Raw genomic sequence first — 40608 nt, 5'->3', positions numbered from 1 at the left:
TACCTGGTTGATAGGTCGAAGGTGTAAGTGCAGTAATGTATTTAGCTTATCGATACTAATAGGTCGAGGACTTGACCAAAATCATTAACTAAATGATATACAGTTTTCAGAGTATTAACTCTAAAAGATAAAGATTATGTGGTTATTATAGCAAAGAGGATACACCTGTTCCCATACCGAACACAGAAGTTAAGCTCTTTAGCGCTGATGGTACTTGGGGGGCGACCCCCTGGGAGAGTAAGACGTAGCCACGTAATCTTTTTTTATGTGAAAAAATAGTAATATTTATATTTTAAAGCATATAATAAAAAATAAGTCTTTATAAAAATCAATACTAAGCTATACAATATTTCCAAAATCATTTATTTAATGCAAATGCGATAAATTTGCTATATTAAATGATATCTAAACAAACGATTAGTTCAAAATATGCATCAATTCCAATAAATTTCTATATTAAAAATAAAAAAATTTAAATACTTAATAATATAATCTAAACCGCCTTAACTAAAGTTAGGTATTTTTTGTTATATAAGATAAAAGTTATTTATTTAAATGTATTTATATTATTTATTAAGGACTTCAAGTAAACGTATTTAAACATTAAATAACATAGTTTATAATCTTTAATATTAAAAGAAAAAGGGAGGGGATTAGGATTATGTTTAAAAAATTTAATAAAATCTTAGTTGCTAACAGGGGAGAAATAGCTATAAGGATATTTAGAGCCTGCTCTGAATTGGGGATAAAGAGCGTGGGGATATATAGTAAAGAAGATAAATATAGTTTATTTAGAACAAAAGCAGATGAATCTTATTTAATAGGAGAAGATAAAGGTCCAATAGACGCATACTTAGATATAGATAGTATTATAGAATTAGCTAAGAAGAAAAATGTAGATGCAATTCATCCAGGATATGGTTTCTTATCTGAAAACCCAGAATTCGTAAAGAAGTGTGAGAAAAATGGAATAACATTCATAGGTCCATCAGCAGATATAATGAATATGATGGGAGATAAAATAAATTCAAAACGAATAGCAAAAGAGGTGGATGTAGCTACTATACCAGGAATAGATGAACCAATCAAAGATATTAAAAGAGCCAAAGAAATAGCTAAAGAAATAGGATATCCAATAATGCTTAAAGCTTCTAACGGCGGTGGCGGTAGAGGTATGAGGGTTGTTTATAACGAATCAGATTTAAGTATAGAATATGAAACAGCATGTAGTGAATCAAAAAAAGCTTTTGGTGAAGATATGATATTCATAGAAAAGTATATAGCTAATCCTAAACATATAGAGGTACAGATATTAGGGGATAAGTATGGAAATATAGTACATTTGTATGAAAGAGATTGTTCAGTACAAAGAAGACATCAAAAGATAATAGAATATTCACCAGCATTTTCTCTAGGCGATAAATTGAGAGAAAATATATGCAATGACGCAGTTAAAATAGCTAAGCATGTAGGATATATAAATGCAGGTACTTTAGAATTTTTAGTAGATGATAGTGGAGAATACTATTTTATAGAAATGAACCCAAGGATCCAAGTAGAACATACGGTAACTGAAATGGTAACCGGTATTGATATAGTGCAAAGTCAAATATTAATTGCTCAAGGATATAGATTAGATAGTGATGAGATAAATATAAAATCTCAAGAAGATGTAAAACTAAGAGGATATTCTATTCAATGTAGAATAACAACAGAAGACCCTAAAAATAGATTTATGCCAGATACAGGTAAAATACAAGTATATAGAACTGGTTCAGGATTTGGTATTAGACTAGATGGAGGTAATGGATTTGCAGGGGCAAATATAAGTCCATACTATGATAGTCTACTTGTAAAGACTATATCTTGGGATAGAACATTTAAAGGTGCAATAAATAAAACTATAAGATCTATCAAAGAATTTAGGGTTAGAGGTGTTAAAACTAATATAGGATTTTTGGTAAATGTATTGAATAATCCTATATTCGTAGAGGGAAAATGTAGCACCAGATTTATAGATATTAATCCAGAATTATTTGAGATAAGAGAAAGTAAAGATAGAGGTACAAAATTACTTCAATTTATAGGGAATACAGTAGTAAATGAAAATAAATGCGAAGATAAACCTTCATTTGATTCAATATATCAGCCTAAGATAAATAAAGATATAATACTTAATGAAGGAAGTAGGGATCTGTTTAATAGATTAGGTAAAGAAAAGTATATGGAATCTATTAAAAATGAAAAGAAACTATTGCTGACAGATACAACTATGAGAGATGCACATCAATCATTACTAGCTACAAGACTTAGAACATATGACTTATTAAAAGTAGCAAAACCAACTAATGAGTATATGAAAGATTTATTTTCTATTGAGATGTGGGGCGGAGCAACCTATGATGTTGCATATAGATTTTTAAAAGAATCTCCATGGATTAGACTACAAAAACTTAGAGAAGAGATACCTAGTGTATTATTCCAAATGTTATTTAGAGCATCAAATGGAGTTGGATATAAAAATTATCCAGATAACGTAATTGAAGAATTTATAAAACAATCAGCAGAACAGGGAATAGATGTATTTAGAATATTTGACTCTCTAAATTGGGTGGAAAATATGAAGCCATCTATATCAACAGCTTTAGAAACTGGAAAAATAGTAGAGGCTAGTATATGTTACACAGGAGATATATTAGATCCAACAAAGAATAAATATAATTTAGAATATTATATAAGAATGGCTAAAGAGCTAGAAGAATTAGGTACAGATATAATATGTATAAAAGACATGGCAGGCTTACTTAAGCCATATTCAGCATATACTCTTATAAAAGAATTAAAAAATAATGTCAATACTCCTATACATCTTCATACACATGATACAAGTGGAAATGGTATTGCAACTTGCCTTATGGCATCTGAGGCAGGGGTGGACATAGTGGATGGAGCATTAGAAACTATGGCAGGTTTAACTAGCCAACCATCACTAAACGCTATTGTAGAAGCACTTAAAAATACTGAAAGAGATACTCAGATTAATTTATATGGATATGAAGAAATAGGAAACTATTATAAAGATTTAAGAAAAATATATTCTAGATTTGAAAGTGATTTATCAAATCCTTCTGCTGAAATATATAAATATGAGATACCAGGAGGACAATATACAAATCTAAAACCACAAGCTGATAGCTTAGGACTGTCAAATAAATTTGATGAAGTAAAAGAAAAGTATAAAGAAGCAAATGAAATATTGGGAGATATTATAAAAGTAACTCCATCATCTAAAGTAGTAGGAGACCTTGCTATATTTATGGTAAAAAATAAATTAGATAAGAATAACATAATAGAAGAAGGTGAAAAATTATCATTTCCAGATTCTGTATTAGACTACTGTAAAGGAATGATAGGTCAACCAGAAGGAGGAATACCAAAAGATATTCAAAGGGTAGTATTAAAAGGAGACACTCCGATAGAAGAAAGACCTGGTAAATTAATTCCAAAGGAAGATTTTGAAAGTATAAAAGCTGATTTAGATAAGAGATTCAAAATGAATACAAATATAAGAAATATATTAAGTTATACTTTATATCCAAAGGTATATGAAGATTACCTAAAACATCTGCAACTATATAATGATATATCAAAGCTAGATAGTCATGTGTATTTCTATGGATTAAATAAAGGTGAAGAGTGTGAAGTAGAGATAGAAGAAGGTAAAATACTTACTATAAAGTTAGTAGATATAGGTGATGTTAAAGAAAATGGAAATAGAACAGTATCATTTGAATTAAATGGTATGATGAGGGATATAGATATAAAAGACAATAACTACTCTGGGAACATAAAAGATATAATAAAAGCTGATATGAATGACCCTATGCAAATAGGAGCTAGTATACCTGGAAAAGTAGTTAAAATTTTAGTTAAAGAAGATGATGAAGTAAAACAAAATCAACCAATGATTATTATAGAAGCAATGAAAATGGAAACTATAATAGTTGCTAAAGCAGATGGTATTGTAAAATCAATAAAAGTTGAAGAAGGGGAATTAGTAAGAGATAAGCAATTACTTATAACTATGAAAGATAAATAAAAAATTCGCTTAACTCATATAAAACAATACTTAAGAATTTCTAATATAAATTAAATAGATTAAAATATGAAGATATTCTTCTTTAAAGTTAGTTTGTAATAATATGATAAGCTAAAAAAGAACTTATGCTTAAAAGGCATAAGTTCTTTTATTTATCGAAAAATAGAAGAAATAATTGTCAGTATAAGGACATAATCAATTGAATAAATTAAACTTCGATAAATAGATAAAATGTATATCAATAGTGAAATATGAGAAAAAATATTATTAATATACTGCATTAGAATTGTATAAATAATAAGTGGAATTATATATAGATTATTGAATATATATATATAAAATAAAATTTATTATTAAATATGAAATTACAGTAAAAGAGAGGAAAGAGGTAATAAGTATAGAATTAATGACTAAGACCTTAAGTACTAACTATTTCTTGGGAAATACTTATATCACCACCTAGAGTTAAGATGTTTACATACTTATTATCAAAAAATAAAATTTAGTTATGTAATTATAGTGAAATACTCAAAGTAATTTATAAATTATAAAGGTAGGTGCTTATATGAAAATTTACGATAGTAGTAATATAAGAAATATAGCAATACTAGGTCATAGTGGATGCGGGAAGACAAACTTAATTGAAGCCATAGCATACACATCAAAGTTAACTAGTAAAATACCGAGAATAACTGATAAAATGAATATGACATACAGTATAGGATTAACTCCAGTAGAGTATAATGACTATAAATACAATCTATTAGACACACCAGGTTACTTTGACTTCTGTGGAGAAGTAATATCATCTCTTAATGCAAGTGATGCAGCTATAATAGTTATAGATGCAACAACTGACGTCCAAGTGGGAACAGAAAAATCATTAGAGTTAACTGAAAACATGCCAAAAATAATGTTCATAAATAAAATTGATAATGAAAAATCTAGATATAAAGATACACTAGCTATGCTTAGAGAGAAGTATGGCAATAAAGTAGTACCAATGATTATACCTATATATAAGAATAAAGAATTTATAAAATTACATAATGTTTTTGAAAATATGGATGGATTAGATGGAGAATTTAAGCAAGAAGCTATGAGTGTAAAAGAAGCGTTAATGGAGCTTATAGCAGAAACAGATGATGAGTTATTAGATAAGTATTTTAGTGGAGACGATTTAAGTGATGCAGATATACAAAAAGGTATAACTATAGGTATGCAAAGAGGAGATATAATTCCTGTTATATGTGGTTCAACGATAAACAATATAGGAACAGCTGAAATATTAGAAACTGTTTCAAAATATTTGCAGCCAAAGTACTCTAATATAGAGGCTAAATTTAAAGGGCAAGTATTTAAAACAATAGTAGACCCATTCATAGGAAAAATGTCTTATATAAAGGTAACTCAAGGTAAAATAAATAAAGACTGTGAATTATTTAATTTGAATAAATCAGAGAAAGAAAAAATATATAATATATATACTATGAAAAATGGAGACCTTATAGAGCTAAGTGAGGCTAGATGTGGAGATATAATAATTGTAACAAAAGTAAATTCACTTCAAACTGGCCACACTGTATCTATAAGTAAGGATGAATACGAATTAGAAGATATAAACTTACCAAAGCCACAAATATATTATGCAGTGGTTCCTAAAAATAAAGGAGATGAAGATAAGATAGGTTCTGCATTAAATAAAGTGGTTGAAGAAGACCCAACTATTAAGTGGTATAGAAATCCTGAGACAAAACAAGTATTAATAGGAGGTCAAGGGGAACTCCATATAAATACTATAAAAAATAAGATTAAGTCAAAGTTTGGTGTAGATATTGGCTTAGAAGATATAAAAGTAGCTTATAGAGAAACTATAAAAGGAAAAGCTGAAGTTCAAGGTAAGCATAAAAAGCAGTCAGGAGGTCATGGGCAATACGGAGATGTCAAAATTAAATTTGAAAGAAGTAATTTAGATTTTGAGTTTGCTGAAGAAATATTTGGTGGATCTGTACCAAAACAATATATCCCAGCAGTAGAAAAAGGTATAAAGGATTCCATGGTAAAGGGAGTTTTAGCAGGTTTTCCAGTTACAAATATAAAAGCAACTTTATATGATGGGTCATATCATGATGTAGACTCATCAGAAATGGCATTTAAATTAGCAGCAGGTATAGCATTTAAGAAGGGTATGGAAGAGGCTAAGCCAGTTTTACTAGAGCCTATAATGAAGTTTAAGATAACTGTTCCAGAAGAGTATATGGGGGATATAATGGGGGATATAAATAAGCGAAGAGGAAAAATACTTGGAATGGAATCTGATGAAAAAGGAAAACAAATAATATATGCAAATGCTCCACAAGCAGAAACTTTTAAATATGCAATAGATTTAAGGGCCATGACTCAGGGAAGAGGTTATTTTGAGATGGACTTAGAAACATATGAAGAAGTTCCAGCTCAATTAGCTCAAAAAATAATAGAGTTGGAAAATAATAAATAAAATTTAAGGCTCTAGATTGCTCATCTAGAGCCTTAAATTTTTTAGAAAGTACAAGTTAAACCTTGGAACAATAATGAAAAAAATGCATATAAATTAGATTAAATATACATTTAGTAGATGTGTATTATGAAGTAACTGAATGATATTAAAAAGGTTGACTATAATTAATTACTAAATTAATCAAATATAGATAGCATTAAGTAATTATTATAATAGAGAGGAGGGTAAAGTTTGTATTTTAACAGATTTACTCAAAGGGCAAAGAGATCAATAGATATAGGTATAGAAAGTGCACAAAGATTGGGTCATAAAGTGGTAGGTAGTGAACATATCTTATTTGGCTTAATAAAGGAAAAGGAAGGAATAGCAGGAAAAGTATTAATGCAGTTAGGACTAACAGATAGCATAATCAAATCAAAAATAATTGAAGTAAAAGGCAACGCTAATGAGCCAGTAGAAGATGTAACATTAAGTCCAAGGAGTAAACAAATATTAGAGCTCTCTGGTATGTTTGCTAATAAGTTAAGAACTAATTATATAGGAACAGAGCATATTTTGTTAGCGATAGTTCAAGAAGGCAATGGTACTGCTATGAAAATATTAAACTTAGAAGGTATTGATGAGAGAGCTATTGTGCAGTTAATAATTGATATGATGGGATTAGAGGAGTACTCAATACAACAAGAAAAAGAAGAAAAATACACAGTTAAGGTACAAGAGGAATCTCTAAAACTTTTAGATAAATATGGTAAGAATCTTGTAAAACTAGCTTCCCAAGGTAAATTAGACCCTGTAGTTGGTAGAAAAATTGAAATAGAGAGAGTTATACAAATATTAAGTAGAAGAACAAAAAATAATCCAGTTGTAATAGGAGATCCAGGCGTAGGAAAAACTTCTATAATAGAAGGATTAGCTATAAACATATCAGAAGGAAATGTGCCTGAAACTTTAAAAAATAAAAGCTTATATACTTTAAATATGGGTTCTATGCTAGCAGGTGCAAAATATAGAGGTGAATTTGAGGATAGAATAAAGCAAGTTATAGATGAGGTTATAAAAAATGGCAATGTAATTCTATTTATAGATGAAATACACACAATAATAGGTGCAGGTGCAACTGGAGAAAGTACAATAGATGCATCAAATATACTTAAACCTGTACTATCAAGAGGAGAACTACAAATTATAGGAGCAACAACAATAGATGAATATAGAAAGCATATAGAAAAGGATTCAGCTCTTGAAAGAAGATTTCAACCAGTAGTGCTTAAAGAAGCATCTAGAGAAGAAAGTATAAAAATCTTAGAGGGTATTAGAGATAAATATGAAGATTTTCATAAATTAAAAATAAGTAATGAATCTTTAGTTGCAGCAGTAGATTTATCTATAAGATATATAACTGATAGATTTTTACCAGATAAAGCTATAGATTTAATAGATGAAGCTGCATCAAGAGTTAGGTTAAAAATAGGCAAATCATCAATTAAAATTTTAGGATTAGAAGAAGAAATCGAAAGCATAGATAAGGAAAAAGACAAAGCAGTAATGTATCAAGATTTTGAGAAAATTGATAAAATAAAAAAACAGCAAGAAAATTTGAAGAAAGAACTTAAAGAAGTAAAACAACAATGGAATGCTATGGGAAAATATACAGAAGTAGTTAAACCAGAAGATATTGCAGAAGTTGTAGAATTATGGACCAGTATACCTGTAAATAAAATAGTAGAATCTGAATCTAGCAAATTATTAAGGTTAGAGAAAATATTACATGAAAGAGTGGTTGGTCAAGAGCAGGCAGTGAAGTCAATTTCGAGAGCTATAAGAAGGTCAAGAGCAGGATTAAAAGATCCAAATAGACCAATTGGATCTTTCTTATTCTTAGGTCCTACAGGAGTAGGCAAGACAGAATTATCAAAAGCCTTAGCAGAAGTGCAATTTGGAGATGAAAATAAGATAATAAGACTTGATATGTCTGAGTATATGGAAAAACATGCAGTATCTAGACTAATAGGGTCACCACCAGGATATGTAGGTTATGAAGAAGGTGGCCAATTAACAGAAAAAGTAAGGAGAGATCCTTACTCTGTAATTTTACTTGATGAAATAGAAAAAGCGCATATAGATGTATTTAATATTTTATTGCAAATATTAGATGATGGAAGACTAACAGATTCCAAAGGTAGAACTGTAGACTTTAAAAATACTATAATAATAATGACTTCTAATGTAGGGGCAACAAAAATAAGCTCTCAAAGAATATTAGGATTCTCTACAAATAGAAATAAAGAGGAAAAAGTCAAGAGTGATTATGAAAATATGAAAGAATGTATAATGGAAGAAGTTAAACAAAAATTTAGACCTGAATTTTTAAATAGAATAGATGATATAATAGTATTCCATTCACTAACAGAGGAAGATTTAGATGAAATAGTAAAATTAATGACAAAAGAATTAGCATCGAGGTTGCAAGCTATGAACATAAACCTAAATATGACCGAAGAATCCATAAGATTTATATCAAAAGTTGGATTAGACTTACAGTATGGTGCAAGACCACTAAAAAGAGCCATACAAAAAGAGATAGAAAATCCACTTTCAGAAGTAATACTAAAAGGAGACATACGAGGTGGAAATGTTGTTATAGCAGAGGTAGAAAATAATAAGATAGTATTTAAGTGCAAATAGTAGTAATATATATAATAAGGGGGAGAGTATTCCCCTTTATTTTTATAAGCAAAAAATATTAGTATAATATATAGGTATATTAGCTATAAAGGATTTTAAAGATTCTACATAATATTATATAGATATGCTAAAATTATATAGACAAAAAGAATTTAAGGGTGAATTATATGGCAAAAATAAAAACAAAATATGTATGTCAAGAATGTGGGTATGAAACTTCAAAATGGTTAGGGAAATGCCCTGAATGTACAAAGTGGAATACTTTCGTAGAGGAAATTGAGCAAAAAGGAAGTAAAAAAGAAGTTTTCATTATAGATAAATCATCATCAAGACCAGTAAGTATAAATTCTATACAAACTAAAGAAGAAGAAAGATTTTCAACGTGTATAAATGAATTGGATAGAGTGTTAGGTGGAGGTGTTGTAAAGGGGTCATTAGTTCTTGTTGGAGGAGACCCAGGGATAGGTAAATCTACACTACTAATACAAGTTTCAAGCAATGTTGCAAACTCAGGAAAAAGAGTACTTTACATATCAGGAGAAGAGTCTGAATCTCAAATAAAAATGAGAGCTCAAAGGTTAGGTATAAGTTCAGATAATCTGTATATATTCGCAGAGAATAATTTAAGTATAATAGAAGCTCATTTAGAAAGTATAAATCCAGAACTTATCATATTAGATTCTATTCAAACTGTTTATAGCCCAGAAATATCATCAGCTCCAGGAACTGTTAGCCAAATTAAAGAAGGTACATCTAAATTCATGAAAATTTCTAAAAAAATGGGTATATCAACCTTCGTAGTTGGACATGTAACAAAAGAAGGTTCATTGGCAGGTCCTAAATTATTAGAGCATATGGTGGATACAGTTTTATATTTTGAAGGAGAAAGATATAATACATATAGATTAGTAAGAGCTGTAAAGAATAGATTTGGTTCGACTAATGAACTAGGTGTCTTTGAAATGAGAGATTTAGGTTTGGTAGAGTTAGAAAATCCATCTAAGATACTTATATCAGAAAAGCCAAAAGATGTGGCTGGTTCTGTAATAATATCTACAGTAGAAGGGACCAGACCAATGCTTTTAGAACTGCAAGCATTAGTATCCCCAACTAGTTTTGGTATTCCTAAAAGGACAGCTACAGGGGTTGATTATAATAGAGTTGCTATGTTATTAGCTGTTTTAGAAAAGAGAGTAGGATTGCAAATTCAAAATCAAGATGTGTATTTAAATATTGTAGGGGGTATAAAAATAAATGAGCCTTCAATAGATTTAGGTATAATAATTGCCGTTGCATCAAGTTTTAGAAACATTGAAGTTGATGAAAAAATAGCAGTAACAGGAGAAGTAGGTTTAACAGGAGAAGTAAGAGCAGTTAGCTATATAGAAAAGAGAATAGCTGAGTGTAAAAAATTAGGATTTTCAAAAATGGTTATACCAAGAAGTAATTATGATGCAGTAAAAGATGTTAAAGGTATAGAAATATGGCCAGTTGATAATTTAAGACAAGCTATAAATATAGTACTAGGGGGTAATAAATAATAATGGAAGATATCTTAAATAATAAGAATGTATTACACGCATTAAAAATGATATCTCCTGGAAGTCCATTAAGACAAGGTTTAGAAAATGTACTAAAAGCTAAGACCGGTGGTTTGATAGTTATATCAAATGGAGAAGATACAATGAAGGTTGTAGATGGAGGATTTAATATAAATGCAGATTATTCACCTGCATATTTATATGAATTAGCAAAAATGGACGGGGCTATAGTACTTAGTCAAGATGTTAAGAAGATATTATTTGCAAATGCACAATTAATACCTGATTATTCTATTCCTACATCTGAAACAGGGACAAGACATAGAACAGCAGAGAGAGTTGCAAGGCAGACAGGTTCTATAGTTATTGCTATATCTCAAAGAAGAAATGTAATAACTGTATACAGAGGAGATCAAAAGTATGCGCTAGAAGAAATATCAAAAATATTTACAAAAGCTAATCAAGCATTACAGACTTTAGAAAAATATAAAGCAGTATTAGATCAAGCTGTAGCAAGCCTAAATGCATTAGAATTTAATGATTTAGTAACTATATACGATGTAGCAATTGTACTTCAAAAAATGGAAATGGTTATGAGAATTACAAGTATAATAGAAAAATATATTATAGAGCTTGGGCAAGAAGGAACACTAGTCAGAATGCAGTTAGAAGAATTAGTTGGAACAACTAAAATTGACCAAAAACTTATACTAAAAGATTATAGCAAAGAAGATATAGACATAAAGTTATTTAAAAAGAAAATAAAAACATTATCTCCTGAAGAATTAGTAGATTTAACTAATATGGCTAAACTTTTAGGTTATAGTGGATTCTCTGAAAATATGGATATGGAGATAAGACCAAGAGGGTATAGAGTATTAAATAAGATACATAGATTACCATCAACTATAATTGAAAATTTAGTAAATTACTTTGAAGATTTCCAAGAAATACTAGATGCATCTATTGAAGATTTAGATGATGTAGAGGGGATAGGTGAAATAAGGGCAACATATATAAGAAATGGACTAATAAAAATGAAACAATTAGTATTACTAGATAGACTTATATAATTTATTAATAAGGATTTAAGATATATTTAAGGACTTTGTTGTTGAATAAATATGGTATTATAGATTATAATAAAAAAATATTAAGTATTAATCCGGGGGTGAAGAATTGATACCAAAAGTGATAAGATTTATAACAAGCATACTGGGGTTTGCTCTAGGTATGACTACATATGCAACTTTAATGAAAGCATTTCCGGCACTTAAATTTGGTGCAGAGATATATGGTTTAATTGCATCTGTTTCAGTTGGGATAGTTGTAGGAATCATATTCTATGCAATAGAGCCGTGGTTTACTGATAAATTTAAGGATATTGCTAAGGTTATGGATAAAGAAATATCAAAATATCCTCAAACAGATATATTACTAGGATCTATAGGTCTTATAGTTGGGTTCGTAATAGCTTACTTAGTAAGTGGTATAATGAGCACAATACCTATAATCGGAGGATTCTTAGCTTTTATTACATATGGGTTTATGGGCTACTTAGGTATAAGAGTAGCATTAAAGAGTAAAGATGACTTATTTAACTTAGGAAAGTTAAGCAAAATTTCAGGATCTATGAAAGATAAAGGATCTAAGAAGGAAATAAACAGGGTTATACCACCTAAAGTATTAGATACGAGTGTAATAATAGATGGTAGAATAGCAGACATATGCAAAACTGGATTCGTTGAAGGTAAATTAGTTATACCTGAATTCGTTTTAGATGAATTAAGACATATAGCGGACTCTTCAGATGACTTAAAAAGAGTTAGAGGAAGAAGAGGATTAGATATACTTAATATAATAAAAGAAGAACTACAAATAGAAGTTGAAATTACTAAAACTGATTTTGACGATATAGCTGAAGTAGACAGTAAGCTTTTAAAGCTAGCTAAGACTCTAAATGGTAAGGTTGTAACTAACGATTACAATTTAAACAAAGTAGCACAAGTTCAAGGTGTTGAGGTATTAAACATAAATGAACTAGCTAATGCTGTTAAGCCAGTAGCAATACCAGGAGAAGCTATGGTGGTTCAAGTAGTAAAAGAAGGTAAAGAACATAGTCAAGGTATAGCATACCTAGATGATGGTACTATGATAGTTGTAGATGGAGGTAAAAAATACATGGGACAAACTATAAGTGTTTTAGTTACATCTGTATTACAAACTCCAGCTGGAAGAATGATATTTGGAAAACCTAAAGTTTAAATTTTAAAAGTCTTCGTATTTTCGAAGGCTTTTTTGATATAATTTATTAGATAAAGTAGTTAATATATAAGTGTTAATTGTATATAAAGAGGTGATTAAATGAATGGCGTTGTTATAGTAGCAGCTGGTAGTGGAAGTAGAATGAAAATGGGGATAAATAAACAATTTATAAAGCTTAATAACAAAGAAATAATAGCATATACAATAGAAAAGTTTTATAAAAATGATGATATACAAGATATTGTTGTAGTTATAAAAAAAGAAGAAGAAGAATTCTTTAAGAAAGAAATTATAGAAAAGTATAATTTACATAACATAAAGATTGCTTTTGGTGGGAAGGAAAGACAAGACTCTGTATATAATGGACTTAAAAGTTTAAATAAAGATTGTGAGATAGTATTAATACATGATGGGGCAAGGCCATTTGTAACAAAAGAAATTATAAGAAAATCAATAGACGAAGCCAAAGAAAATAATGCAGTAGTTGTAGGAGTACCGGTAAAAGATACTATAAAAGTGGTTAATGAAAATAAAGATATAATAGATACACCGAATAGAAGTACTTTGTGGGCAGTTCATACACCACAGACATTTAAATACGATATATTACTAAAATCATATGAAGATGCCTTTAAAAATAATTTCTACGGAACAGATGATGCAATGTTAGTAGAAGAAATAGGATATAAGGTTAAAATGATAGAAGGTTCATATAATAACATTAAGATAACAACACAAGAAGATTTAAGTATAGGATCACAAATATTAAAAGATCAAATTTAACGGAGGCTATATAATGAGAGTAGGATTAGGATATGATGTTCATAAATTAGTTGAAGGTAGAAAACTTATAATGGGTGGAGTTAATGTTCCACATGAAACGGGATTATTAGGACATTCAGATGCAGATGTTTTAGTTCATGCAATAATGGATTCTATGTTAGGAGCATTAGCATTAGGAGATATAGGTAAGCATTTCCCTGATACAGATGAAAGATATAAAGGAGCAGATAGTATAGAATTACTTAGACATGTAAATAATCTAATAATAGAAAAGGGATATACTATAGGTAACATAGATGCTACAATAATAGCGCAAGCGCCAAAAATGGCACCACATATTCAAAGTATGAGAGAGAATATAGCTAATGCTTTAAATACTAACTTAGACAGAATAAATGTAAAAGCAACAACAGAAGAAGGACTTGGTTTTACAGGTACAAAGCAAGGTATAGCATCACAAAGTATTTGTTTATTAGTTAAAGTTGACAACTAATATGAAATAATATAATATTATCTCATAAGTATGGAAAAATAAAATTAATAATTAATTATTCCTTAAAATGTGCAACAATAAATGAATACAATAATATTATTATTAATAACAACATACAATAAATAAAAAACATAAATCAAAGCTATAATAAAGAAATAGTAAAAGACTAGAGTCTTCACAGAGAGGGAACATTTGGTGAAAGTTCCTAAGATATAATCTTTGAACCAATCTTTTAGCATAAAGGTGGTAACAAACCTTTACGGTAGGGACCGTTATATCCCCTAAAGAGAGCCAATGGCTAATTAGAGTGGTACCGCGGAAATTCAACCTTCCGTCTCTATACATATGTATAGAGACGGAAGGTTTTTTTTAATATTAAGACTTTCAAAATATAAAACAGGAGGAAATAACTATGAAAATGTCAAAAATGTTTATGCCAACATTAAGAGAAGTTCCAGCTGATGCAGAAATAACAAGTCATCAATTAATGATGAGAGCTGGTATGATAAGAAAGATGGCATCAGGAGTATATAATCAATTACCAATGGGTATAAGAGTTTTCAAAAAAATAGAAAACATAGTAAGAGAGGAATTAGAGAAAAAAGGATGCCAAGAAATACTATGTTCAGGATTAATACCATCTGAGTTATGGAAAGAGTCTGGAAGATGGGACGTAATGGGTGCAGAAATGATGAGAGTGAAAGATAGAAATGATAGAGATTTCTGCCTTGGACCAACTCATGAAGAAGTGTTCACAGATTTAATAAGACAAGAAATAACTTCTTACAAGCAATTACCACTTAACTTATATCAAATACAAGTTAAATATAGAGATGAGAGAAGACCTAGATTTGGGGTTATGAGAACTAGAACTTTCACTATGAAAGATGCATATAGTTTTGATATAGATGAAGCAGGATTAGATAAATCATACCAAGATATGTATGATGCTTATACAAATATATTCGCTAGATGTGGATTAGATAATAGTCCAGTTCAAGCAGATACAGGAGCAATAGGTGGATCTGTTTCAGCAGAATTCATGGTTAAATCAGAAGTAGGAGAAGATGAAATAGTATTCTGTAGTGGATGTGACTATGCAGCAAATATGGAAAAAGCTGTTTCAGTAAATACTTCTTTAGATAAAGAAGAAATGAAAGAATTAACAGAAATACATACTCCAAATGTTCACACAATAGAAGATTTAGAAAAATTCTTCAACTTACCAGCAAATAGATTTGCTAAGACTTTAGTATATGAAGTAGATGGAAAGACTGTTGTGGTTGTAGTAAGAGGAGATAGAGAAGTTAATGAAACTAAGGTTGCTAATGCTATAGGTGGAGCAGTAGAGTTTGAACTTGCTAGAGAAGAAGTTGTAAGGGCTGTAACTAAAGCAGGTATAGGATTTGCTGGACCAATAGGTGTTGAAGCTGACTATGTATTTATAGATAATGAAGTAGCTGAACAAAATAATTTAGTTATAGGTGCTAATAAAGATGAATACCACATACAAAATGCTAACTATGGAAGAGATTTCGAAGGTACAGTTGGAGATTTCAGAAATGTTACTGAAGGAGATAAATGTACTAAATGTGGTTCTGAATTAGAAATAGCTAGAGGGGTAGAAGTTGGTCATATATTCAAGTTAGGAACTAAGTACTCAGAAACTATGGGAGCTAACTATATAGATAAAGATGGAAAATCTAAGCCAATAGTAATGGGATGCTATGGTATAGGTATAGAAAGAACTGCTGCTGCTATAATAGAGCAACATCATGATGAAAATGGTATAATATGGCCATTATCAATAGCTCCATATCATGTAGTAGTTGTACCAGTGAATATCAAAAAAGCAGAGCAAATGGAAGCTGCTGAAAAGATATACAATGAGTTACAATCTATGGGTGTAGAAGTATTATTAGATGATAGGGACGAAAGAGTTGGAGTTAAGTTCAAGGATAGCGAATTAGTAGGTATACCAATGAGAATCACAGTTGGTAAAGATATAACTGACGGTAAAGTTGAATTTAAATTAAGAGATGCCCAAGATAAAGAATTAATAAGCTTAGATGAAATAAAATCTAAAATAGAAGCTGAGTTTGTTAAGAATAACGTTAAGTTAGGATAGTATAGATAATAAATAGTATATATAATTCACTAAACTATCAACAAAAAATGGTTAATATGTGGATATATATACTATTTTAATTGTGTAGAAAATCATATTATCCACAAAATTTTAATATAAAATAAGAGCTTAAAATAAGATAAATTTAAATTTTTTTAAGTTAGTACTTATAAAATAGATTTATAGGTGTATACTTGTAGGTATAAAAATATAATAATATCGCGATTTTAACATAGATTTGGGTAAAATAACATTACAATATATGTGTTATTCTGATATTATAAATTTATACATAACAACTATTAGAGGAGGCTATTCAAATGAATGTAAGAGTAAGATTTGCTCCAAGTCCAACTGGATTTGTACACATAGGTAGTTTAAGAACTGCTTTATATAACTACTTATTTGCAAAGAGAATGGGTGGAGAGTACATATTAAGAGTAGAAGACACAGACCAAACTAGATTAGTGGATGGTGCAATAGAAAATATGCTTAATGCTATGAGTTGGGCTGGAGTTAATCATAGCGAAGGTGTTATGATAGATGAAAATGGAAACATAACTCAAGTAGGTGAAAATGGGCCATATATACAATCTGAAAGATTAGATATATATAAAGATTATATAAAACAATTATTAGATAATGGACAAGCATACTACTGTTTCTGTACAAAAGAAAGATTAGACGAAGTAAGAGAAAAGCAAAAAGAAGCTGGAGAAACTCCAAGATACGATGGTCACTGTAGAGATCTTTCTAAAGAAGAAGTTGAAGCTAAGATAGCAGCAGGAGAACCTTACGTTATAAGATTAAAATTACCTGAAAATCATGTTATAAAATTCACTGACTTAGTTAGAGGTGAAACAGAATTTAACACTAATGATTTAGATGACCAAGTTTTAATAAAGACTGATGGATTCCCAACTTATCACTTTGCAGTTGTAGTTGATGACCATTTAATGAAAATAACTCATGTTATAAGAGGAGAAGAATGGGTTTCTTCAACTCCAAAGCATGTTTACTTATATGAAGCATTTGGATGGGAAGCACCAACATTTGTACATTTACCAAATATACTTAACAAAGAAAAGAAAAAGTTAAGTAAGAGACATGGTGATGTTGCAGTTGAAGACTTCAAGAAAAAAGGATATTTACCACAAGGATTAGTTAACTATGTTGCATTAGTTGGCTGGTCTCCAGAAGACAACCAAGAAATATTCACTATGGAAGAATTAGAGAAAGCTTTCTCTGTAGAAAGAGTATCTAAGAGTGGTGGAGTATTTGATACAGAAAAACTAAACTGGGTTAACCAACATTATATAAAGGAAGCAGATGATAGCTACTTAACAGACTTAGCTATACCTTTCTTAGTTGAAGCTGGTCTTATAACAGAAGAAGAAGCTACTACTAAGTATGATTTTATAAAAGGAATGGTATCAGTTGTTAAAGAAAAATTACAATATGTAAAAGAAATAACTGAACATGCTAATATATTCTTCTCAAATGAAGTTAAATTAGAAACTGAAGAATGTAGAGAATTCTTAAACTTAGAACATATACCAACTTTAATAGATGCATTACAAACTAAGATAGAAAATGCAGAAGTTGTAGATGAAGCATTTGTTAAAGCTATGTTTAAAGAAATACAAAAAGAACACGGTATAAAAGGTAAAAACTTATTCATGGGTTCTAGAGTAATATTAACAGGACAAATGCATGGACCAGATTTACCAAAGACTATGGAAGTTCTAGGAAAAGAAAATTGTTTAGAGAGAATAGCATACGTTAAAAACAACATATTATAATATGAAAAGAGCTCACCTAGTTAGGTGAGTTTTTTTATTAATTTCAACATAGATTATATAAATAGCATTAAATAATAATTATATTTATTTTAAAATTTTACTAAATATATTATATTCAAAAAATGTAGCATATCTAGGAGTTTTATATATAATAAGAGAAATAAACAAAATAGAAAGAAATATATGTTAATTTTTAGTACTATGAAGAGTAAAAAATTATTTGTGTAGTATTTTGATGAAAAGATTTATGGGTATAACTAAAGGGATTATTTAAAACAAAGTTAATATATAAAAAGCATAAGAAAATAAATTATTTGAAAAGTTATTTTTAAAATACAATATAGTTTTACTTTATACCAGGGAGGGTAACTATGTATAGTAATAATAAAGATGATATAAAAAAAGAATTGAAAAGTTTATGTGCAGATTATGTTAACATACTAGAGAAGTTAAAAAAAGAAAAAATTATAAGTGAAGAAACTTATAATACTTGTTCCTTAAAAAAAATTTCATTTTTAGAAGAATAAACCTATAATTTTTTTGCAATCAGATTTTTTTAAAATCATAAGGACATAATAGTAGTACTATTAATTGTAAAGAATTTAAACTATAATATAATATATAGATAGTTAAGAAATAATATAACAATCAGTGAGGTGATAAGAGTGAAGTTATACAATACATTAACAAGAACAAAAGAAGAATTTGTTCCATTAGAAGAAGGAAAGGTAAAAATGTATGTGTGTGGACCTACAGTTTACAACTATATACATATAGGTAATGCTAGACCTTTCATAATGTTTGATACACTTAGAAGATATTTAGAATATAGAGGTTTTGATGTAACTTACGTTCAAAACTTTACAGATGTAGATGATAAAATAATAAAAAGAGGTCATGAAGAAAACATAGCACCAGAAGAAGTGGCTAATAAATACATAAATGAGTATTTTGTTGATGCTGATGGATTAGGAATAAAAAGAGCAGATGTTCATCCTAGAGTAACAGATAACATACAACAAATAATAGATTTTGTTAAGGAATTAGAAGAAAAAGGATATGCTTATGAATCTAACGGAGATGTATACTTTGACACTAAAAAATTTGAAGGATACGGAAAACTTTCTAAACAAAATCAAGACGATTTAGAAGCTGGAGCAAGAATAGAAGTTAATAGTCAAAAGAGACATCCAATGGATTTCGTTCTTTGGAAAGCAAAAAAAGAAGGAGAACCAGGATGGGAAAGTCCATGGGGAGAAGGTAGACCAGGATGGCATATAGAATGTTCAGTTATGTCTAAGAGATACTTAGGTGAAACTATAGATATACATGCTGGAGGTCAAGATTTAACATTCCCTCACCATGAAAATGAAATAGCTCAAAGTGAAGCTAGAAGTGGAAAAACTTTCTCTAATTATTGGGTACACAATGGATACATAAACATAAACAATGAAAAAATGAGTAAATCTCTAGGAAACTTCTTTACAGTAAGAGAGATATCTGAAAAATATGATTTAGAAATAGTAAGATTCTTCATGTTATCTGCACATTACAGAAATCCAGTTAACTTCAGTGATGAAATGTTAGCACAAGCTAAAGCAGGGCTTGAAAGACTTTACAATGCTAAAGAAAAATTAGAATTCACAATAGAAAACTTAAAAGAAAGTTCTTTAACTGAAGGAGAAAAAGATTTAGTATCTGAACTAAATAGTTACAGAGAAAAGTTTATAAACGCTATGGAAGATGACTTAAATACAGCAGATGCAATAAGTGCTATATTTGAATTATCTAAGTTTATAAACACTAATGTAAATGAAAATTCTTCTTTAGAATTTGCTAAATTATGTCTAGATGAATTTAATGAATTAACTTCTGTATTAAATATAGTTAATAAGAAAAATGATGATATATTAGATGAAGAAATAGAAAATCTTATACAAAAAAGAGTAGATGCTAAGAAAAATAAAGATTATAAATTAGCAGATGATATAAGACAAGAGTTATTAGAAAAAGGCATAATACTAGAAGATACTAGACAAGGAACTAAGTGGAAGAGAGCATAATTATGAATAGAACGGAATTAATAACAATGTCTCCATTAGTATTAGCCTATATAGGTGATACAATATATGAGTCATATATAAGAGAGTATCTAATAAGAAAGAACATCAACAAAAAGGTCAATGACCTTCACAAGTCAGCTATAAAGTATGTTAATGCTAAGGCACAGGCGACAGTAATGCATGAAATAGAAGATGAGTTAAGTGAAGATGAATTAAGAATCTACAAAAGAGGTAGAAATCAAAAATCTCATACTTCTCCTAAAAATGCAGATATTATAGACTATAAATGTGCAACTGGGTTCGAAGCTTTAGTGGGATATCTACATTTAGGCGGAGAGAAAGATAGGCTTGACTACATAGTTGAAAAAGGCATAAATATCATAGAAAAAAATATGTAAAGGTATTGTTAAAAACAATACCTTTTTATATACGAGTATATATACTTTTTTATGATAGACAAAATAAATAAAAAAATATAATTTTAATATTGTATAATAAAAAATATGAATATTTTAAGGAAGAGGTTTTAGAGATGAAAGTAAAATTATTAGCACATACACCAGAACCAGAAAAGGTAATATCAATGGCTGCAAAACTATGTTATTCAGCAGTAGGGGTGGATCAAATAGAAGAAAATCTAACAGATGAATCGGTAGATAGATTTCTAAATATGTTAATAAATATAGGGCATGAATCTCCATTAGAGCATGTATCATTTACATTTGCAGTTGAAGGAATATCAAGAGCTTGTTCTCACCAATTAGTTAGACATCGTATAGCAAGCTATTCACAACAAAGTCAAAGGTATGTAAAGTTAGATCAATTTGAGTATATAGTACCACCAGAGATAGAAGCAGTAAAAGAAGCTAAAGAAGTATTTATACAAGCTATGGAAGAAGATCAAAAATCATATGATAAATTAGTGGATATATTATTTGATAAACATTATAATAATATGATAAAAGATGGAAAAAATGAAAAAGAAGCTAAAAGACAAGCTGAAAAGAAAGCAATAGAAGATGCTAGATATGTATTTCCTAATGCATGTGAAACAAAAGTAGTATTTACTATGAATACAAGAAGTTTATATAATTTCTTAAATCATAGATGCTGTGAGAGGGCACAATGGGAAATAAGAGAGCTATCAATAGAAATGCTAAGACAATTAAAGCAAGTAGCTCCAATCTTATTTAAAAATATAGGACCTAAATGTGTAAAAGGACCTTGCCCAGAAGGTAACATGACATGTGGGAATATAGTTCAGATAAGAGACAAGTTTAAAAATTTATAGGCGGTGAAAGAATTGGCAAGTATAGAAGGTAGAAATCCTGTAATAGAAGCAATAAAAAATGGTAGAGAAATAGATAAGATAATGGTATCTAACTCTGCAAAAGAAGGATCAATAAAAAAAATAATAGCAATGGCTAAAGAAAAGAACATAATAGTTCAATATGTTGATAAGCATAAATTAGATGAAATTAGTACAAGTCACTCTCATCAAGGTGTAATAGCTCAAGTAAGTGAACTTAAGTATTGGGAATTAGATGATTTAATAGATAGTGTTAAAGAAAAAGGAGAAGATCCATTTTTTATAATACTAGATGAAATAACAGACCCTCACAATTTAGGTTCAATAATTAGAACAGCAGATGCAGTTGGAGCTCATGGGGTTATAATACCAAAAAGAAGATCAGTTCACGTTACCCCAGTAGTTGCTAAAGCATCAGCAGGAGCTGTAGAATATGTACCTATATGTAAGGTAACTAATATAGTTAATACGATAAAGAGACTAAAAGAAGAAGGACTATGGATAGCAGCAGCTGATATGGATGGACAAGTATTTTATGAGCAAAACCTTACAGGTTCAATAGGTCTTGTAATAGGAAGTGAAGGTTTTGGTATATCTAGATTAGTTAAACAAAACTGCGACTTCACTATAAAAATGCCTATGATAGGTAATGTTACATCGCTAAATGCATCTGTAGCAGGTGGAATACTTCTTTATGAGATATTTAAACAAAGATCAGGTGTAAAATAAATTGAGAAGAAATGTAAAAAGTTATCTAATAATAGATGGTTACAATATAATAAACGCATGGGATGAATTAAAGGACATTGCTCAAACAAGTCTAGAAAGTGCTAGGGAAAAATTAATAGACATAATAATCGAATATGCTGAATTTACAGGAAGAAAAGCTATAATAGTGTTTGATGCATATAATGTAAAGCATAGTAGAGAAACTGTAGAAGACAGGAAATATATAACTGTGGTATACACTAGAGAGCATCAAACTGCAGATAGCTACATAGAAAAATTTATAAGTACTCTTTCCAGATACGACGATATAAAAGTTGCTACAAATGATTATGCAGAACAGCAAATTATTTTAGGAAAAGGAGCAACAAGAATATCTGCCAGAGAGTTAAAGTTAGACTTAGACAAAGCTAAGTCGAATATAAGGGAAAAAAACAGTAGTAACCAAAAAAAGATACAGCGAAATTGGTTAGAAGAAAGATTAGATAAAGAGACATTGTCGAAACTTGAGAACATTCGTAGAATGCATTGAAATTACTAAAATTATTCGCTTATAATATAGCTATGAAAATGTTTTATTGGGGGAGATTTACATGTTCGTAGCTAATGACGAAAAATATGGGTTAATAGATAATTCGCAACAAGATGAGTATGAAATAGTATTAAAAGCGAGTAAGGGGGATACAATAGCATTAGAATATATTATAAAAAAATATAAAAATTTCGTTAAAGCAAAAGCGAAATCATATTTTTTAATAGGGGCAGACAAAGAAGATATAATACAAGAAGGTATGATAGGTTTATACAAAGCAGTTAGAGATTTTGATGCTACTAAAACAAATTCTTTTAGAGGATTTGCTGAAATATGCATAACTAGACAAATAATAACTGCTATAAAAACAGCAACTAGGCAAAAACATATACCGTTAAATTCCTACATATCATTAAATAAACCGATATATGATGAGGAGTCTGATAGAACTCTTTTAGATATAATAGCAACAAGCATAGTTAGTGATCCAGAAGAGCTTATAATAAGTAAAGAGGAGCTAAAACACATTCAAAGTAAGATGGATGAGCTTTTAAGTGATCTAGAACAAGAAGTATTAGAACTATACTTAAATGGTAAGTCTTATCAGTATATAGCAGACAAGCTTGGAAGAGATGTAAAATCAATAGATAATGCTCTTCAAAGAGTCAAGAGAAAATTAGAAAAACATCTTGAAAACAGGAATAATTAATAGTAAAATACTTATCATAAGCTTAATGTAAGCTATAACTAATAATATAAAAACAGGAGGTATTTCAAAATGGCTAAAGCTAAATTTGAAAGAAATAAACCACATGTTAATATAGGAACTATAGGTCACGTTGACCACGGTAAAACTACATTAACAGCTGCAATAACAAAAACTTTATTCGATAGATATCAATTAGGAGAAGCAGTAGATTTCGCTAACATAGATAAAGCTCCAGAAGAAAGAGAAAGAGGAATCACAATATCAACTGCTCACGTTGAATACGAAACTCCAAACAGACACTACGCACACGTTGACTGTCCAGGACATGCTGACTACGTTAAGAACATGATAACAGGAGCAGCTCAAATGGATGGTGCTATATTAGTTTGTTCAGCAACTGATGGACCAATGCCTCAAACAAGAGAGCATATATTATTATCAAGACAAGTTGGTGTACCATACATAGTAGTATTCTTAAACAAGTGTGATATGGTAGACGACGAAGAATTATTAGAGTTAGTTGAAATGGAAGTTAGAGACTTATTAAATGAGTACGAATTCCCAGGAGATGACACTCCAATAGTAAGAGGATCTGCTTTAATGGCATTACAAGATTCTTCTTCAGAGTGGGGAGACAAAATAGTTGAATTATTCGAGCAAATAGATGAATATATACCAGCTCCAGAAAGAGACGTTGACAAAGACTTCTTAATGCCAGTAGAAGACGTATTCTCTATAACAGGTAGAGGAACAGTTGCTACAGGTAGAGTTGAAAGAGGAGTATTAAAGGTTCAAGACGAAGTTGAAATAGTAGGACTTGCTGACGAGCCAAGAAAAGTTGTAGTAACAGGAGTAGAAATGTTCAGAAAGTTATTAGACCAAGCACAAGCTGGAGATAACATAGGAGCATTAATAAGAGGTGTACAAAGAAATGAAATAGAAAGAGGACAAGTTATGGCTAAGCCAGGAACAGTTAAGCCTCACACTAAGTTCAATGCAGAAGTATACGTTCTTAAAAAAGAAGAAGGTGGAAGACATACTCCATTCTTCGATGGATACAGACCACAATTCTACTTCAGAACAACTGACGTAACAGGAACTTGTAAGTTACCAGAAGGTACAGAAATGGTTATGCCTGGAGATAACATACAAATGACTATAGAGTTAATAAACTCAATAGCAATAGAAGAAGGATTAAGATTCGCGATAAGAGAAGGTGGAAGAACAGTAGCATCAGGTGTTGTTGCTTCTATAATAGAGTAATCTTTTCTTAGGTGATTAATCTATAGATAAAAGAGGGGTTTTAACCCCCTCTTTTTTTAAAGAGAGAAACCACAAAAACATTGACACCACTATAATTTTGTGATAACTTATACAAGGTAATGATTCAGGAAGGTAATAATACCTCAATAAATAATTAAGGTGTTATATTATTATATATATATTAATTATTATTGCATAAAAAAGTTGGAGGTGTAGCAGATGAGAGTTAAAGTAACTTTAGCATGTACAGAGTGTAATCAAAGAAACTACAACACTACTAAGAACAAGAAAAACAACCCAGACAGAATAGAATTACAAAAATACTGTAGATTCTGTAAGAAGCACACTACTCACAAAGAAACAAAATAGTTTTTTATAAGGAGTGGATTAAATGGCTGCCCAAGCAAATCAAGGCGCAGGAACTAAGAAAAAGAGAACTGGTTTAGTATCTTATATAAAAGAAACAAAACAAGAACTTAGTAGAGTTTCATGGCCAAGTAGGAAAGAATTACTTAAAAATACAGGGGTAGTTTTAACTGTAGTTATTTCATCTACTATATTAGTGTGGGTTTTAGATAGTGTATTATCTGGTGCACTAGGGCTGATACTAAAATAGAAAAGGAGAATCAAAATGTCGGAATTACAAGAAGCAAGATGGTATGTTGCACATACTTATTCAGGACATGAGAATAAGGTTAAAGCTACGATAGAAAAAGCTGTAAAAACTAGAGGTATGGAAGACTACATAAAGCAAGTAGTTGTACCTACTGAAGATGTAGTTGAAACTACTAAAACAGGGAAAGAAAAAACTAGACAACGTAAGATATTTCCAGGTTATGTTCTAGTAAAAATGATAATCACTGATGAATCTTGGTATGTCGTAAGAAATACTAAGGGAGTTACTGGATTTGTTGGACCAGGGTCTAAGCCAGTACCATTAAGTGAAGATGAAGTACTAGCTATGGGCATAGAATTAACTGAACCTAAAATAGGTAACAGCGATATCGACTTAGAAATAGGAGATGCTGTTGAAGTTTCAAACGGACCATTCGCTGGACAAGTAGGTACAGTTGAAGCGATAGACGTAGAAGCTAAAGAAGTTAAAGTGTGCATAGATGCATTTGGAAAGAAGACTCTATTTGTTGTAGAGTCAGATAGTATAGAGAAATTATAATAGTTACTCAAATATAAAAATAAGGAGGTACGAAAAATGGCTAAAAAAGTTATAGGTCAAATAAAATTACAAATACCTGCAGGAAAGGCTACTCCAGCACCACCAGTTGGTCCAGCATTAGGACAACACGGTGTTAACATAATGGGATTCACAAAAGAATTCAATGCTAAGACTGCAGATCAAGCTGGAATGATAATACCAGTTGTTATAACTGTATACCAAGATAGATCATTCTCATTCATAACAAAAACTCCACCAGCTGCAGTATTATTAAAGAAAGCTGCTGGTTTAGATACTGCATCAGGAGAACCAAACAAGAAGAAGGTTGCTACTTTATCTTCAGCTAAGATAAGAGAAATAGCTGAATTAAAGATGCCTGACTTAAACGCTGCTTCAGTAGAATCTGCTATGAGAATGATAGCTGGTACTGCAAGAAGTATGGGAATCGTTGTAGAAGACTAATTTCAAATAAATTAGACACTTCTTTAAGAAGTGGGAGGTTTAAAAACCGAATATAACCACAAGGAGGAAAATAAAAATGGCTAAAAAAGCAAAGAAATATGTAGAAGCATTAAGCAAAGTAGACAGAGCTAAATTCTACGATGCTACAGAAGCTTTAGCATTAGTTAGTGAAATAGCTACTGCTAAGTTCGATGAGACTGTTGAAGCTCATATAAAATTAGGTGTTGACTCAAGACACGCTGATCAACAAGTTAGAGGTGCTGTAGTATTACCTCACGGAACTGGTAAAACTAAGAAAGTTTTAGTTTTCGCTAAAGGTGAAAAAGCTAAGGAAGCTGAACAAGCTGGAGCTGACTTTGTAGGAGCTGAAGAATTAGTTCAAAAAATACAAGGTGAAAACTGGTTTGATTTCGATATAGTTGTTGCTACTCCAGACATGATGGGTGTAGTTGGTAGATTAGGTAGAGTATTAGGACCTAAAGGTTTAATGCCAAACCCTAAATCAGGAACAGTTACATTTGATGTAGCTAAAGCTATAGATGAAATAAAAGCAGGTAAAGTTGAGTACAGATTAGACAAAACTAACATAATACACGTTCCAGTAGGAAAAGTATCATTTGGTGGAGAAAAGTTAGCTGAAAACTTTGCAACTTTAATGGAAGCAATAGTTAAAGCTAAGCCAGCTGCTGCTAAAGGACAATACTTAAGAAGTATAACAGTTGCATCTACTATGGGACCTGGAGTTAAAATAAACCCAGCTAAAATAGCAGAATAATAAAAACTGTTGACATGGCTAAACAAAAATGTTAATATAACATTTGTTGATATAAAAAAGAATAGATTTGCCGTAGACAGTAGGTGCTTAAGGGCTTAATATCCTACCGAGGTTTTAGATAAATTGAAATTACTAAAGCTTTTGTTGTCTACTTTTAGACACGAAAGCTTTTTTAAATGAGATTGCGGCGAATACTAAACCTAATCAGGTGAAGGAGGTGCACATCTAGATGAGAAAAGCTATAGAACTTAAATCACAAGTTGTGGCTGAAATAGTTGAAAAATTAGAAAAGTCATCTGCTGCTGTTGTTGTTGATTACAAAGGATTAACAGTTGAAGAGGTTACTGAACTAAGAAAGAAAATGAGAGAAGCTGGTGTTGAATACAAAGTATACAAAAACACTTTAGTTAGAAAAGCTGCTAAAGAAGTTGGTATAGAACAATTCAACGATGAATTATTAGTTGGAACTAATGCAATAGCTTTCGGATACGAAGACCCTGTTGCTCCAGCTAGAATATTAAAAGAATTCATGGATTCTCATCCAAAAATGCAATTAAAGATGGGTATAGTAGAAGGAGAATTCTACAACGAGTCTCAAATAGTTGAGTTCGCTAACATACCATCAAGAGAAGTTCTTCTTGCAAAATTACTTGGAAGCTTAAAAGCTCCAATGTCAAACTTCGCATACTTATTAGATGCAATGATAAAGAAACAAGAAGGTCAAGAAGCTTAATAAACATTAACCAAGAAAAAATTGGATTGGTTATATAATTAATTAAAAATTAACGAAAATAATTCGGAGGTGCTAAAAATGACAATAGAACAAATATTAGAAGCTATAGAAAATATGAAAGTTTTAGAATTAAATGAATTAGTTAAAGCTGCTGAAGAAAAATTCGGTGTATCTGCTTCAGCTCCAGTTATGATGGCTGGTGCAGTTGCTGGTGGAGCTGCTGAAGAAAAGACAGAATTCGACGTAGTATTAGCTAACGCTGGTTCTTCAAAAGTTGGAGTTATAAAAGCTGTTAGAGAAATAACTGGATTAGGATTAAAAGAAGCTAAGGAATTAGTTGACAACGCTCCTAAGACATTAAAAGAAGGAGTTTCTAAAGAAGAAGCTGACCAAATGAAAGAAAAATTAGAAGCTGCTGGAGCTTCAGTAGAAGTTAAGTAGTTTTCTTTTAAGAGGTGTCCTGTTTGGGGCACCTTTTTTGTTTTCTAAAAAAATATGTAAAAAATGAGAATTTTAGTTTAATATTTTGCGCATAATAAATAATGCATATTTTGTAGGATAAATTAAATGTAAAGAATAGAATAATATACATATTGAAAAATGCTTGACATTATGATAAAATTATTAGATGCGTTAGAATAAACTATGGTTTTATTTTTTATTATTGAGAGGTGAAAAGTGAATGCCACATCCTGTCACGATAGGTAAAAGAACTAGAATGAGCTTTTCTAAGATAAAAGAAATAGCTGATGTGCCAAATCTTATAGAATTACAAGTTGATTCTTATAAGTGGTTTATCGAAGATGGATTAAAAGAAGTTTTCGAAGACATATCTCCAATAGAAGATTACACAGGTAATCTTATATTAGAATTTGTTGATTACTCTTTAGACGATAAGCCTAAGTATGACATAGAAGAATGTAAAGATAGAGATGCCACATACTGTGCACCTCTAAAAGTTAAGGTTAGACTTATAAATAAGGAAACTGGGGAAATAAAAGAGCAAGAAGTATTTATGGGAGATTTCCCTTTAATGACAGAAAAAGGAACTTTCATAATAAATGGTGCTGAGAGAGTTATAGTAAGTCAGTTAGTTAGATCTCCTGGCGTTTACTATGCTTTAGAGAGAGATAAAACAGGTAAGAAGTTAATATCATCTACTGTAATCCCTAACAGAGGAGCATGGTTAGAATACGAAACAGATTCTAATGATGTAATATCTGTAAGAGTTGACAGAACTAGAAAGCAACCAGTAACAGTATTATTAAGAGCTCTAGGAATAGGTACGGATGCAGAAATAATCGAACTTCTTGGAGAAGATGAGAGATTAGCTGCAACATTAGAAAAAGATAATACTACTTCTGTTGAAGAAGGTTTAATTGAGATATACAAGAAGTTAAGACCGGGTGAACCACCAACAGTAGAAAGTGCATCATCATTATTAAATGCATTATTCTTTGATGCTAAGAGATATGACTTAGCAAAAGTAGGTAGATATAAGTTTAACAAAAAGCTTGCTCTATGCTACAGAATAATGAACAGAGTTTCAGCTGAAGATATAGTTAATCCAGAAACTGGAGAAGTATTTGTAAAAGCTGGAGAAAAAATAAGCTACGAAGTAGCTAAGGATATTCAAAATTCTGGAATAAACGTAGTTAGTTTATTACTAGATGATGAAAAGACTGCTAAGGTTATAGGTAATAACTTTGTTGATATAAAATCACATATAGAATTCAATATAGATGATTTAAATATAAAAGAAAAAGTTCATTACCCAACTTTAAAAGAGATAATGGATGAATATAGTGACGAAGAAGAAATAAAAGAAGCTATAAAATCTAGAATAAAAGAGCTTATACCAAAGCATATACTATTAGATGACATAATAGCATCTATAAACTACCAATTCAACTTATTCCATGAAATAGGTTACATAGATGATATAGATCATTTAGGTAACAGAAGAATAAGATCAGTTGGTGAGTTATTACAAAACCAAGTTAGAATAGGTTTATCTAGAATGGAAAGAGTTATAAAGGAAAGAATGACTGTTCAAGACATGGAAGCAATAACTCCTCAAGCTCTAGTTAACATAAGACCTGTTTCTGCTGCTATAAAAGAATTCTTCGGTAGTTCACAGTTATCTCAGTTCATGGATCAAACTAACCCATTATCTGAGTTAACACACAAGAGAAGATTATCTGCACTAGGACCAGGGGGTCTTTCAAGAGAAAGAGCTGGGTTCGAAGTTCGTGACGTTCATCATTCTCACTACGGAAGAATGTGTCCTATAGAGACACCAGAAGGACCAAACATCGGTCTTATAAACTCATTAGGTACTTATGCTAAGATAAATGAATTTGGTTTCATAGAATCTCCTTATAGAAAAGTAGATAAGGAAAATGGTAGAGTAACTGATGAGATACATTACTTAACAGCTGATGAAGAAGATTTATTCATAAGAGCTCAGGCTAATGAACCATTAGAAGAAGATGGAACATTCATAAATAAGAGATTAGTATGTAGAACTAAAAATGGTGCTGTTGAACTAGTTCCAGTATCAAGAGTTGACTACATGGATATATCTCCAAAGCAAGTTGTTTCTATAGCAACTGCAATGATACCATTCTTAGAAAATGACGATGCCAACCGTGCGCTGATGGGATCGAACATGCAACGTCAAGCAGTACCTCTAGTGAGAAGAGAAGCTCCAATCATAGGTACAGGGGTTGAGTACAGAGCTGCTAAAGACTCTGGAGCAGTTGTTGTTGCTAAGAACTCTGGTATAGCTGATAGAGTTACAGCTGATGAAATAATAATTAAAAGAGAAGATGGAAACAAAGATAGATATAAATTACTTAAGTTTAAGCGTTCAAACCAAGGTACTTGTATAAATCAAACTCCTATAATAAATAAAGGAGATAAGATAGAAAAAGGTGATGTTATAGCTGACGGACCTTCAACAGATCTTGGAGAAGTAGCATTAGGAAGAAACTGCTTCATAGCGTTCATGACTTGGGAAGGTTATAACTACGAAGATGCCATCTTAATAAATGAAAGATTAGTTAAAGAAGATAGATTATCAACAATTCATATAGAAGAATATGAATGTGAAGCTAGAGATACTAAGTTAGGACCTGAAGAAATAACTAGAGATATACCTAACGTTGGAGAAAGTGCTATAAAGAACTTAGACGAAAGAGGTATAATCAGAATAGGTGCTGAAGTAGATTCTGGAGATATATTAGTTGGTAAAGTAACTCCAAAAGGAGAAACTGAGCTTACTGCAGAAGAAAGATTACTTCGTGCTATATTCGGAGAAAAAGCTAGAGAAGTTAGAGATACTTCACTTAAGGTTCCTCATGGAGAATCTGGTATAATAGTTGATGTTAAAGTGTTCACTAGAGAAAATGGTGACGATTTATCTCCAGGTGTTAATGAATTAGTTAGATGTTATATAGCTAAGAAGAGAAAGATAACTGTTGGGGATAAAATGGCCGGACGTCATGGTAATAAAGGGGTTATATCTAGAATCTTACCAGAAGAAGATATGCCATTCATGCCAGACGGAACACCATTAGATATAGTTCTTAACCCACAAGGTATACCATCTCGTATGAACATCGGACAGGTTCTTGAAGTTCATTTAGGTCTTGCTGCTAAGGCTTTAGGATGGCATGTTGCTACATCAGTATTTGATGGTGCAAAAGAGCCAGATATAAGAAAAGCATTAGTTGAAGCTGGATACCCAGAAGATGGAAAGATAACTTTATATGATGGTAGAACAGGTGATACTTTCGATAACCCAATAACAGTTGGATACATGTACATGTTAAAACTACATCACTTAGTTGATGATAAGTTACATGCTAGAAGTACAGGACCATACTCATTAGTAACTCAACAACCACTAGGTGGTAAAGCACAATTCGGTGGACAAAGATTCGGTGAGATGGAGGTTTGGGCTCTAGAAGCATACGGAGCTGCTCATATACTTCAAGAAATACTTACTGTTAAATCTGACGACGTTGTAGGACGTGTTAGAGCATACGAAGCAATCGTAAAAGGTGAAAATATACCTGAACCAGGAATACCAGAATCATTCAAGGTTCTTATAAAAGAACTTCAAAGTTTATGCTTAGATGTAAAGGTATTAACTGATGAAGATCAAGAAATAGAAGTCAGAGAATCACTAGATGTAGAAGAAACTACTGGTGAATTTGAATTAGATATAATAGAAAATGTTAAAGAAATGGAAGATGACCATATAATAGAAGAAATCGAAGAAGAAGATTTCGAGAATGGTGATATGGATAACATTGAATTTGAAGAAGACATAGTTTATGATGAAATAGACTATGATGATACAGAAGACTTTGATGTATAATATTTTTATTAATGTAAATATCAAATAGAAGGGAGAGAACTCCTTGTTTGAATTAAACAATTTTGAGTCGATAAAGATAGCACTAGCTTCTCCAGAGAAAATAAGACAATGGTCTAGAGGAGAAGTAAAAAAGCCTGAAACTATAAACTACCGTACACTAAAACCAGAAAAAGATGGTCTTTTCTGTGAAAGAATATTTGGACCTCAAAAAGACTGGGAATGTCACTGTGGTAAATATAGAAGAGTAAGATACAAAGGTGTAGTTTGTGATAGATGTGGAGTAGAAGTTACTAAAGCTAAAGTAAGAAGAGAAAGAATGGGACATATAGAGCTAGCAGCTCCTATGTCTCATATCTGGTACTTCAAAGGGATACCAAGTAGAATGGGACTTTTACTTGATATGTCTCCTAGATCTTTAGAGAAGATACTATACTTTGCTTCATACGTAGTAGTTGATCCAGGAGAAACTGGATTAAATGCTAAGCAATTATTAACAGAAAAAGAATACAGAACTGCAGTTGATAAGTATGGATACAATACTTTCACAGTAGGTATGGGTGCTGAAGCTGTAAAACAATTATTACAAAATATTGATTTAGAGCAAGAAAGCAAAGAGTTAAGAGCTGACCTTAAGGACAGCACTGGACAAAAGAGAGTTAGAACTATAAGAAGATTAGAAGTTGTGGAAGCATTCAGAAAGTCAGGAAACAAGCCTGAGTGGATGATATTAGATGCTATTCCAGTAATACCACCAGATTTAAGACCAATGGTACAACTTGATGGTGGAAGATTTGCAACTTCTGACCTAAATGATTTATACAGAAGAGTTATAAATAGAAATAACAGATTAAAGAGATTATTAGAACTTGGAGCTCCTGACATAATCGTTAGAAATGAAAAGAGAATGCTTCAAGAAGCTGTAGATGCTTTAATCGACAATGGTAGAAGAGGTAGACCTGTAACAGGACCTGGTAATAGACCACTTAAGTCTTTATCAGACATGCTAAAAGGTAAGCAAGGACGTTTCCGTCAAAACTTACTTGGTAAGCGTGTTGACTACTCAGGACGTTCAGTTATAGTTGTTGGACCAGAACTTAAATTCTATCAATGTGGTCTTCCAAAGAAAATGGCCCTTGAATTATTCAAGCCATTCGTTATGGATAGATTAGTTAAAGAAGGTTATGCACACAACATAAAGAGTGCAAAAACTATAGTAGAAAAAGTTAAGCCAGAAGTTTGGGATGTTTTAGAAGAAGTTATAAAGAGTCATCCAGTTCTACTTAACCGTGCTCCTACTCTACACAGACTTGGTATACAAGCATTTGAACCTGTATTAGTAGAAGGTAAAGCAATAAAACTACATCCACTAGTATGTACAGCGTACAACGCTGACTTCGACGGTGACCAGATGGCGGTTCACGTTCCTTTATCAGTAGAAGCACAAGCAGAAGCAAGATTCTTAATGCTATCTGTAAACAACATACTTGCACCTAAAGATGGTACACCAATAACTACTCCTTCTCAGGATATGGTTCTAGGTTGTTACTACTTAACAATAGAAGACCAAGGTGGAGAAAAAGGAACAGGTACAATATTTAAAGATTACAATGAAATGTTACTTGCTTATGAGAATAAAGCGGTTGAATTACATTCATTAGTAAAGATGAGAGTTGTACTTGAAGATGGAAGAAGTTCTTTAGTTGAAAGTACAGTAGGTAGATTTATATTCAATGAAAATATACCTCAAGACTTAGGATTTGTTGATAGAGAGAAAGATCCATTTGGATTAGAAGTTGATTTCTTAGTTGACAAAAAATCTCTAGGTAAAATAATAGATAAGTGTTTCAGAAGACATGGAAACACTAGAACAGCTATGATGTTAGACCACATAAAATCTTTAGGATTTAAATTCTCTACTAGAGGTGGTATAACAGTTGCCGTTGCAGATATGAAGATACCTGAAGAGAAGAAGGATCATATAGCAGCTGCAGAAGAAAAAGTTGATAAATATGAAAAAGCATATAGAAGAGGTCTTATATCTGACGAAGAAAGATATGAAAGAGTTATAGAAACTTGGACAGAGACTACTGAAAAAGTTACAGATGCTCTTATGTCAGGTCTAGAAAGGCTTAATAATATATTCATAATGGCTCACTCTGGAGCCAGAGGTTCTAAGAACCAGATAAGACAGTTAGCTGGTATGCGTGGTCTGATGGCCAATGCATCTGGTAAAACAGTTGAAGTTCCAGTTAAATCTAACTTCCGTGAAGGGTTAACAGTAATGGAATACTTCACATCATCACATGGTGCTAGAAAAGGTCTTGCCGATACAGCGCTTCGTACAGCCGATTCAGGTTACTTAACAAGAAGACTTGTTGATGTCAGTCAAGATGTTATAGTAAGAGAAATAGACTGTGGAACTAGTGATGTAACAGAAGTTACTGCAATAAAAGATGGAAACGAAGTAATAGAAGAACTATACGATAGAATTGTTGGAAGATATACTATAGCTCCTATAGTAAATCCTACAACTGGTGAAGTTATAGTTGAAGCTGATGCTATGATACAAGAAGCTGATGCTGATAGAATAGTTGAAGCTGGAATAGAAAAAGTTGAAATAAGAACAGTTCTTAACTGTAAGACAAACCACGGAGTTTGTTCTAAGTGTTATGGTAGAAACCTTGCAACAGGTAAGGAAGTAAACATAGGTGAAGCTGTAGGTATAATAGCTGCTCAATCAATCGGGGAGCCAGGAACACAGCTTACAATGCGTACATTCCATACAGGTGGGGTTGCCGGTGGAGATATAACTCAAGGTCTTCCAAGGGTTGAGGAATTATTCGAAGCCAGAAAACCAAAAGGTTTAGCAGTTATAACAGAAGTTGCTGGTAGAGTTGAAATAGATGAAACTGGTAAGAGAAAAGAAGTAGCTGTAATACCACAAGAAGGAGAAACTCAAGTATATGCAATACCTTACGGATCAAGAATAAGAGTTAAGCAAGGTCAAATGGTTGAAGCAGGAGATCCATTAACTCAAGGTTCTATAAATCCACATGATATAGTAAGAGTACAAGGTATAAGTGGAGTTCAAAACTATATAGTTAAAGAAGTTCAAAGAGTTTATAGAATGCAAGGGGTTGACGTTAACGATAAGCATATAGAAGTTATAGTTAGACAAATGCTATCTAAAGTTAAGGTTGAAGATCCAGGAGATACAGAATTATTACCAGGTGGTTATGAAGATGTATTAACATTCAATAAATGTAATGAAGAAGCTATTGCTAACGGTTTAAGACCAGCAGTTGCTAAGAGAACTTTACTTGGTATAACTAAAGCTTCTCTTGCTACAGAATCATTCTTATCTGCAGCTTCATTCCAAGAAACAACAAGAGTTCTTACTGAAGCAGCTATAAAAGGTAAGGAAGATCACTTAATAGGTCTTAAAGAGAATGTTATAATAGGTAAATTAATACCAGCAGGAACAGGTATGAAGAGATACAAGAACATAGCTGTTGAAAAAATTGAAGAGTAAGCTTGAACTAGCCGATTAATAGCTAGAAAGTAACTTGACAGTAATTATGTCTGGTGATAAAATGTTAAAGTGTGCAATTGAAAGTTATCTAAGAGCTTATGGCTCTTAGAGTTTTCAATTGGACTTTATATAATTAAAGAACTAGCAGCACCAAACTGCAAAGAGCTAAAACCACAGGAATGTGAGTTAATAGACATTTAATTGTGAGTAACGTAAGTTACTATGAATCAATATGCTTTCATATTGATGTAGTTGGCGGTCATTAAGATCGAAAATTTGGAAAAGGAGGTGCAGATGATGCCAACAATTAACCAATTAGTTCGTAAAAGAAGACAAGCAATAGAAAAGAAATCTACTGCTCCAGCATTACAAAAAGGGTACGATTCTTTACACAAGAAATCTACTAACACAAGTTCACCACAAAAAAGAGGAGTTTGTACTTCAGTTAAAACAGTAACTCCTAAGAAACCTAACTCAGCTTTAAGAAAAGTTGCCAGAGTTAGATTAACAAACGGAATAGAAGTTTCTGCTTATATACCAGGTGAAGGACACAACTTACAAGAGCATAGTGTTGTTCTTATAAGAGGAGGAAGAGTAAAAGACCTTCCAGGGGTTAGATACCACATATTAAGAGGTACATTAGATACTGCAGGTGTTGATAAGAGAATGCAAGCAAGATCTAAGTACGGTGCTAAGAGACCTAAAGCTGCAAAGAAATAGTAAAAGTTAACAATTGATTATAGTGCGGTGCTTTAAATATATATAGATATTTATGGCATCACGGCATATTATGATGTCGAGTACCTATGATTTAATAATATCAAATAATTAAGGAGGGAAGCAAAATGCCAAGAAAAGGTAATGTTCCAAAGAGAGAAGTATTAGCTGATCCAATGTATGGAAGTAAAGTTGTTACTAAGTTAATAAACAATTTAATGATAGATGGAAAAAAAGGAAAAGCTCAAACAATAGTATATGATGCTTTTGCTTTAGTAGCTGAAAGAACAGGAGAAGAAGCCATAGAAGTATTCAACAGAGCTATGGATAACATAATGCCTGTTTTAGAAGTTAAAGCTAGAAGAGTTGGTGGAGCTAACTACCAAGTTCCAGTTGAAGTTAGACCAGAAAGAAGACAAACTTTAGGTTTAAGATGGTTAGTAAACTACACTAGAGCTCGTGGAGAAAAAGGAATGGTTGAAAAGTTAGCGAAAGAAATAATGGACGCTGCAAACAACACAGGAGCTTCAGTTAAGAAGAAAGAAGATACTCATAAGATGGCAGAGGCTAATAAAGCATTTGCTCACTACAGATTCTAATAGTAGGATATAAAGATACCTTTTAAGGGATATCGTAAGGAGGAGAACCATGGCTAGAAAGTTTCCTTTAGAAAGAACTAGAAATATAGGAATCATGGCTCATATAGATGCAGGAAAAACTACTACTACAGAAAGAATCCTATTCTATACAGGGCAAACACATAAAATAGGAGAAACTCACGAAGGAGCTTCTCAAATGGACTGGATGGAGCAAGAGAAGGAAAGAGGTATAACAATAACTTCTGCCGCTACTACTGCTGCATGGAGAGACCATAGAATAAACATAATAGATACACCAGGACACGTCGACTTCACAGTTGAGGTTGAAAGATCTCTAAGAGTTCTTGACGGTTCAGTTGCTGTATTCTGTGCTAAAGGTGGGGTTGAACCTCAATCTGAGAACGTATGGAGACAAGCTGATAACTACGGTGTACCTAGAATAGCATTCGTAAATAAAATGGACATCATGGGTGCAGACTTCTTTAACGTTGTATCAATGATGAGAGAAAGATTAAATGCAAATGCTGTACCAATGCAATTACCAATAGGTAAAGAAGATTGGTTAGAAGGTGAAGTTGACTTATTAGAAATGAAAGCTCATATCTATAAAGACGACTTAGGAAAAGAAATAGAAATAACTGAAATACCAGAAGATATGAAAGAATTAGCTCAAGAGTGGAGAGAAAAAATGGTTGAAGCAGTAGCTGAAACTGATGAAGATCTAATGATGAAATATCTTGAAGGTGAAGAGCCAACTATAGAAGAGTTAAAAACTGCTATAAGAAAGGCTACTATAGCTTGTGAAATGAACCCAGTATTCTGTGGATCTGCTTACAAGAACAAAGGTGTTCAGTTATTATTAGATGCAGTTGTTGATTATTTACCAGCTCCAACTGATATAGCTGCTATAAAAGGTATATTAGAAAATGGTGAAGAAGCAGAAAGACACTCATCTGATGAAGAACCATTCTCAGCTTTAGCATTCAAAATAATGACTGACCCATTCGTTGGTAAGTTAGCATTCTTCAGAGTTTACTCTGGAATAATGCAAGGTGGATCATACGTACTAAACTCTACTAAAGGTAAGAGAGAAAGAATAGGACGTATACTACAAATGCATGCTAATACAAGAGAAGAAATAACAGAAGTATACGCAGGAGACATAGCTGCAGCAGTAGGATTAAAAGATACTACTACTGGAGATACTTTATGTGATCCAGCTAATCCAATAATACTTGAATCTATGGAATTCCCTGAGCCAGTTATATCTGTTGCTATAGAGCCTAAGTCTAAAGCAGCTCAAGAAAAGATGGGTATAGCTCTTCAAAAATTAGCTGAAGAGGATCCAACTTTCAGAGTTAAGACTGATGAAGAAACAGGACAAACTATAATATCTGGTATGGGTGAATTACACTTAGAGATAATAGTTGATAGATTATTAAGAGAATTCAAAGTTGAAGCTAACGTTGGTGCTCCACAAGTTGCTTACAGAGAAACTATAACTCAACCAGTAGATGTTGAATACAAGTACTCTAAGCAATCAGGAGGTAGAGGACAATACGGACACGTTAAGATCAGAGTTAATCCTCAAGAGCCAGGTGCTGGTTACAAGTTTGAAAACAAAACTGTTGGTGGATCTGTTCCTAAGGAATATGTTGGACCAACTGATGCAGGTATACAAGGTGCAATGCAATCTGGTATAGTTGCTGGATACCCAGTTGTTGACGTTGCTGTTGAATTATACGATGGTTCTTACCATGAAGTCGATTCATCAGAAATGGCATTCAAGATGGCTGGTTCTATGGCTATGAAGGAAGCTATGAAGAAAGGTAATGCAGTATTACTTGAGCCTTACTTCAAAGTTGAAGTTGTTACTCCAGAAGAGTACATGGGAGATGTTATGGGTGGATTAAACTCTAAGAGAGGTTTAATACAAGGTATGGAAGCTAGATCTGGTGCACAAGTTATAAATGCATTCGTTCCACTTTCAGAAATGTTTGGATACTCTACTGAGTTAAGATCATCTACTCAAGGTCGTGCAACATACACAATGATATTCGACCACTACGAGCAAGTTCCAGCTTCAGTTGCTAAGAAAATAGCTGAAGGAAAATAATAATTTTTTTAAAAATAAGTATAATAAGTAAGACGAGGTTACCTCGTCTTACATAAAATATATATAGGGAGGTATTTCAAAATGGCTAAAGCTAAATTTGAAAGAAATAAGCCGCACGTTAATATAGGAACTATAGGACACGTTGACCACGGTAAAACTACATTAACAGCTGCAATAACAAAAACTTTATTCGATAGATATCAATTAGGAGAAGCAGTAGATTTCGCTAACATAGATAAAGCTCCAGAAGAAAGAGAAAGAGGAATCACAATATCAACTGCTCACGTTGAATACGAAACTCCAAACAGACACTACGCACACGTTGACTGTCCAGGACATGCTGACTACGTTAAGAACATGATAACAGGAGCAGCTCAAATGGATGGTGCTATATTAGTTTGTTCAGCAACTGATGGACCAATGCCTCAAACAAGAGAGCATATATTATTATCAAGACAAGTTGGTGTACCATACATAGTAGTATTCTTAAACAAGTGTGATATGGTAGACGACGAAGAATTATTAGAGTTAGTTGAAATGGAAGTTAGAGACTTATTAAATGAGTACGAATTCCCAGGAGATGACACTCCAATAGTAAGAGGATCTGCTTTAATGGCATTACAAGATTCTTCTTCAGAGTGGGGAGACAAAATAGTTGAATTATTCGAGCAAATAGATGAATATATACCAGCTCCAGAAAGAGACGTTGACAAAGACTTCTTAATGCCAGTAGAAGACGTATTCTCTATAACAGGTAGAGGAACAGTTGCTACAGGTAGAGTTGAAAGAGGAGTATTAAAGGTTCAAGACGAAGTTGAAATAGTAGGACTTGCTGACGAGCCAAGAAAAGTTGTAGTAACAGGAGTAGAAATGTTCAGAAAGTTATTAGACCAAGCACAAGCTGGAGATAACATAGGAGCATTAATAAGAGGTGTACAAAGAAATGAAATAGAAAGAGGACAAGTTATGGCTAAGCCAGGAACAGTTAAGCCTCACACTAAGTTCAATGCAGAAGTATACGTTCTTAAAAAAGAAGAAGGTGGAAGACATACTCCATTCTTCGATGGATACAGACCACAATTCTACTTCAGAACAACTGACGTAACAGGAACTTGTAAGTTACCAGAAGGTACAGAAATGGTTATGCCTGGAGATAACATACAAATGACTATAGAGTTAATAAACTCAATAGCAATAGAAGAAGGATTAAGATTCGCA

Annotated in this window: 31 protein-coding genes, 2 rRNA genes and 2 other annotated features; all 33 genes read left to right on the top strand. The window is 31.7% G+C overall.

All coding sequences use genetic code 11. The features are described 5' to 3' along the window. A 23S ribosomal RNA gene (locus I4U66_RS12060) occupies positions 1-79 on the top strand; the annotation flags it as partial. Between the two features lie 58 nt (positions 80-137). Then, a 5S ribosomal RNA gene (gene rrf / locus I4U66_RS12055) occupies positions 138-254 on the top strand. Positions 255-661: 407 nt separating this feature from the next. Beyond that, entirely contained in the window at positions 662-4099 is a 3438-nt protein-coding gene (locus tag I4U66_RS12050; RefSeq protein ID WP_092921734.1) for a pyruvate carboxylase, read from the top strand. Between the two features lie 565 nt (positions 4100-4664). After that, positions 4665-6596, top strand: a complete 1932-nt coding sequence (locus I4U66_RS12045) for an elongation factor G (RefSeq protein ID WP_092921736.1) — start codon at positions 4665-4667, stop codon at positions 6594-6596. A gap of 231 nt (positions 6597-6827) precedes the next feature. Continuing rightward, a complete protein-coding gene (locus I4U66_RS12040) occupies positions 6828-9281 on the top strand; it encodes an ATP-dependent Clp protease ATP-binding subunit (RefSeq protein WP_195929007.1) in 2454 nt (817 codons plus the stop codon). A 167-nt stretch (positions 9282-9448) separates the two neighbouring features. Then, positions 9449-10822 (top strand): DNA repair protein RadA, encoded by a 1374-nt coding sequence (gene radA, locus I4U66_RS12035; protein WP_092921740.1) that lies wholly within the window; start codon positions 9449-9451, stop codon positions 10820-10822. A 2-nt stretch (positions 10823-10824) separates the two neighbouring features. Beyond that, complete coding sequence (gene disA / locus I4U66_RS12030; RefSeq protein ID WP_166506178.1) at positions 10825-11895, top strand: DNA integrity scanning diadenylate cyclase DisA; 1071 nt, start codon at positions 10825-10827, stop codon at positions 11893-11895. A gap of 106 nt (positions 11896-12001) precedes the next feature. Then, positions 12002-13087 carry a PIN/TRAM domain-containing protein gene (locus I4U66_RS12025; protein ID WP_166506179.1) on the top strand — a complete coding sequence of 362 codons (1086 nt, stop codon included), beginning with the start codon at positions 12002-12004 and terminating at the stop codon, positions 13085-13087. A 99-nt stretch (positions 13088-13186) separates the two neighbouring features. Then, positions 13187-13870 (top strand): 2-C-methyl-D-erythritol 4-phosphate cytidylyltransferase, encoded by a 684-nt coding sequence (gene ispD, locus I4U66_RS12020; protein WP_092921746.1) that lies wholly within the window; start codon positions 13187-13189, stop codon positions 13868-13870. A 13-nt stretch (positions 13871-13883) separates the two neighbouring features. Continuing rightward, the gene (gene ispF / locus I4U66_RS12015; RefSeq protein WP_092921748.1) at positions 13884-14363 is read left to right on the top strand and encodes a 2-C-methyl-D-erythritol 2,4-cyclodiphosphate synthase; all 480 of its coding nucleotides are present in this window, start codon (positions 13884-13886) and stop codon (positions 14361-14363) included. A gap of 135 nt (positions 14364-14498) precedes the next feature. Next, positions 14499-14705 (top strand) — a binding site (T-box leader). 70 nt (positions 14706-14775) lie between these two features. Next, positions 14776-16491, top strand: coding sequence for a proline--tRNA ligase (locus tag I4U66_RS12010; protein WP_166506180.1), 1716 nt, complete (start codon positions 14776-14778; stop codon positions 16489-16491). A gap of 320 nt (positions 16492-16811) precedes the next feature. Continuing rightward, a complete protein-coding gene (gene gltX / locus I4U66_RS12005) occupies positions 16812-18293 on the top strand; it encodes a glutamate--tRNA ligase (RefSeq protein WP_166506181.1) in 1482 nt (493 codons plus the stop codon). 371 nt (positions 18294-18664) lie between these two features. After that, entirely contained in the window at positions 18665-18820 is a 156-nt protein-coding gene (locus tag I4U66_RS12000; RefSeq protein ID WP_166506182.1) for a hypothetical protein, read from the top strand. Positions 18821-18958: 138 nt separating this feature from the next. Further along, the gene (gene cysS / locus I4U66_RS11995) at positions 18959-20356 is read left to right on the top strand and encodes a cysteine--tRNA ligase (protein WP_166506183.1); all 1398 of its coding nucleotides are present in this window, start codon (positions 18959-18961) and stop codon (positions 20354-20356) included. A 2-nt stretch (positions 20357-20358) separates the two neighbouring features. Beyond that, a complete protein-coding gene (locus I4U66_RS11990) occupies positions 20359-20754 on the top strand; it encodes a Mini-ribonuclease 3 (protein WP_166506184.1) in 396 nt (131 codons plus the stop codon). A gap of 134 nt (positions 20755-20888) precedes the next feature. Beyond that, positions 20889-21647, top strand: a complete 759-nt coding sequence (gene thyX / locus I4U66_RS11985) for an FAD-dependent thymidylate synthase (RefSeq protein WP_166506185.1) — start codon at positions 20889-20891, stop codon at positions 21645-21647. Between the two features lie 12 nt (positions 21648-21659). After that, entirely contained in the window at positions 21660-22394 is a 735-nt protein-coding gene (rlmB, locus tag I4U66_RS11980; RefSeq protein ID WP_166506186.1) for a 23S rRNA (guanosine(2251)-2'-O)-methyltransferase RlmB, read from the top strand. Position 22395: 1 nt separating this feature from the next. Continuing rightward, a complete protein-coding gene (locus I4U66_RS11975) occupies positions 22396-22923 on the top strand; it encodes an NYN domain-containing protein (protein ID WP_166506187.1) in 528 nt (175 codons plus the stop codon). A 61-nt stretch (positions 22924-22984) separates the two neighbouring features. Further along, positions 22985-23632, top strand: a complete 648-nt coding sequence (sigH, locus tag I4U66_RS11970; protein ID WP_166506188.1) for an RNA polymerase sporulation sigma factor SigH — start codon at positions 22985-22987, stop codon at positions 23630-23632. A 69-nt stretch (positions 23633-23701) separates the two neighbouring features. Continuing rightward, positions 23702-24895, top strand: coding sequence for an elongation factor Tu (tuf, locus tag I4U66_RS11965; protein ID WP_092921788.1), 1194 nt, complete (start codon positions 23702-23704; stop codon positions 24893-24895). Between the two features lie 219 nt (positions 24896-25114). Then, positions 25115-25264 carry a 50S ribosomal protein L33 gene (rpmG, locus tag I4U66_RS11960; RefSeq protein ID WP_092921766.1) on the top strand — a complete coding sequence of 50 codons (150 nt, stop codon included), beginning with the start codon at positions 25115-25117 and terminating at the stop codon, positions 25262-25264. 22 nt (positions 25265-25286) lie between these two features. Continuing rightward, entirely contained in the window at positions 25287-25511 is a 225-nt protein-coding gene (gene secE / locus I4U66_RS11955) for a preprotein translocase subunit SecE (protein ID WP_092921768.1), read from the top strand. Between the two features lie 15 nt (positions 25512-25526). Then, positions 25527-26069, top strand: coding sequence for a transcription termination/antitermination protein NusG (gene nusG / locus I4U66_RS11950; RefSeq protein ID WP_166506189.1), 543 nt, complete (start codon positions 25527-25529; stop codon positions 26067-26069). 36 nt (positions 26070-26105) lie between these two features. Further along, positions 26106-26531 (top strand): 50S ribosomal protein L11, encoded by a 426-nt coding sequence (gene rplK / locus I4U66_RS11945; protein ID WP_021121982.1) that lies wholly within the window; start codon positions 26106-26108, stop codon positions 26529-26531. A gap of 76 nt (positions 26532-26607) precedes the next feature. Further along, positions 26608-27306, top strand: a complete 699-nt coding sequence (gene rplA / locus I4U66_RS11940; protein WP_092921771.1) for a 50S ribosomal protein L1 — start codon at positions 26608-26610, stop codon at positions 27304-27306. A 52-nt stretch (positions 27307-27358) separates the two neighbouring features. After that, positions 27359-27489: a sequence feature (ribosomal protein L10 leader region), on the top strand. A 46-nt stretch (positions 27490-27535) separates the two neighbouring features. Next, complete coding sequence (rplJ, locus tag I4U66_RS11935) at positions 27536-28039, top strand: 50S ribosomal protein L10 (RefSeq protein ID WP_092921773.1); 504 nt, start codon at positions 27536-27538, stop codon at positions 28037-28039. 78 nt (positions 28040-28117) lie between these two features. Then, positions 28118-28480: a 50S ribosomal protein L7/L12 gene (gene rplL, locus I4U66_RS11930; protein ID WP_092921776.1), complete on the top strand. Its 363-nt coding sequence runs from the start codon at positions 28118-28120 to the stop codon at positions 28478-28480. 241 nt (positions 28481-28721) lie between these two features. Then, complete coding sequence (gene rpoB / locus I4U66_RS11925) at positions 28722-32426, top strand: DNA-directed RNA polymerase subunit beta (RefSeq protein ID WP_092921778.1); 3705 nt, start codon at positions 28722-28724, stop codon at positions 32424-32426. 43 nt (positions 32427-32469) lie between these two features. After that, a complete protein-coding gene (gene rpoC / locus I4U66_RS11920; RefSeq protein WP_092921780.1) occupies positions 32470-35958 on the top strand; it encodes a DNA-directed RNA polymerase subunit beta' in 3489 nt (1162 codons plus the stop codon). Between the two features lie 297 nt (positions 35959-36255). Further along, on the top strand, positions 36256-36678 hold the full coding sequence (rpsL, locus tag I4U66_RS11915) for a 30S ribosomal protein S12 (protein WP_092921782.1): 423 nt from the start codon (positions 36256-36258) through the stop codon (positions 36676-36678). 125 nt (positions 36679-36803) lie between these two features. After that, positions 36804-37274, top strand: a complete 471-nt coding sequence (gene rpsG / locus I4U66_RS11910; protein ID WP_092921784.1) for a 30S ribosomal protein S7 — start codon at positions 36804-36806, stop codon at positions 37272-37274. 49 nt (positions 37275-37323) lie between these two features. Next, entirely contained in the window at positions 37324-39390 is a 2067-nt protein-coding gene (gene fusA, locus I4U66_RS11905; RefSeq protein WP_092921786.1) for an elongation factor G, read from the top strand. An 81-nt stretch (positions 39391-39471) separates the two neighbouring features. Then, on the top strand, positions 39472-40608 hold a 1137-nt coding region (gene tuf, locus I4U66_RS11900), incomplete at its 3' end, for an elongation factor Tu (RefSeq protein ID WP_195238532.1).

It is taken from the genome of Romboutsia sp. D33t1_170424_H2 (assembly GCF_015669105.1).
Taxonomy (GTDB): Bacteria; Bacillota; Clostridia; order Peptostreptococcales; family Peptostreptococcaceae; genus Romboutsia_C; species Romboutsia_C hominis.
Note: the sequence above shows the minus strand (reverse complement) of the source record. Positions and strands in the feature narration are given on the sequence as shown.

Excerpts from the sequence above, each read along its gene's own strand:
- rpsL (WP_092921782.1), top strand. The coding sequence starts at position 36,256 with ATGCCAACAATTAACCAATTAGTTCGTAAAAGAAGACAAGCAATAGAA.
- rplA (WP_092921771.1), top strand. The coding sequence starts at position 26,608 with ATGGCTAAAAAAGCAAAGAAATATGTAGAAGCATTAAGCAAAGTAGAC.
- thyX (WP_166506185.1), top strand. The coding sequence starts at position 20,889 with ATGAAAGTAAAATTATTAGCACATACACCAGAACCAGAAAAGGTAATA.
- ispF (WP_092921748.1), top strand. The coding sequence starts at position 13,884 with ATGAGAGTAGGATTAGGATATGATGTTCATAAATTAGTTGAAGGTAGA.
- tuf (WP_092921788.1), top strand. The coding sequence starts at position 23,702 with ATGGCTAAAGCTAAATTTGAAAGAAATAAACCACATGTTAATATAGGA.
- fusA (WP_092921786.1), top strand. The coding sequence starts at position 37,324 with ATGGCTAGAAAGTTTCCTTTAGAAAGAACTAGAAATATAGGAATCATG.
- disA (WP_166506178.1), top strand. The coding sequence starts at position 10,825 with ATGGAAGATATCTTAAATAATAAGAATGTATTACACGCATTAAAAATG.
- radA (WP_092921740.1), top strand. The coding sequence starts at position 9,449 with ATGGCAAAAATAAAAACAAAATATGTATGTCAAGAATGTGGGTATGAA.
- secE (WP_092921768.1), top strand. The coding sequence starts at position 25,287 with ATGGCTGCCCAAGCAAATCAAGGCGCAGGAACTAAGAAAAAGAGAACT.
- I4U66_RS12000 (WP_166506182.1), top strand. The coding sequence starts at position 18,665 with ATGTATAGTAATAATAAAGATGATATAAAAAAAGAATTGAAAAGTTTA.
- I4U66_RS12010 (WP_166506180.1), top strand. The coding sequence starts at position 14,776 with ATGAAAATGTCAAAAATGTTTATGCCAACATTAAGAGAAGTTCCAGCT.
- gltX (WP_166506181.1), top strand. The coding sequence starts at position 16,812 with ATGAATGTAAGAGTAAGATTTGCTCCAAGTCCAACTGGATTTGTACAC.
- sigH (WP_166506188.1), top strand. The coding sequence starts at position 22,985 with ATGTTCGTAGCTAATGACGAAAAATATGGGTTAATAGATAATTCGCAA.
- ispD (WP_092921746.1), top strand. The coding sequence starts at position 13,187 with ATGAATGGCGTTGTTATAGTAGCAGCTGGTAGTGGAAGTAGAATGAAA.
- rplJ (WP_092921773.1), top strand. The coding sequence starts at position 27,536 with ATGAGAAAAGCTATAGAACTTAAATCACAAGTTGTGGCTGAAATAGTT.
- I4U66_RS12045 (WP_092921736.1), top strand. The coding sequence starts at position 4,665 with ATGAAAATTTACGATAGTAGTAATATAAGAAATATAGCAATACTAGGT.
- rpmG (WP_092921766.1), top strand. The coding sequence starts at position 25,115 with ATGAGAGTTAAAGTAACTTTAGCATGTACAGAGTGTAATCAAAGAAAC.
- rplL (WP_092921776.1), top strand. The coding sequence starts at position 28,118 with ATGACAATAGAACAAATATTAGAAGCTATAGAAAATATGAAAGTTTTA.
- rplK (WP_021121982.1), top strand. The coding sequence starts at position 26,106 with ATGGCTAAAAAAGTTATAGGTCAAATAAAATTACAAATACCTGCAGGA.
- rpsG (WP_092921784.1), top strand. The coding sequence starts at position 36,804 with ATGCCAAGAAAAGGTAATGTTCCAAAGAGAGAAGTATTAGCTGATCCA.
- rpoB (WP_092921778.1), top strand. The coding sequence starts at position 28,722 with ATGCCACATCCTGTCACGATAGGTAAAAGAACTAGAATGAGCTTTTCT.
- nusG (WP_166506189.1), top strand. The coding sequence starts at position 25,527 with ATGTCGGAATTACAAGAAGCAAGATGGTATGTTGCACATACTTATTCA.
- I4U66_RS11990 (WP_166506184.1), top strand. The coding sequence starts at position 20,359 with ATGAATAGAACGGAATTAATAACAATGTCTCCATTAGTATTAGCCTAT.
- I4U66_RS12050 (WP_092921734.1), top strand. The coding sequence starts at position 662 with ATGTTTAAAAAATTTAATAAAATCTTAGTTGCTAACAGGGGAGAAATA.